Source organism: Pseudomonas sp. FP597 (assembly GCF_030687435.1).
Taxonomy (GTDB): Bacteria; Pseudomonadota; Gammaproteobacteria; order Pseudomonadales; family Pseudomonadaceae; genus Aquipseudomonas; species Aquipseudomonas lactucae.
The window spans coordinates 1,102,918-1,156,808 of the sequence record NZ_CP117432.1 but is presented as its reverse complement, the minus strand read 5'-3'; the positions used below and the strand labels follow the sequence as shown (position 1 = coordinate 1,156,808).

Here is a 53,891-nt window from a genome sequence, read left to right as displayed (position 1 = left end):
GGAATGCTCGTCGAAGTCCTGAAAGTCGTATTGGGGGCTGGCAGCGGCCAGCAGGGTTTCGTACTCGCCCACAAGGTTGGGCAACTCAGCGGTTGTTGACTCGCCGTCGGTGAGCAGCAGGGTCTTGTCGACGGTGGTGAGCTGCCCGGCAATCGCCTGGTAAAGCCCGACGAACTCGCTGTTGACCAGCACGAAGCGGTCCTCGGCGTGGTTCATGGTGTACAGAATCTGTTCCGGCGACAGGCGCACGTTGATGGTGTGGATCACTGCGCCGATCATCGGGATGGCGAACATGCATTCCAGGTAACGATGGCTGTCCCAGTCCATCACCGCCACGGTATCACCGGCCTTGACCCCGGCCTCGCTCAACACATTGGCCAGGCGCGCGACCCGTTCGATCAGGGTCGGGTAGGTGTAGCGCAGTTTGTCGCGGTAGACGATTTCCCGGGTTTTTTCGTAGCGGGCGCCGGACATCAGCAGGCGCTTGATCAACAGCGGGTACTGGTATGCACCTTCGGCGGGGGGAATAACACGGGTCTGCAACATACGAATCCCTTTTATGACTGCACGGTCTTGGCTTGAAGACCTGCACTGTAGAGAGGTTATGTTGCAGCTAAATCAGCCGAAGGAATGATTTGCAGACCCCCATGAGTACTAGCTTTTAGCCATTACTTTGAACTCCTGAAGATCCAATGTGGGAGGGGACGTGCTCCCTCCCACATTTGGAATGTGCCCACTCAAGCCTATTTCATGCTGGTGAATGCCAACTTCACGCCGATGGCAATCAACACCGCGCCCATGGTCCGATCAAACCAGTGCCCCATCCGCGCAAACCCCGCTCGCACACGCTGCTGGCTGAACAGCATCGCCACCATGCAAAACCACAACGCGGTCGCCACCGCCAGGTACACGCCATAACCGGCCTGCACCGCCAGCGGCGTGTGCGGGTTGATCACCACCGTGAACAACGACAGGAAGAACAACGTCGCCTTGGGGTTCAAACCATTGGTCACAAAGCCCGCGGTAAACGCGCCGCGCGGGGTGCGCTCGCCGGCTTCACGGTGCAGCTCGCCGTCGGCGGCAGGCTTGGCCGGCTGCGCACGCAAGGCTTTGAAGCCGATGTACAACAGGTACGCCGCCGCCGCCCATTTCAGCGCGTTGAACAACACGATGGACTGGGACACGATCAGGCCGATCCCGAGCAACGAGTAACCGACGTGCAGGAAGATCGCCGAGCCCACGCCCAATGCGGTCCAGGTACCGGCGCGACGACCGTGGGTCACGCTTTCACGCACCACCACGGCGAAATCCGGGCCGGGGCTGGCTACCGCCAACAGGTGAATCAAGGCTACGGTCAAAAACTCGGCGAGGTACATGCTCACTCCAATTACGTAACGGATTATTTCATCTGATAGGCTCGGCAGATTACGCCTTCGAACCCTGTCGCAAAAGGTACAGTTGATGACGAACAATCGCCGCGCCGTCTTCCTTGATCACCCCTCCCTGGACCTTGGGGACCTGGACCTCAGCGCGTTGCGCAGCAGCTTCAGCGACCTGCAGCTATTCGAACAGACCACGCCGCAGAACGTGATCGACCGCTTGCAAGGCGCTCAAGTCGCGATCAGCAACAAGATCGTTCTCAACGCTGAAACCCTTGCGGCCTGCCCGGAACTCAAGTTGATCCTGGTGTCGGCCACCGGCACCAATAACGTCGATCTGGACGCTGCCCGCGCCCATGGCATCACCGTGAGCAACTGCCAGGGTTACGGCACGCCGTCGGTGGCGCAGCATACGATCATGCTGTTGCTGAACCTGGCGACGCGCTTGAAGGACTACCAACAGGACGTGGCCGCCGGCAAGTGGCAGGAAGCCAAGCAGTTCTGCCTGCTGGACCATCCTATCGTCGAACTGGAAGGCAAGACCCTTGGTCTGCTGGGCCACGGTGAGCTGGGCAGTGCCGTGGCGCGCCTGGCCGAAGCCTTTGGCATGCGCGTGCTGCTCGGCGCCATCCCAGGGCGCCCTGCGCGCGCAGATCGCGTGCCACTGGATGAGTTGCTGGCCCAGGCCGATGCGATCACCCTGCACTGCCCGCTCAACGAACACACCCGCGATTTTATCGGCGCCCGTGAACTGGCACTGCTCAAGCCGGGCGCGTTTGTGGTCAACACGGCGCGTGGAGGATTGATCAATGAACAGGCCTTGGCTGATGCCTTGCGCAGCGGTCACCTGGGCGGCGCGGCCACTGATGTACTGAGCGTGGAGCCGCCGGTCAACGGCAACCCGCTGCTGGCCGGCGATATCCCGCGACTGATCGTTACGCCGCACAATGCCTGGGGTAGCCGTGAAGCACGGCAGCGCATCGTCGGCCAACTGGCGGAAAACGCTAGGGGCTTTTTCAACGGCGCCCCGCTGCGCGTCGTCAGTTGATAAACTGCGCCCCTTTTCAAGGAGCAGACCATGGATCCGCGCAGTGAAGTACTGCTTCGTCAGGCCGAACTTTTTCAAGGTAACTTGCTGTTGGTGGGTTTGCCCGCCGACGACCTGCTGGGACGACTGCCCAATGCCCACGGCTGGTGCTGGCACGCCGGCGACCAGGCGGCGCTCGATGCGCGTTTCCCGGAGCGCAGCCAGTTTGGCGTGAATGTGCCGGAGCGCACGTTTGATAGCGCGGTGATTTTCCTGCCCAAATCCAAAGACCTCACCGACTACCTGCTCAACGCCGTGGCCGCGCGCCTGCCCGGCGCCGAGCTGTTCCTGGTGGGGGAGAAAAAAGGCGGCATCGAAAGCGCCGCCAAACAGATGATCCCCTTCGGCAAACCGCGCAAGCTCGACAACGCGCGGCATTGCCAGCTGTGGCAAATCACCGTGGCCAACACGCCGCAAGCGGTGGCGCTGGAAAGCCTGGCGCAGGTCTTCGAGGTGCCCTTGGCCGAAGGGCCGCTCAAGGTCGTGAGTCTGCCGGGCGTGTTCAGCCATGGCCGCCTGGACCGAGGCACCGAGTTGCTGCTGGCGCATCTGGACAAACTGCCCAGCGGCCATTTGCTGGACTTCGGTTGCGGCGCCGGCGTGCTGGGGGCTGCGGTGAAACGCCGCTATCCGCACAACAGCGTGACCCTGCTGGATGTGGACGCGTTTGCCGCCGCCAGCAGCCGCTTGACCCTGGCCGCCAATGGCCTGGAAGCCGACGTGCTGACCGGTGATGGAATCGACGCTGCGCCGATGGGTTTGAATGCGATTTTGAGCAACCCACCGTTCCATGTCGGGGTACACACGGATTATTTCGCCACCGAAAACCTGCTGCGAAAAGCGGCCAAACATCTGGCAAAAGGTGGTGAACTTCGCCTCGTTGCGAATAGTTTCCTGAAGTACCAGCCGCTGATCGAAGAGCACCTGGGCGTGTGTGCGGTGAAGGCCGAGGGCAATGGTTTTCGCATCTACCGCGCCAAGCGCCCCTGACGGGCGTTTGAAAAAGAGGGCTTGCCGAATGGGTTTTGCCTAGGCAGAATCCGCTCCGTCCTAGGGGAGTAGTCTCCCACGAGCGAAATGCTCGTCCGGCATACGTCAACATACTTGGTCAGCAGACCATGGCGTATGCGACCCAGGAGTCCGCACAGACGGACCGGGGTTTGACAAGACCTATGACACGCACACCTTACCCGGGGCGGGAAGGCTGTACGTGTCATAGCCGTGTCGACCCGCCCCTGGAAACCTACCTGATGCTGGATTCATTACTCGTTCCTACCGCAATCGTTGCCTTGGCCGAAATCGGCGACAAGACGCAACTGCTCGCGCTCATTCTCGCGGCTCGCTTTCGCAAACCCTGGCCGATCATCGCCGGTATCGTTGCCGCGACATTGGCCAACCATGCGGCCGCCGGTGCCGTGGGTGCCTGGTTCGGTAGTTTCTTCTCGGATGCGGTGTTGCATTGGATCCTAGCGGCGAGCTTCTGTGCCACGGCCTTGTGGACGCTGGTGCCGGACAAACTCGATGACGACGAAGCCAGCACCACACGCAAGTTCGGGCCATTCCTGACCACGCTGATTGCGTTCTTCCTCGCGGAAATCGGTGACAAGACCCAGATCGCCACGGTGATGCTGGCCGCGCAATACCCGGAGCTATGGCTGGTGATTATCGGCACCACCCTGGGCATGTTGATTGCCAATGTGCCGGTGGTTCTGGCGGGGAATTTCGCGGCGGAGAAACTGCCGCTGACGTTGATTCGTCGATTAGCCGCAACGGCGTTCTTTGTGCTGGCGATCGTGGCTGTCTACAAAGCCATGCAGAGCAGTGGCTGGATCTAAGGATCCAAGCCTGCAAAACCAACCCAATGTGGGAAGGGCAAGTCGAATCGTTGCACCGCCCCTCCCACATCTGGATCTTCATCAAGCCTTAGGATTTCTTGGCCTGTTGATACAGCGGCATCACCTTCGGAATCGCCGCCTGCAACGAGGCGATACGGCTGTCGGACGCCGGGTGAGTGCTCATGAACTCTGGCGGAGCGCCTTCGGAAGCCTTGGCCATTTTGTTCCACAACGTGATGGCCGCGTTCGGGTTGTAGCCGGCGCGGGCCGACAACTCCAGGCCGATCAGGTCGGCTTCGTTTTCATTGCTGCGGCTGTTGGGCAAGGTCATGCCGTAGTTGGCCACGGTGTCGGCCAGCGCCAGGCTGTCCTGCCCCAGGCCGAACAACGCACCGGCGCCCTGCTTGGCCATTTCGATACCGTAGGCCTTGGACATCGCTTCACGACCGTGCTCGCGCAAGGCGTGGGCGATTTCATGCCCCATCACCGCAGCCAGTTCATCATCGGTAAGCTTGAGATTGTCGATCAACGCGCTGTACACGAGGATCTTGCCGCCAGGCCCGCAGTTGGCGTTCATCTCATCGCTCTTGATCAGGTTCACCTCCCAATTCCATTGGGCGGCATCCGCACGGAAGGTCGGCGCCTGCGCGATCAGGCGCTTGGCGATGGCCTGCACACGCTTGGCGTTGGCGCTGGTCTTGTCCAGGACGCCTTTGCCACTGGCTTCACCCAGGGTCTGCTGGTAGGACTGAGCATACATCTGGTCGACTTCCTGACTCGACAGCATGCTGAACATGTATTGCTTGCGCTCAACCCCAACGGCACCGCCGCTGGTGGTGTTGACCGACTGACACCCTGCCAGCAGCATCGCCGCCGCCAATACGCTTACCGCCAATGTTTTTTTCATCAACACTCTCTCCCTGGAAAACGGCCTCAAAACATGGCGCGTATCGTAGGCGCTCATTTGTATCGGCGCCAGATACACCAGACGTGCAGTCGCTAATTTTCGGATACATCCCACAGTCGCCGGGCTAAGCCGGCGTCAGGCACTCCGGGCCATTGAGCTTGGGATCGTTGACCATGTTGGCCAGGACCCGCTCACGCAATGCGACGGGCTCACTGGCCAACAGCCACTGCAACACATGCAACGGCGTCTCGGGATCGAGCCAGGCGGCCTGCCCCGCCGCATCCAGAATCAGCGGCCGGCGCTGACTCTGTGCGGCCTGGGTCACCACCGCGGTGCTCAGCCACACCTGCTCCTGCACCGGGTAGGCCTCCCAGATCGCGGCAAAAAACAAGGTGGAGCCCTCCCCCGGCGTCAGCCAGTACGGACGCTTGCGCTGGGTGCCGCGCCACTCGTAGAACCCATTGGCGGGCAGCAGGCAACGGCGCTGGCGGAACGCCTCGCGAAACATCGGTTGTTCGGCCAGGGTTTCGGCGCGGGCATGGGCCGGAGTGCGGGACAGGTCGGTGAGCCAGGGCGGCGTGAGGCCCCAGCGGGCGCGGGCCAGGGTGCGCTGGCCGTCGGCGGCGCGCTGGATCAGCACCGAATCATTCGGGGAGATGTTCCACTGGGCCTGCTGGTCGGCAGGAAAACCCGGCAAGGCAGCAAAGGCGGGGTTCCAGCGAAACAGGGCATAACGTCCACACATGGGGCAACACGACTCTTGGGTAAACCGACCGACAGCCTAACAGACCAGCACGTCGGGAAAGCTGTCGGGTTCATCGCCAGGCAAGGGTTGTGCGCCGATATAGGCAGTAATCAACTCGCGGGCATCAACAGCTCGGTCGTTATCCACTTCCAACCCCAACAAGCCGAAGATCGGCAGCTCGCCGGTGCCGCCGAGCAAATGGCGCCCCACCAGGTGCGCCTCGATGCCCTCGCTGGCGAGCATCTGTTGCAGCAACTCGCCTTCCATGAGGTTTTCCGGTTCGTAGATTCGCTGCATGGGCGTACCTGTCATTCACTTTCGGTATGGACTTCCAACATCCATTCATGACCATCCGTTTGCAGGGTGAACTTAATCGGTCGGCAACACACGGAACAGTCTTCGATATATGACTGATCTCCGCCGGAAAGGTCCAGCACCGCCTCGGCCGGCTCACCACAATAAGGACAATCGTACTGCTCGGTTTCCAGCATCGCAGTCTCCCAAGTGACTTGTGCGTATAATCGCCGGTCTATTTACAGGGTTATTTTCGGCCAGGCCCATTACCTGGTCCGCACCCTGGTATTTCCTTTACTTACCCTAGCCGTTTCTAACAAGAGAGCATGATGGGCGAATTCGATACCATCCGACCTTACAACGACAGCGAAGTCCCGGCAGTGCTGGACCGGCTGTTCAGTGACAAGGCCTTTCTGGACATCCTGACCCACTTCCGCTTCCCACGCTTCGCCGGCCCCCTGGGCTGGCTGCTCAAGCCGATGATCGCCCGCAAGCTGCGCCGTGAATTCGCTGGTGTCACCACCGTGGCGACGCTGCAGGATAAAGTCGAGTACTACGTCGACCACACCATCGACCGGGCGACCGACGGTGTGACCTACACCGGCGTCGAACAGCTCAAATCGGGCACCGCCTACCTGTTTCTGGCCAACCACCGCGACATCGTGATGGACCCGGCCTTCGTCAACTACGCCGTGTACCACGCCGGCCTGCCGACGCCGCGTATCGCCATCGGCGACAACCTGCTGCAAAAGCCGTTTGTCAGCGACCTGATGCGCCTGAACAAGAGCTTTATCGTGCACCGTTCGATCACCGGGCGAAAGGAGAAGATGGCGGCATTCAACCTGCTGTCCGCCTACATCAACCATTCGATCCGCCACGATTGCCAGTCGATCTGGATCGCCCAGGCCGAAGGCCGTGCCAAGGATGGGGATGACCGCACCGAATCGGCGATCCTGAAGATGTTCCACGTCAGCCGCAAGGACGAGCCGTTCGCCGAAGTGATCCAGTCGCTGAACCTGACGCCGGTGTCCATCAGCTACGAGTACGACCCGTGCGACTCGGCCAAGGCACGCGAGCTGTATATACGCGCCACCACCGGCACCTACGTCAAGGCGCCGGGCGAGGATGACGTGAGCATTGCCTTGGGTATTACCGGCTACAAAGGCCGCGTGCATATCAACTTCGCGCCGCCGATTACCGAGCGTTTCGAAGACACCAAGGTACTGGCCGTGGAAATGGACCGGCAGATTCTGAGCGGTTATCGGTTGTTCCCGGTGCACTACCTGGCATACGCCCAGTGGAGCGACGCCGACCCGCAACTGCAGGTGCCCAAAGCGGCCGAGCTGTTCCCCGCGGAGGAACTGGCCAAGGCGAAAGCGGAGTGGGAGCGGCGCTTGAACGAATGCCCGGCAGAACACCGGCCCTACCTGGTGGTGCAGTATGCGACGCCGGTGCGTAACCAGTACCGTGTTAAAGCAGGCATTGCCCTGTAAACACAGAGCAAACAATGTGGGAGGGGCGGTGCGACGATTCGACTTGCTCCCTCCCACATTTGCTTGCGGCGTCCTTAGAGATGGGTGCTGAGCCAGGAGATGGTCAGTGCCAGTCCCAGGCAGACGAAGCCGATTCGGTACGCCACACGGTTCGCGCGCTCGGTGCGTACGTCCAGAAACAGCATGGGTTGGTCGATCGCGCGGTCTTCACTTTGCGTGGCCAGGTCGGTCATTGCGCGTTGCTCGCGCAGGCGGGTCATGCACAGCAGTGCGGCACCCGGCAGGGCCACGGCTAACGCTACAACGTTGATCAAAAGTGCGGGCAGTGCCATCGCAAACCTCAGTGACGCAGTATCCGGGTATCGGCTCAGCTACAAACCTGAACGATAGTGGCGTCCAGCACCAAAAATGCTCCATCCCCCATGAACGGCTAATGTATCCAGTAATTTACAGCGTCACCTGAACGTCACCTTAACAAGCCACTCTGTTGCCCTTCGAACATACCGGGAGCTTGTCATGTTGCACGCGCACAACCAGGATCGGCTGTATCTGATTGCCCAAAGCGATGAGCAGGAAGCGCTGATCGGCGGTCTGGCGTTCAACGTTCAGGATCGCCACTGGCTGGTGTATTGCGCCCTTGGCGGGCACCAGCATGCGGACTGGCCGGAGGCCGACCTGTTGACGGGCGTGAGCCTGCTGGACTTCTGTATCGACACCGCGGCTTGAACGATCAGGCACAAAAAAACCGGACTCATCACTGAGCCCGGTTTTTTTGTTGGAGGGTTATTGCGAACTGAGCAGCGAACCGATGCTGGGGTCCTTGAACAGACGCGTCAACGCGTCACTCAGGACATCGCTGACCAGCTTGGTGTTGGTCTCCTGGTTCGGCGACATGCCAAAGCGCTGGTTCAGCGACGCACCGTAACGGCCGCTGTAGCGACGAGTGCCGGCGGTGACGTCGGACTTGAAGGTTGCGCCGATGGCGGCTTCAGTCACATACAGGCCTTCCTTGGGCGACTGATACTTCAGTTCGGCCAGGGTAATGGTCAACTGGGGAGCGCCGGGCGCGTTAGGGCTCGGCGTGAAGCCAAGCAGGCGTACGGCGGCTTCAGCCTGGGCCTGCAGCTTGGGCAGCACGTCCTGGCCGGTCACGGAAATGAGCGCGGTCTCGGGGTACAAGCCACCACGGGAACCCAAGGTCGGCGACGGACGACCATCCACCACCCGCACCGACACCGGCTGGCCGTGACCCACCGGGGCCAACTGCGTGGTGAGCTTCGGTTGCGGGCTGAGTTGTTGCGGGCTGTTGGCGCAGCCAACCAGGGTCAAGCTGGTCACAGTGATCAAACCGAACAACAGGCGTTGCAACATGCGCTTCTCTCCAGAAAATCAGGTACCGACAGGCCGGCAGTATAACGGGGCGCCGCCGCAGGGAACCAGCATCAGTTACAACCTATGACCCACTGATCCGACAGCGGTTCGCTGTCACCGATATGTCATCGCCGTTACATCGGCCCGTCATCCCGGCAAGGCACGCTTGGCCTCAATCTCAGGAGGTCCATGGCCATGCAATTTCTCTTCTCGCTGTTTAGCCGCAAGCCCGCCCCTCGCCGGTTTGCCCGGCTCGATGCGCAAGGCCGCTGCCAGGCGTTCAAGGAATGCAGCCAGCCGCCCGTAGGCGAAGGCTGGGTGGAAATCGATGAAATTCGCCTGAGCTGGATGCACCATCCATTACCCGCCCGCGCCCGTGTCAGCGCACGCCCCGTGCAGTCGTCGCAGCACCAGCCGTTGGCCGCCTGACCGAATACCTAATAAAAGTCATAAAACACGCCCATTTCCCTGACGTTCTTCGCTACAATCTCCCCCCGATTATAAGGACGTCTCCTGATCGGGCCTCGCAGTACGTTAATGCCTCGGTATTAACCCCCCAAGAATCGCCCACAGAGAGCCGCCCACACAGATCGAGTGAAGCTGGCGCGCTTGCTGTTTCCTTTGCAAACCACCCGCCTCTACCGAATCTGCCAGAGCTGCCATTGCGCTCGGCCACCGTGCCAGGCCGGGGCAGCCCTTTTTTGAGGTTCACGTCTTCAAAAGAGCGTGAAAAAACGGGTTTTCACAACTTCACAAGAGTGTGGCGAGCAAATGAATAGTTTGGCGTTTGTACAAGCACCATCAGCGTCTGGAACAGCCCAATCACACAGGACCGAGTATTCCTCAATCACCGGAGCTTGAGCCTGTCCGCTACGGATTGATTGCACGAATTGCACGCTTTGACCATAAGTCGAATTGCCACAGACGCCCATGAATGCGTTCATAGGCGAATGAGGCAGGCAGGAAGCGTGCGCTGACGTTGCAAAGAATTGCGAAACGGACATGGCGATCCTGGCCATGGGTAACCTGGGGCAACACGTGAACCGCCCCGTCACTCCTGGCAGCCATGCCGTCAATTTGGTGCTGCAGATTTTGGAGACGCGTTAAATGGCGCATAACGAAGCAGTCGACGTAGTTCTGGTAGGGGCCGGCATCATGAGTGCCACCCTGGCCGTACTGCTCAAAGAGCTCGACCCCGGCCTCACGCTGGAAGTCGTTGAGCTGATGGATTCGGGTGCCGCGGAGAGTTCCAACCCGTGGAACAACGCCGGTACCGGCCACGCCGGGCTGTGTGAGCTGAACTACACGCCCCAGGCCGCCGATGGCTCCATCGACATCAAGAAAGCCATCCACATCAACACCCAGTTCGAGGTGTCGAAGCAGTTCTGGGCGTACCTGACCAAAAAGGGCACCTTTGGCTCGTCCAAATCCTTTATCAGCCCAGTGCCGCACCTGAGCTTCGTGCAGGGTGAAAAAGGCGTTTCGTTCCTCAAGAAACGTTTTGAAACCCTCAGCCGGCACCACGCGTTTTCGGATATGCACTACACCGAAGACCGCGGCGAAATGGCTGAGTGGATGCCGCTGATGATGCCGGGCCGCCCGCTCGACGAAAAAATCGCCGCCACTCGCGTCATGAACGGCACCGACGTCAACTTCGGCGCCCTGACCAACCAATTGCTCGGCCACCTGACCAGCTCGCCGGACGCCCAGGTCAAATACTGCAAGCGCGTCACCGGCCTCAAGCGCAACGGCGCCGGCTGGACTGTAAGCATCAAGGACGTCAACAGCGGCAACAGCCGTGAGGTCGACGCCAAATTCGTGTTCCTTGGCGCCGGCGGCGCGGCCCTGCCGCTGCTGCAAGCCTCGGGTATCGAAGAGAGCAAAGGCTTTGGCGGTTTCCCGGTCAGTGGCCAGTGGCTGCGTTGCGACAACCCGGAGGTGGTCAAGCACCACCAGGCCAAAGTCTACAGCCAGGCCGCCGTGGGCTCGCCGCCGATGTCCGTACCGCACCTGGATACCCGCGTGGTGGATGGCAAGAAGTCCCTGCTGTTTGGACCCTACGCCGGTTTCACCACCAAGTTCCTCAAACACGGCTCGTTCCTTGACCTGCCGATGTCGATTCGCGCCGGTAACATCGGCCCGATGCTGGCCGTGGCCCGCGACAACATGGACCTGACCAAGTACCTGGTCAGCGAAGTGCGCCAATCCATGGAGCAGCGCCTGGAGTCCCTGCGTCGCTTCTACCCTGAGGCGAAAGCCGAAGACTGGCGCCTGGAAGTGGCCGGCCAACGGGTGCAGATCATCAAGAAGGACCCGAAAAAAGGCGGCGTGCTGCAATTCGGCACCGAGCTGGTCGCGGCGAAGGACGGTTCGCTGGCGGCGCTGCTGGGCGCCTCTCCAGGCGCGTCGGTGACGGTTTCGATCATGCTGGAACTGATCGAACGCTGCTTCCCGCAGAAAGCTGCCGGTGAGTGGGCGACCAAGCTGCACGAGATCTTCCCGGCTCGGGAGAAGGTGCTGGAGACGGACGCCGAGCTGTATCGCAAGATCAACACGCAGAACAACATCAGCCTTGAACTGGTTGAGCAAAGCAACGAGGCCGAAAGCTACGCTTGAGGCATTGCTGCAATAAAAAACGCCCCTCGGGGCGTTTTTTTACGGCTCGAATAATCAACCGCGAGCTTTTTCGATCAGCTCAACGTACTCAGCGGCGTGGCGCTGGTCCTTGATCAGATCAACAAACGTCTGGCCATGCTCATCCTTGCCATCCAGGTCCAGGCCGGCGTCCTTGAAAAACCCCAGGAACCGCTCGAAATCGTCGATGCGCAGGCCACGGTAGGCCTTGATCAGCTTGTGCAGGGACGGTGAAGTCGCGTCGACCGGCTCGAAGTCCAGGAACAACTTGATCTGATCGTCGCCGATCTCGTCACCAATCACCTGTTTCTTATCTTTACGCATTACCGACTCCAGCCTGCAGACATTTACACGGGCCTTGAAGTCTACCTGCGAGACGCAAGCTGCGAAAGCGCTGAAGAAACCCTGTGGGTGGGGCGGTGCGACGATTCGACTTGCTCCCGACGGCAGAGTATCAGGCACAGATTTATTGGCTGACCCACCGTCATCAGGAGCAAGCCCCTCCCACATTTGGATTTTCAGTGTTTTTACTATTGGGTACGGACTGCACCGGTATGCAGGTCCGCCCAGATATGCCCATTGGCATAACTGAGAAACTGCACATACAGCGTGTCATTGCGCAGCAGGTCGACGATCACACGGTATTGGGCAACGGGATAAGACAGCGTCAGGGTCTTGGCCTTGTCGTCAAACACCGGCTTTTTCAGGCTTTTGCTTTCGGCGTCGAAGTTGAGCACGACTTGGCTGATGGTCGCGCCCTTGTTCAGGGACTTGCCCTTGAGGCGGATCATCAGCGGCGAGGTCACCGGAATCGGCTGTTGGTTGGATTGACGCTGGTTGCCCACCACCACCGCATACTCAGTGACTTGTAACAGTTGCTGCTGGTCAGGGCTTTCGGCGCGCAGGGTCAGATCGTCCGGCGGCAGGAACTGCGCATGCATCGGCGCGGGCGCCGCGGCCAAGGGCAGACTGAGGGTCAGCGCCAGGGCGGCGCAAGTGCGTATCAACAGGCTCATGGGCCGCTCCGTGCGAGATGGCCCAGCACTGTAGCTCAATCGAACTGGGCAAGCATCCAGCGTAGATACTCGACCACATCGGCATCGCCTTCACGCGGCGCCCAATCGGCCAGCTCACCCTCGCCCACCGGACGATAAGGCCCGGCCTTGCACTCGAACATCACCGTATCAGGCGCAAGCACGACAAGACCGTGGAACACGCCAGGCGGCAAATCAACGCCCGCGCACTCGCCGCCCGCCTGCATCACGCGCTTGGCGATGACGTCACCGGCGTCATTGAACACCAGCAAACCCAGGCTACCCTTGAGCACCAGCAAGGTTTCCGCCTTGTCCGCGCTCAAGTGCCGATGCGGCGGTACATAGGTGCCTGGTTGCAGGCCCACGGCCAGGCGATGACACGGCTCTTCCATCTGGTGGAAGTTATGGTGGTAACGCCCGCGAGGGCTGGCGTCCGCTTTCTCGGCCAGTTCGGCAAACAGTGTCTGATCAAGAAAGCGAGTCATGACTTACATTCCTTTGACGGCGTAGATCCCATTGGCGTTGCGCCAGTAACCTTTGTAATCCATGCCGTAACCAAAGATGTAGCGGTCAATGCACGGCAGACCGACGTAATCGGCTTTCAGGTCCGGACGGGCCTTGCGGTCGTGGTCTTTGTCGATCAGCACGGCGGTGTGCACTTTGCGCGCGCCGGCGTGTTTGCAGAAGTCGATGATCGCGCCCAGGGTGTGACCTTCGTCGAGAATGTCGTCGATGATCAGCACGTCGCGGTCAATGAACGAGACTTCCGGCTTGGCCTTCCAGAACAGGTCGCCGCCGGTGGTTTCGTTGCGATAACGCGTGGCGTGCAGGTAGGACGCTTCCAGCGGGAATTGCAGATGGGTGAGCAATTTGCCGGCGAAAATCAGGCCGCCGTTCATCACGCAGAACACCACAGGGTTGGTGTCGGCCAGTTCGCGGCTGATGTGCGCGCCGACCTTGGCGATCGCCGCTTCGACTTGCGCTTCGGTGTACAGGCAGTCAGCCTCGCGCATGATTTGACGGATATGCTCGAGATCAGCGGACATGGCGCTCTCCAAGGGGGTGCTGTGGCAAGAAAAGCGGGCGAAGGTACGCTTCTCGTGCGCTCCGAGCAAGCCTTAATGGACTAACGTACTAGATGTCTATAGGACAACACTCTCGGATAGATTAATCTAGGCCGGTTTTTTTGCCCGCTGCCGGAGCCTTTCCCATGCCCACTCGCGAGATCCGCCACCCGCTGATCCGACACAAGCTCGGCCTTATGCGCCGCGCCGACATCAGCACGAAGAATTTCCGTGAGCTTGCTCAGGAAGTCGGAGCGTTGCTCACTTACGAAGCCACCAAGGATCTGCCCTTGGAAACCTACGATATTCAAGGCTGGGCGGGCACCGTCCAGGTCGAGAAAATCGCCGGCAAGAAGATCACTGTAGTGCCGATCCTGCGCGCCGGCATCGGCATGCTCGAAGGTGTACTCAGCCTGATCCCGGGCGCCAAGGTCAGCGCCGTGGGCGTGGCCCGCAATGAACAAACGTTGCAAGCCCACACCTACCTGGAAAAACTCGTCCCGGAAATCGACGAGCGCCTGGCGATGATCATCGACCCGATGCTCGCCACCGGCAGCTCCATGGTCGCTACCATCGACCTGCTGAAAAAAGCCGGCTGCAAGGACATCCGCGCCATGGTGCTGGTCGCCGCGCCCGAAGGCATTGCCGCCGTCGAGAAAGCGCACCCCGACGTGCAGATCTATACCGCCTCCATCGACGAGCGCCTGAATGAACACGGCTACATCATCCCGGGCCTGGGCGATGCCGGTGACAAGATCTTCGGCACCAAGCAGAAGGACGCGTAAGCATGCAGGATGAATTCAACGACCCGCTTTGGCGCCAGATCCTGTCTGGCGCACAAATGCTTTTCGTAGCATTTGGCGCGTTGGTGTTGATGCCACTGATCACAGGTCTTGATCCAAACGTCGCCCTGTTCACCGCCGGCCTGGGCACGCTGTTGTTCCAGGTGGTGACAGGTCGGCAGGTGCCGGTATTCCTGGCATCGAGCTTTGCCTTTATCACCCCGATCATCCTTGCCAAGGGCCAGTTCGGCCTCGCGGCAACCATGGGCGGCGTGATGGCGGCCGGTTTCGTCTATACGTTCCTGGGCCTGGCGGTGAAGATCAAGGGCACCGGCTTTATCGACCGGCTGCTGCCACCGGTCGTGATCGGGCCGGTGATCATTTCCATCGGCCTGGCCATGGCGCCGATTGCCGCGAACATGGCGATGGGCAAGTCCGGCGACGGTGCCGAGCTGATTCATTACCAGACGGCGATGATGATCTCGATGCCTGCGCTGCTCACCACGCTGATCGTGGCGGTCTTCGGCAAAGGCATTTTCCGCCTGGTGCCGATCATCTCCGGCGTACTGGTGGGTTTTGCCATGGCGTTCTACTTTGGCGTGGTCGACACGGCGAAGATCGCCGCCGCGCCATGGTTCGCCCTGCCCCACTTCACCGCGCCGGAATTCAACTGGCAGGCCATCCTGTTTATCGTCCCGGTGGCCCTTGCCCCGGCGATCGAACACATCGGCGGTGTGATTGCGGTGGGCAGCGTGACCGGTCGCGACTACCTGAAGAAGCCTGGCCTGCATCGCACCCTGCTGGGTGACGGCATTGCCACCACGGCAGCCGGCCTGTTCGGCGGCCCACCGAACACCACCTACGCCGAAGTGACCGGCGCGGTCATGCTGACCAAGAACTACAACCCGAAGATCATGACCTGGGCCGCGGTGTTTGCCATCAGCCTGGCGTTTATCGGCAAGTTCGGCGCACTGCTGCAGAGCATTCCGGTACCGGTGATGGGCGGGATTCTGTGCTTGTTGTTCGGTTCGATTGCGGCAGTGGGCATGAACACGCTGATCCGCCACAAGATCGACCTGGGCGAGGCGCGTAATTTGGTGATTGTGTCGGTAACCCTGGTATTCGGCATTGGCGGTGTGTTGGTCGGCACCGGCACCGGCCCGGATGATTTCGGCCTCAAGGGCATCGCCCTGTGTGCGGTGGTAGCGATTGGTTTGAACCTGTTGCTGCCGGGCAATGATGGTTGGAAGAACAAGAAGCCGGATGAGCCACTGCTGTAATTAGCAACACAAAACCAATGTGGAAGGGGGCTTGCTCCCTCCCACATTTGATTTCAGCGCCTGTTAGAGCTCACCGAGACCATCAATCAGCGCCTGGTTCTGCTCCGGCGTACCGATGCTGATCCGCAGGAATTGAGCAATTCGTTCCTGCTTGAAGTGACGCACGATCACACCCTGCTCACGCAGCTTGGCGGCCAACCCGGCAGCATCATGTTGTGGGTGGCGGGCAAAGATGAAGTTGGCCGCCGAAGGCAGCACCTCAAAACCTTTGGCCTCCAACTGCGCGACCAGCGTGTTGCGACTGTCGATCACCTTCTGGCAGGTCTTCTCGAAATACTCACGATCGTCGAACGCCGCCGACGCGCCGGCAATCGCCAGGCGATCCAGGGGGTAGGAGTTGAAGCTGTTCTTGACCCGCTCCAGCGCTTCGATCAGGTCCGGATGACCCACGGCCAGGCCCACACGCAAACCGGCCAGTGAGCGCGATTTGGACAGGGTCTGGGTTACCAGCAGGTTCGGGTAACGGTCCACCAGGCTGATGGCGGTTTCACCGCCGAAGTCGATGTAGGCCTCATCCACCACCACCACGGAGTCCGGGCTGGCCTTGACGATCTGCTCCACCGCGTCCAGCGCCAGCACGCAGCCGGTCGGCGCGTTCGGGTTGGGGAAGATGACCCCGCCATTGGGCCTGGCGTAGTCCGCGACACGGATCTGAAACTGTTCGTCCAGCGGCACCGGCTCGGACTCAATGCCGTAGAGGCCGCAGTACACCGGATAGAAGCTGTAGCTGATGTCCGGGAACAGCAGCGGCCGGTCGTGCTGGAACAGACCGTGGAAGATATGCGCCAGTACCTCGTCGGAACCGTTGCCAAGGAACACCTTGGCGGCGTCGATGCCGTAATACCTGGCCACGGCCTGCTTGAGCAGGTCGCTGTTGGGGTCCGGGTACAGGCGCAGGTTGTCGTTCAACTCGGCCTGCATCGCGGCCAGCGCCTTCGGTGAAGGGCCGTAGGGGTTTTCATTGGTGTTGAGCTTGACCAGCCTGGTCAGCTTCGGCTGTTCGCCGGGCACGTAAGGGACCAGGTCCTTGACGAAGGGGCTCCAGAATTTGCTCATCTCAATTACCTTTCTTGTCGTCAAGGATGCGATATTCCGCGCTGCGGGCGTGGGCGCTCAGGGATTCGCCACGGGCCAGTACCGAAGCGGTCTTGCCCAACTCGGAGGCGCCTTGTGGCGAGCAGAAGATGATCGATGAACGCTTCTGGAAGTCATACACCCCCAGCGGCGACGAGAAGCGCGCAGTGCCGGAGGTGGGCAACACATGGTTGGGACCTGCGCAGTAGTCGCCCAGGGCTTCGCTGGTGTGGCGCCCCATGAAGATCGCACCGGCGTGACGAATCGACGGCAGCCAGGCTTGTGGGTCGGCCACGGACAATTCCAGGTGCTCCGGCGCGATGCGGTTGGCCACTTCGATGGCCTGCTCCATGTCGCTCACCAGGATCAACGCACCACGGCCATTGATCGATTTCTCGATGATCTCGGCGCGGTCCATGGTCGGCAGCAGCTTCTCGATGCTGGCGGCGACCTTGTCGAGAAACTCGGCGTCCGGGCTGACCAGGATCGCCTGGGCGTCTTCGTCATGCTCGGCCTGGGAGAACAGGTCCATGGCGATCCAGTCCGGGTCGGTCTGGCCGTCGCAGACCACGAGGATTTCCGAGGGGCCGGCGATCATGTCGATGCCGACCTGGCCGAACACGTGGCGCTTGGCAGTGGCCACATAGATGTTGCCCGGACCGACAACCTTGTCGACCTTCGGCACGCTCTCGGTGCCATAGGCCAGCGCCGCCACGGCTTGAGCACCGCCGATGGTGAACACGCGATCGACACCGGCGATGCAGGCCGCCGCCAGCACCAGCTCGTTGATTTCACCACGCGGGGTCGGCACCACCATGACCACTTCGGTCACGCCCGCCACTTTGGCCGGGATCGCGTTCATCAGCACGGACGACGGATACGACGCCTTGCCACCCGGTACGTAAAGGCCGGCGCGGTCCAGCGGCGTAACCTTCTGGCCCAGCACGGTGCCGTCGGCCTCGGTGTAGCTCCAGGAATCCTGTTTCTGTTTTTCGTGGTAGCTGCGCACGCGCGCCGCCGCGACTTCCAGGGCTTCGCGCTGCGGCGCGGTAATGCGCGTCAGGGCCAGCTCCAGGCGTTCGCGAGGCAGGATCAGGTCGGCCATGGACTTGACGTCCAGACCATCGAACTGACGGGTGAAATCCACCAGCGCCGCGTCACCGCGTTCGCGCACGGCCTTGATGATGTCGAGTACTCGCTGATTGACCGAGCCGTCGGACACGCTTTCCCAGCTCAGCAGATGATCCAGATGATGGGCGAAATCCGGATCGGCAGCGTTGAGTCGGGCAATTGCAGTGGACGTGGTCATAGCGAGGGCCTCAATAGAATTGGCAAAAACTCAGGCGCCCTAAACTAGCAGTCGTTTCCGCTTGGGCACCTGAGAATTCTGGCTATGAGGCGGATAGACGGGCGCAGCTGTTGGGCTACGCGGGTGAGTCAACCGCGGTGTCGAGACTCCACTGCGGTGCGCAGGGTGTCGATCAACGCCTGGATACGGGCGTGCTGCATCTTCATCGACGCCTTGTTGACGATCAGGCGGGAGCTGATGTCTGCGATGAAGTCCTGGGGTTCGAGGCCATTGGCACGCAAGGTGTTGCCGGTGTCGACCACATCGATGATCTTGTCGGCCAGACCGATCAGCGGCGCCAGCTCCATCGAGCCATACAGCTTGATGATGTCGACCTGACGACCTTGTTCGGCGTAGTAGCGCTTGGCAACATTGACGAACTTGGTGGCCACGCGCAGGCGACCCTTGGGCTCGACATCACCGACACGGCCGGCAGTCATCAGTTTGCACAACGCGATACGCAGATCCAGAGGCTCGTACAGGCCCTGGCCACCATATTCCATCAGCACGTCTTTACCGGCGACGCCCAGGTCGGCCGCGCCATGTTCAACGTAGGTCGGCACGTCGGTAGCCCGCACGATCAGCAGACGAACGTCGTCCTGGGTCGTGGGGATGATCAGCTTGCGGCTCTTGTCCGGATTCTCGGTCGGCACGATGCCCGCTTCAGCCAGAAGCGGCAACGTGTCGTCAAGGATGCGGCCCTTGGACAGTGCGATGGTCAACATGGGAAACGTCAGTCCTTCATCAGGCTATTGCGGTCCGGACACAAACAGCGCCAGACACAGATCGAGGCCATGACAGCCTCGATTTGAAACGAATCACTTAACAGCAAACTGTGGCAAGGGAGCTTGCTCCCTTGCCACAATCCGAAGACTAACCCGGTACGCGGCGGATTTTGGCGCCGAGCATCTGCAGTTTTTCTTCAATGCACTCATAACCACGGTCGATGTGGTAGATGCGGTCGATCAGTGTATCGCCTTCGGCGATCAACGCCGAAATGACCAGGCTGGCCGAAGCACGCAGGTCGGTCGCCATGACGGGCGCGCCTTTGAGCTTCTCGGTGCCGGTGACGATGGCCGTGTTGCCTTCGACCTGGATCTTCGCGCCCATGCGGTGCAGTTCGTACACGTGCATGAAGCGGTTTTCGAAGATCGTCTCGATGACCGCACCGGTGCCTTCGGCAATGGCGTTCAGGGAAATGAACTGAGCTTGCATGTCGGTCGGGAATGCCGGGTACGGAGCGGTACGCACGTTGACGGCTTTTGGCCGCTTGCCGTGCATGTTCAGCTCGATCCAGTCTTCACCCGTGGTGATTTCCGCACCGGCTTCACGCAGTTTTTCTAAGACCGCTTCCAGGATGGTCGGATCGGTGTCCTTGACCTTGACGCGACCACCGGTAACGGCGGCGGCGACCAGGTAGGTACCGGTCTCGATGCGGTCAGGCATGACTTTGTAGGTGGCGGTGTGCAGACGCTCTACGCCATCGATGGTGATGGTGTCGGTGCCGGCACCGGAAACCTTCGCGCCCATGGCGTTCAGGAAGTTGGCCAGGTCGACCACTTCCGGCTCACGAGCGGCGTTCTGCAGCACGCTGCGGCCTTTGGCCAGGGCGGCGGCCATCATGATGTTCTCGGTACCGGTCACGCTGACGGTATCAAAGAAGAAGTTCGCGCCACGCAGGCCGCCTTCCGGCGCCTTGGCCTTGATGTAGCCGCCTTCGACGTCAATGACCGCGCCCATGGCTTCGAGGCCACGGATGTGCAGGTCCACCGGACGCGAGCCAATGGCGCAACCGCCAGGCAATGCGACTTCGGCTTCGCCGAAACGGGCAACCATCGGGCCCAGTACCAGGATCGACGCACGCATGGTTTTCACCAGCTCGTACGGCGCGATCAGGGTCTTGATGGTGCGCGGGTCGATTTCGACCGAGAGTTTCTCGTCGATCACCGGCTCAATGCCCATGCGACCGAACAGCTCGATCATGGTGGTGATGTCGTGCAGGTGCGGCAGGTTGGCCACGGTCACCGGGCCATCGCACAGCAGGGTCGCCGCCAGAATCGGCAAGGCAGAGTTTTTCGCACCGGAAATGCGGATCTCGCCATCAAGGCGGGCACCACCGGTAATAATCAATTTATCCATAAGAATCTCGACGCCTTGGGGGCTCAGGTGCGCTCGGCCCAGGCCGCGCGGCTGAAAAATTTCATAGTGACCGCATGGATGCTGCCATCGGTGATCCACGGGTTCAAATGGGCATAGATCTGCTGCTGACGCTTGACCGGGCTGAGTGCCGCCAGTTCATCGCTAATCACATTCAGCTGGAAATTGCAGCCTTCGCCTTCAACTTCAACAGTCGTTTCCGGCAGCTTTCCTTCGAGAAAGCTTTTAACTTCGTTGGCCTGCATGCTCAACCTCTATCGGCGCCCAGTGCGCGCGGGTCGCACATCATACAAAAAAGCCCCGCGCCTGCGAACCCCGTATAACAGGACTCTGACGGGGGGCTAGCTTGAAAGTATGTATTAAGGATGCGCCAACAGCTCGGTCAGACCGGAAACCTCGGCGATTTCGCGCATGTCGTCGGGCAACGCACGGATGCTGACCGGTTTTTTGGCCGCATCGGCATCGCGCATGAAGCACAACAGCAACGACAAGCCGACACTGCTGGACTTGGTCACCGCCGAGCAATCGACCACCAGCGCGGGAGCGCTGCTGGCCTTGATCAGCGCCTGGCCCTGCTTGCGCAGGTCCGGCCCGGTGCGGTAATCCAGCACGCCGCTGAGGAACAGCTCACCGGCTTCGCCAAGACGAACAGCCGACTCGGTCATTGCACGGTCTTCCCAGCTTCTTTATCGGAAGTTTCCTTGGCCTTGGCGACTTCACCGGCCCAACCATTGATAGTCTTGTCCAGGTCATTGCCATTGCGCTGCATGGCGTCGGCGAACTGGTCACGGAACAGCTTGCCGATGTTGATGCCGTTGATGATCACGTTACGCAGCTTCCACTCGCCGTTGACCTTTTCCAGCGTGTACTGCACAGGGTAGACGGCGCCGTTATTGCCTTTGACGCTCATGTTCACACTGGTGCGATCGCCTGACTCATCCCCGGCTGGAGCGACGGTGATGCCCTGGTTGTTGTACTCAAGCAGCGCGTTGCCATAGAACTGGAACAGGCCTTTCTTGAAGTTTTCCTGGAAGGTCTGCATCTGGGCAGGTGTTGCCTTGCGCGAATACTTGACCGTCATGATGCTGCGGGAAATGCCTTCGGCATCGACGACAGGGCCGACAATGGTGTTGAGCGCATTGTAGAACTTGCTTGGGTCTTGTTTGTACTGCTCTTTATTGGCAGTCAGGTCAGCCAGCATCTTGTTGGTCGTGTCCTGCACCAGCTCGTGCGCTGAGCCGGCCGCGTTCGCCATCAGCGGCAACGCTGCAAGCAGTACCAGAAGGCCACGTCGCAAGGTAGAGATCATGTGCAGATTCCTCATTTGGCGTCTTTATTGACCGTATTGAGCAGGAATTTACCGATCAGGTCTTCAAGCACCAGCGACGACTGCGTGTCGTGGATGGTCGAACCATCCTTGAGCAGGGCTGTTTCCCCGCCCACGCTGACACCGATGTACTTCTCGCCCAGCAAACCCGCAGTGAGGATAGATGCAGTGGAGTCAGTCGGCAGATTATCGACCTTCTTGTCCAGTTGCATCGTCACGCGCCCGGTAAAGCTGTCGCGGTCCAGATCGATTGCCGTGACCTTGCCGATGGTCACACCGGCCATGGTCACTTTAGCTCTGACAGTCAAACCGGCGATATTGTCGAAGTACGCGTAAAGTTTATAAGTATCGGCGGTGGGGCTGGCCGAAAGGCCGCTGACCCGCAGGGCCAGCAACAGTAAAGCCAGGATGCCAGCCAGCAAGAAAAGGCCGACACCGATTTCCACAGTGCGGTTTTGCATCAGAAATCTCCAAACATCAAGGCGGTCAAAATGAAGTCAAGGCCCAGTACCGCCAGCGAGGCGTACACAACGGTCTTGGTGGTGGCGCGACTGATCCCTTCTGAGGTGGGCTCACAGTCGTAGCCTTGGAATACGGCGATCCAGGTCACTACAAAGGCAAAGACGATGCTCTTTATGATGCCGTTGAGCACGTCACCGTTGAAGGTCACGCTGTTCTGCATGTTGCCCCAGTAAGAGCCGTCATAGACGCCCAGCCAGTCAACCGCCACCCACGAACCGCCCCAGATCCCCACCACGCTGAAGATCATCGCCAGCAGTGGCAGGGAAATGAAGCCGGCCCACAGGCGCGGGGCAACAATGTACTTGAGCGGGTCCACGCCAATCATTTCGAGGCTGGACAATTGCTCGGTGGACTTCATGTTGCCGATTTCGGCGGTCAACGCCGAACCGGCGCGGCCCGCAAACAACAATGCGGTGACCACCGGCCCCAGCTCACGCAACAGCGTCAGGGCGACCATCTGCCCAACGGCCTGCTCAGAACCGTAGCCGGAAAGGATATTGAAACCCTGCAACGCCAGCACCATGCCGATGAAAATCCCGGAAACCACGATGATCACCAGGGACATTACACCAACCGAATGCAGCTGCTTGATCAACAGGCCAAACCCGCCCCCAATGCCACCTCGACCGAGCAGGGCGTGAAACAGGAAAATCGTCGAACGGCCCAGCACTTCGACCATGTCGATGCCGGAGCGACCGAAAAGGCGAACCTTTTCGATGAGAGATGTCTTGCGCATCAGCGCTTCCCCAGAAGATCTGAGCGGTAATCCGCTGCCGGAAAGTGAAAAGGCACAGGGCCATCAGGATCGCCGGTCATGAATTGGCGAATACGCGGGTTGTCGGCGTTCATCAGTTCTTCAGGCGTGCCCTGCCCCAGCACCTGGCCATCGCCCACTACATAGAGGTAGTCGGCAATGCTCGCGGTTTCCGCCAGGTCATGGGACACGACGATGCTGGTGATGCCCAGCGCATCGTTGAGCAGGCGGATCAGGCGTACCAGCACGCCCATGGCGATCGGGTCCTGACCAACAAAAGGCTCGTCGTACATGAGGATCTGCGGGTCAAGGGCGATGGCTCGCGCCAGGGCCACACGGCGCTTCATGCCGCCGGACAGTTCGTCAGGCATCAGGTCGATGGCGCCGCGAAGGCCTACGGCCTGCAGTTTCAGCAACACAATGTCACGAATCATTTCATCAGACAGCTGGGTGTGCACGCGCAGCGGAAACGCCACGTTCTCGAATACATCGAGGTCGGTGAACAGCGCACCGCTCTGGAACAGGACGCCCATATGCTTGCGCGCATCGAACAGATCGCTGCGCGACAGCGTCGGCAGGTTCTGGCCATTGACCCACACTTCGCCGGCACTGGGGCGCAGTTGCATGCCCATCAGGCGCAACAGCGTAGTCTTGCCGCAGCCGGACGGCCCCATGATGCCCGTCACCTTGCCGCGGGGAATGCGAATATCGACGTTATTGAAGATGCTGCGCGTCCCGCGCTTGAAGGTCAGACCCTTCAGCTCGACCGCGTAGGCGTTATCGGCACTCATCTAAACTCCTTGGGATGCAGCCTCTCACTCAGACACCACGCTTGCGACAAACGTTTGCAACGGTGACGCAATAGATAGCCACATGGGCTGGGCGGACCGAACTGGCGGCGAACTATATCACTGCTGGTACAACGCGCCCAAGGCCGGAACTGCGCTTGTTCAGATCCAGGACAGGGAAAAAACGTTGCCGGCTATGTTACCAAGGCTGGAATCTCAGGCACCCGCTGAATAAAGCATGACGAACTTGCGTGAGGGAATCGATCATTACCGCTATAATCGCCGACTTTTCGTCAGGCTATACGATTTCAGACATGAGCCAATCCAGCGACCTTATTCAATCCGCACAACGCACCATCCGCCTCGAGCTTGAAGCCGTAGAAGGCTTGCTGGCACATATCGACGCAGATTTCGTACGCGCCTGCGAGATGATTCTGGCCAGCAAGGGCCGCGTTGTCGTGGTCGGCATGGGCAAGTCGGGCCACGTCGGCAACAAGATCGCCGCCACCCTGGCCAGCACCGGAACCACCGCGTTTTTCGTGCATCCCGCCGAGGCCAGCCACGGCGACATGGGCATGATCACCAAGGATGACATCATCCTGGCGCTGTCCAACTCCGGCACCACCAACGAAATCGTGACCCTGCTGCCGCTGATCAAACGCCTGGGGATCCAGATGATCAGCATCACCGGCAACCCGGACTCGACGCTGGCCAAGGCCGCCGAAGTGAACCTGAATGTTCACGTGGCCCACGAAGCCTGCCCGCTGAACCTGGCGCCGACCTCCTCCACCACCGCCGCGCTGGTCATGGGCGATGCCCTCTCCGTAGCGTTGCTGGAGGCCCGCGGGTTCACCGCCGAAGATTTCGCGTTTTCACATCCTGGCGGCGCCCTGGGCCGGCGCCTGCTGTTGAAAGTAGAGAATGTCATGCATTCGGGCGATGAATTGCCTCACGTGCAGCGCGGCACCCTGCTGAAGGACGCGCTGATGGAAATGACCCGCAAAGGCCTGGGCATGACCGTGATCCTGGAAGCCGACGGGCGCCTGGCCGGCGTGTTCACCGACGGTGACTTGCGGCGCACCCTGGACCGCACCATCGATATCCACACCGCAACCATCGACGCGGTCATGACTCCACACGGCAAGACCGCACGCCCCGAGATGCTCGCGGCCGAAGCATTGAAGATCATGGAAGACCACAAGATCGGCGCGCTGGTGGTGGTCGATAATCACGACCACCCGGTAGGCGCCCTGAACATGCACGACTTGTTGCGTGCGGGAGTGATGTAAATGACCAGCGATTTATTGCAACGCGGCAAGCACATCAAGTTGGCGATTTTCGACGTTGATGGCGTGCTGACCGATGGCCGCCTGTACTTTCTCGAAGACGGCAGCGAATTCAAGACATTCAACACACTGGACGGCCAGGGCATCAAGATGCTGATGGCGGCAGGTGTGCAGACGGCGATTATCAGCGGCCGAAAAACCCCCGTTGTGGAACGCCGCGCACAAAACCTGGGAATTGCTCACCTGTATCAGGGCCGTGAGGATAAACTGGTGGTGCTGGACGAGCTTCTTGGCCAACTCAACCTAAGCTATGAGCAGGTCGCCTACCTGGGCGATGACCTGCCGGACTTGCCGGTCATTCGCCGGGTGGGCCTGGGCATGGCCGTCGCCAACGCGGCGGCGTTCGTTCGCGAGCACGCCCATGGCATCACCACCGCCCGTGGTGGCGAAGGTGCGGCCCGTGAGTTCTGCGAACTGATTCTGCGAGCCCAGGGCAGCCTTGAAGCGGCCCACGCCGCCTACTTATAGAGCGTTATATGCTGAGCAAAAAGATTCGCAACTTCCTGCTATTCGGAGTCATCGCCGCGCTGTTCCTGGCGGTGGGCTACTGGAATATCAGCCCGGAGCGCTTCCTCGACCAGCCTGCCGCGCAGGTCGACAAAGGCGCTATCGACTATTACGCCACCAACGCCTACAGCGTGCAGTTCCTGCCCGACGGCAAGGTGCAGTATGAAATGACCTCGGACAAGGTCGAGCATTTGAAGGCCAGCGAAGTTACCTTGCTGACCAACCCGGACTTGAACCTTTATCGCGGCACTGAGTTTCCCTGGCACGTCACCAGCAAGCGTGGCGAAGTGAACCCGGACGGCACCCAGGTGGAGCTGATTGACTCGGTGCGCGTCGCGCGCACCGATGCCAAGAACCGTGACACCGTGATTACCAGCAGTCGCATGACCGTATTCCCACAGAAGCAATATGCGCAGACCGAGCAAGACGTTAGAATCGACGGCGCTGGCGGTGTATCGACTGGCAAGGGAATGAAAGCGTATTTGAAAGAAAGCAGGATACACCTGCTATCGAACGTAAGAGGACAGTATGAGGCTCGTTAAAACTCTCCCTATTTTGCTCGGCCTGGGCGCTGTACTGGGAAGCGTGAGCGCCTGGGCTCTGCCGAACGATAGCCAGCAGCCGATCCACATTTCGGCTGATGATGCGCAACTGGATGACAAGCAAGGTGTAGCGACCTACACCGGCGGCGTGATCATCACCCAAGGTTCGATGAAGATCACCGGTAATACCGTAACGCTGACGCGCACCCAAAGCGGTGACATCGACGTCGTGACTTCGGTAGGCAACCTGGCTTACTTCGAACAGAAGCAGTCGGCTACCGACACAGGTCCGATGAAAGGCTACGGCAAGACTATCCAGTATCACGCCCAGCAGAATCGCATCGTCCTGATTGACCAGGCCAAGGTGCTGAGCCCGGACGGCAACTCCACGGAAGGTGAAAAAATCACCTATGACACCGTGAAGCAGATCGCTAACGCCGGTCGCGCCAATGGCAGCAAAGTCACCGCGCCGCGCCCACGCATCGACATGGTTATCCAGCCGAAGAAGAAGGCCGAGTAATGGCAACCCTGAAAGCCCAGCATCTGGCCAAGGCCTATAAAAGCCGTCAGGTCGTGCGCGACGTCAGCCTGTCGATCGACAGCGGCCAGATCGTCGGCTTGCTCGGCCCCAACGGCGCCGGCAAGACCACCTGCTTCTATATGATCGTCGGCCTGGTCCAGGCGGACCAGGGTCGCGTTCTGATCGACGACCTGGATGTCAGCCACCAGCCGATGCACGGCCGTGCGCGGGCCGGTATCGGCTATCTTCCCCAGGAAGCGTCGATCTTCCGCAAACTGTCGGTTGCGGACAACATCATGGCGATCCTTGAGACCCGCAAGGAACTCGACCGCGATGGGCGCCGCAAGGAGCTGGAAAGCCTGCTGCAGGAATTCCACATCAACCACATTCGCGACAACCTGGGCATGAGCCTGTCCGGTGGTGAACGCCGCCGCGTGGAAATCGCCCGTGCCCTGGCGACCGCCCCCAAGTTCATCTTGCTGGACGAACCGTTTGCCGGCGTCGACCCGATCTCGGTCGGTGACATCAAGCAGATCATCCACCACCTCAAGGCCAAGGGTATCGGTGTGCTGATCACCGACCACAACGTGCGTGAAACCCTCGATATCTGCGAAACCGCGTATATCGTTAACGATGGCCAATTGATCGCCGAGGGTGACTCCGCGACTATCCTCGCCAACGAACTGGTCAAGGAAGTGTACCTGGGTCACGAGTTCCGCCTGTAAACCTGTCCGTACCGACAAGGCGGCGGCAAGTCGGTCGCCTGGAGCGCGGGAGTCAATAAAAACCTCGAGTTTTTTATTGTTACCGCGCTCTAGGCAAAGCCCCCGATATCAGGCATATAATTTGCTTATGTTTGGCGCTCACGCGCCCTGTCGTGGATGGCGCACTGCGCCGGCGAATAAGGTGTTAAGCCCCTGCCATGAAACCATCGCTAGTCCTGAGAATGGGCCAGCAGCTGACGATGACACCGCAGCTGCAACAGGCCATCCGCCTGCTCCAATTGTCGACCCTGGACCTGCAACAGGAAATCCAGGAGGCCTTGGAGTCCAATCCGATGCTCGAACGCCAGGAAGAGGGCGACGACTTCGATAATGCAGACCCGCTGGCCGACAACATCGAGCAAAAACCCAATTCCGACGTGCAGGAACCGTCCTATCAGGAAACCGCCCCGACGGTGGATAACCTTGAGGAAGGCGACTGGAACGAACGCATTCCCAACGAACTCCCGGTGGACACCGCCTGGGAAGACGTCTACCAGACCAGTGCCAGCAGCCTGCCCAGCAACGACGATGACGAGTGGGACTTCACCACCCGCACCTCCGCCGGCGAAAGCCTGCAGAGCCATCTGCTGTGGCAACTGAACCTGGCGCCGATGTCGGACACCGATCGCCTGATCGCCGTGACCCTGATCGACTGCATCAACAACCAGGGCTATCTGGACGAGACGCTCGAAGAAATTCTCGATGCCTTCGACCCGGAACTGGACATCGAACTGGACGAAATCGAAGCCGTCCTGCACCGCATCCAGCAGTTCGAACCCGCCGGTATCGGCGCGCGCACCCTCAGCGAATGCCTGCTGCTGCAACTGCGCCAGTTGCCCGCCAAGACTGCGTGGCTCGCGGAAGCCCAACGCCTGGTCACCGATTACATCGACCTGCTGGGCAGCCGCGACTACAGCCAGTTGATGCGCCGCATGAAGCTCAAGGAAGATGACCTGCGCCAGGTCATCGAGCTGGTGCAAAGCCTCAACCCGCGCCCAGGCTCGCAGATCGAATCCAGCGAAGCCGAATACGTGATTCCCGATGTGATCGTGCGCAAGGACAACGAACGCTGGCTGGTTGAGCTTAACCAGGAGTCGGTGCCGCGCCTGCGCGTCAACCCGCAATACGCCGGTTTTGTAAAACGCGCCGACACCAGTGCCGACAATACCTTCATGCGCAACCAGTTGCAGGAAGCGCGCTGGTTCATCAAGAGCCTGCAAAGCCGCAACGAAACCCTGATGAAAGTGGCCACCCAGATCGTCGAGCACCAGCGCGGCTTCCTGGAGTACGGCGACGAGGCGATGAAGCCGCTGGTCCTGCATGACATCGCCGAAGCGGTGGGCATGCACGAGTCGACGATTTCACGGGTGACCACGCAGAAATTCATGCATACCCCACGGGGTATCTATGAGCTGAAATACTTTTTCTCCAGCCACGTCAGCACCTCCGAGGGCGGCGAATGCTCGTCCACGGCGATCCGCGCGATCATCAAAAAACTGGTTGCCGCGGAAAATCAGAAAAAGCCGTTGAGTGACAGCAAGATCGCTGGTTTACTGGAGGCACAAGGCATTCAGGTCGCCCGTCGAACCGTCGCCAAGTACCGCGAGTCCCTTGGGATCGCGCCTTCCAGCGAGCGTAAGCGTTTGATGTGACGGGCGGGCCACAGCGTTCCAGTGGCGGGTATTCCTACCCGCCGCTTTATGCACTGGCAACGAAGGAGAAGCTGTATGCAAGTCAACATCAGTGGACACCAGCTGGAAGTCACCAAGCCCCTGCGTGAGTACACCGAGAGCAAGCTGAACAAGCTTGCGGGGCATTTTGACAAGATCACCAACGTGCAGGTCATCATGGAGGTCGATAAGCTCAAGCAGAAAATCGAGGCCACCCTGCACGTACCGAATGCCAAGCTCGTCGCCAATGCTGAGCATGAGGACATGTACGCGGCGATTGACTCGCTCTACGACAAGCTGGACCGCCAACTCATAAAGCATAAGGAAAAGAATCTGCACCTGATGCAAGGTACAGGTCGTTAACCCTCCCCCCATGATCCGACTTGAATCCATCCTGACCCCCGGCCGTTCCCTCGTGAACGTGCCGGGCGGCAGCAAGAAAAAAGCCCTCGAACAAATTGCCAACCTGATCCACCGCGAGGTGCCGGATCTGGAGATGCAAGATGTCTTCGAAGCGCTGGTTGCCCGTGAAAAACTCGGCTCCACAGGTTTTGGCAACGGTATCGCCATTCCTCACTGCCGCCTCAAAGGTTGCAATAGTCCCGTGAGCGCCCTGCTGCACCTGGAAGCGCCCATCGATTTCGACGCCATCGACGGTGCCCCGGTCGACCTGCTGTTTGTGCTGCTGGTCCCGGAAGCCGCCACCGATGCGCACCTGGAACTGCTCCGGCAGATCGCCAGCATGCTCGACCGCAAGGACGTCCGCGACAAACTGCGCAGTGCCAGCAGCAATGAGGCGCTGTATCAAGTTGTCCTGGATGAACAAAACGGGCACTAATCATGCGTTTGATCATCGTCAGCGGCCGCTCAGGCTCGGGTAAAAGCACCGCGCTCAATGTGCTTGAGGACAGCGGCTTCTATTGCATCGACAACCTGCCCGCCGGCCTGCTGCCGGAACTGGCGGAACGTGCACTTATTCACACCGAATTGGCGCAACCGCTGGTAGCCGTTTCGATTGACGCGCGCAACTTGCCCAGCCACCTGTCGCGCTTCCCGGAACTGCTTGAAGAAGTGCGCGCCAAGCATATCCACTGTGATGTGCTGTACCTGGACGCCGACGAGGAGACACTGCTCAAGCGTTTCTCCGAAACCCGTCGACGCCACCCGCTCAGTAGCCCGCACCGCTCCCTGGCCGAAGCCATCGAGGACGAAACCAAGCTGCTGGGCCCGATCATTGATCTGGCCGACCTCAAGATCAACACCACCAGTCTCAACCTGTATCAACTGCGCGACGCTATCAAGCTGCGCCTGTTGAGCCAGCCCGAGCCCGGCACGGCGTTTCTCGTCGAGTCATTCGGCTTCAAGCGTGGGATGCCGGTGGATGCCGACCTGGTGTTCGATGTGCGCTGCCTGCCCAACCCCTACTGGAAGCCTGAACTGCGCGAGCAGTCCGGGTTGGACCAGCCTGTGGCTGAGTACCTGGCCGCGCAGCCTGATGTAGAGGAGATGTTCCAGGACATTTCCAGCTACTTGCTCAAATGGTTGCCGCGTTTCGCCGCGAGCAATCGCGCGTATGTCACCATTGCCATCGGCTGCACCGGCGGCCACCACCGCTCCGTCTACCTGACCGAACGCCTGGGCCAGGTGCTGCAACAAACCCTCAAGAACGTCCAGGTCCGCCACCGCGACCTCAGCTGAAAGGAACACCCCCGCGATGCCCGCTCGTGAAATTGAAATCATCAACAAGCTGGGTTTGCACGCCCGGGCCTCGGCCAAGTTCGTCGGCGTCGCCGGGCAGTTTCCCTGCCAGATCCGCGCCGGGCGCAGCCCGGACTCCATGGTCGATGGCAAGAGCATCATGGCCATGATGATGCTGGCGGCCGGCAAGGGCACAACGATTCATTTGAAGACCGAAGGCGAGCAAGAACAGGAAGCGATGGATGCCCTGGTGGCGCTGATCAACAACTACTTTGACGAGGGCGAATAAACCCGCTTTTGACTCAGGCACGAGGCCGCAATGGCCTCAGCCCAACGCAGTATCCATCACCATCATCAAGCAGAACCCGATGCACAAGCCAAGGCTGGCCAGTTTTTCGTGGCCATTGCGGCGCGATTCGGGGATGACTTCGTGAGTCACCACCAGCAACATCGCCCCAGCCGCCAGCGCCAGCCCCAGAGGTAACAGCACCTGCGCCAGGCTCACCAACCAGGCGCAGAGCACGGCGAATACCGGTTCTACCAAACCTGAAGCGGCACCGATCAGGAACGCCTTGACCCGCGACATCCCCGCCCCGGCCAATACCAAGGCAATTACCAGGCCTTCTGGTACATCCTGCAAGGCAATGCCCATGGCCAGGCTGTCCGCATCCGGCATGCCGCCACCGGCGGAGACACCCACCGCCATGCCTTCCGGAATGTTGTGAGCGATGATGGCAAATACAAACAGCCAGATGCGCGGCGGGATTACCGGTTTTTCCGGAGTGCCCACCAGCATTTCCGGGCTGGCACCGGAGACTCTGCGATCCACCAGGTACAACCCGAACGCCCCCAGCATAATGCCGAAGCTGATCAAGCCGCCCGCGCCCCAGGGCGAGAGCCCCAGGCTTTGGGCCGCCGTTATGCCCGGCACAACCAATGAAAACGCAGTCGCCGCCAACATCACACCGGCACCAAAGCCCAACAAGGTATCGCCCAAGGCCACCGGCATCCGCCGAATCACCAGCACCGGCACCGCGCCCAACGCCGTGCCGAGCGCGCAGATCGCCCCGCCCTGCAACGCGCGCAGGATGCGCGGTGCCAGGTCCAGCCAGGCCAGCCCGTGGGCCACCAGCAATGTCGTCCCTGCCAATAACAGCAGCGAGCCAAACGCATAACGGAACATTCGCACGCTGCTGATCGCCAATGTTTCAGTGCCCATAGTCGGCCTTAGATCTTGTTATGAGGGTGAATGTCAGGCCAGGGCGGCTTGATAGCGTGCGGCGACTTCCGGCCAGTTGATAACACTGTAGAAGGCATTGATGTATTCCGGGCGACGGTTCTGGTACAGCAAGTAGTAGGCATGTTCCCAGACATCCAGGCCAAGGATCGGCGTATTGCCGTTCATCAACGGGCTATCCTGGTTACCGCTGCTTTCCACCACCAGGGTCTTTTGCGGGGTAACGCTCAGCCAGGCCCAGCCACTGCCGAAACGGGTCAACGCCGCCTTGGTAAACGCGTCCTTGAAACTGTCGAAACCACCCAGTTGCTCATCGATTGCCTTGCCAAGGGCCCCTTCAGGCTTGCCCCCGCCTTGGGGCGACATCACGGCCCAGAACAGCGAGTGATTGGCGTGGCCGCCGCCCTGGTTGATCACCGCCGCGCGTAGTTTCTCCGGCAATTGCTGAACACTGGACACCAGTTTCTCTATCGGCCAACCGGCGAATTCGGTGCCCTCGACCGCCGCGTTCAAGTTGTTGATGTAGGTCTGGTGATGCTTGGTGTAGTGAATCTCCATGGTTTGCGCATCGATATGCGGTTCCAGGGCGTCATAGGCGTAAGGCAAGGCAGGCAAGGTGTAAGTCATATCAATGTGCTCCGTATTGAGGAGGGGTCGGATGCGCCGCAGTACCGCCCAGCAGGCGATGGGTACGCGGGTACTCACCGTGATCGCTGATAAAATTCAATAATTCGACGTAGGTCTTACTGCTCTGGTGCAACGCCGCTTCGCGCAGTTGTGGGCTCAAGCGTGCGTCCTGCATGGTCTGAAGCAGGCGTTGGTGAATGGCGCACAGGTATTCGGCGCTTTCCTCTGGCTGGTTCAGGCGCAGGTGCAGGTCCGCCAGGTTGTGATGGGAAATCACGCAAGCCGCCACAGCTTCGTCAGCATCCGACCAGCGTTCAAACAATACCTGGGCCAGGGCCAGGGCCTGCAGATAGGCCTCGCGAGCATCGACCAGATCACCCTGCATAAAGCAGCGATTGGCGCGTTCGATCGTGCGTTTCCAGTGCTCCATGGTGAGCCTCCAAAGCGGGGTCGGTGATTACACGCCGCCGGCCGTGAGCTTTTCCGGATCCAGCAGAATTTCCAGTTGGCTGCGAGGCAAGTCAGTGTGTTCAAGAGCGACATCGATCACTGGACGACCCTGTTGATAGGCCTTCTTGGCGATTTCAGCGGCCTTTTGGTAACCAATGATCGGATTGAGCGCGGTGACCAGGATCGGATTGCGTGACAACGCCTCCTTGAGCTTGGCCTCGTTGACCTTGAAGCTGGCAATGGCTTTGTCCGCCAGCAAACGGCTGGCATTGGCCAGCAGCTCCAGGCTGCTGAGCAGGTTCTGGGCAATGATCGGCAGCATCACGTTCAGTTCGAAGTTGCCGGATTGGCCGGCAACCGTGATCACCGTGTCATTGCCGATGACTTGCGCAGCCACCATGGCGGTCGCCTCCGGGATCACCGGATTGACTTTGCCCGGCATGATCGACGAGCCAGGCTGCAAGCCTTCCAGCTCGATTTCACCCAGGCCTGCGAGTGGGCCGGAGTTCATCCAGCGCAGGTCATTGGCGATTTTCATCAGCGACACGGCGGTGGCTTTCAATTGGCCAGAGACGGCGACAGCGGTGTCCTGGGAGCCAATCAGCGCGAACAGGTTCTTGCCCGGCGTGAACTTCACACCGGTCAGGCTGCTCAGTTGCTGACTGAACCGTGCGGCAAACTCCGGGTGCGCATTAATTCCGGTACCCACCGCCGTGCCGCCCTGCGCCAGGGCTTGCAGGCTCGGCAGCAAGCCTTGCAGGTGGCCGATATTGGCCCTGAGTTGCTGCGCCCAACCATTGAGCACCTGGCTCATGCGTACCGGCATAGCGTCCATCAGGTGTGTGCGGCCGGTCTTGACGAAGGGATGAACCTCCTCTGCCTTCTGCTCGATCACCTGCACCAGGTGCAGCAAGGCCGGCAATGTTTGCTCATGCAACACCAGCGCGGCGCTGACATGGATGGTGGTCGGAATGATGTCGTTGCTGCTTTGCCCGCAGTTCACATGGTCATTGGGGTTGACCGCCTCGCCCAGCAAACGGCTGGCCAGGGTGGCGATCACTTCGTTGGCGTTCATGTTGGAACTGGTGCCGGAGCCGGTCTGGAAGATATCCACCGGGAAATGCGGCATGAAATCGCCTTCCAGCAAGCCCTGGGCGGCGTCGACAATGGCCTTGCCCTGCCCTTCGCTGATCTGCTTGAGATCGACGTTGACCTTGGCCGCTGCGGCCTTGGCCAGGATCAGTGCACGAATGAATTGTGCCGGCATGGGTTGGTGACTGATCGGAAAGTTATTCACCGCACGCTGGGTTTGGGCACCGTACAGGGCCTCGGCAGGTACTTGCAGCTCGCCCATGCTGTCGCGTTCGATACGGGTGTTACTCATCGGAAGATCCTTGCACCAAGTCGGAGTGAGAAATCGAAGGCAGCAATTGGCACGTCGCCAATTGCCAGGCAAAGGTCTGCCAGCGCTTGAGGCGGCAGGCACAGTGGGAAAGTTTTTCCAGGTCTCGCAGCGGGCGCCAGGCCTGGTCCAGGCACATGGAACGCCAATGCCACGGCAGCGCGATATCGCTGGCGGTGTCGATCAACAGGCAGAACGCTGTTTCAGCAATGGTCCACGGATGGGTCGCGGTGCAACACGCCAGGTATCGCCCCTCGCTGAGGTAATGTTCGATCAGGCGAGGCTCATTGGGATCGAGGCCACAGCGAATCTGACGACTCATCCAGCGCCAGCTTTCCAGGTACGGATCCTCATGCAGGACAGAACTCATGCTCCACACTCGCTCGGTAATGATATTTATTATTAAATGATATTGAGAATCAAAACAATAGCGGCCGACTAATCGTTCTGCGGCGCGCGCATAAAAAAAGCACGCCATCGTGGGATGGCATGCCTTTTATGAAGCGAGGGAGGTGTTAGCTACCGGCGACGGTCATTCGCTCGATCAACACCGAACCGGTGCGGATATTGCTGCGCAGTTCCAGGTCATTACCCACGGCAACGATCTGCTTGAACATATCGCGCATGTTGCCGGCGATGGTCACTTCCTGGACGGCGAATTGAATCTCGCCGTTTTCCACCCAAAAACCCGCCGCGCCTCGGGAATAGTCACCGGTGACCATGTTCAGGCCATGGCCCATCAATTCGGTCACCAGCAGACCGCGCCCCATGCGCCGCAATAATGCTGCCTGGTCCTCGTCCCCGTGGGTCACAAACAGGTTATGCACACCGCCCGAGTTGGCCGTGCTGGGCAGGCCGAGTTTACGGCCAGCGTAGGTGCCCAGTACGTAGGAGACCAGCTCGCCGTTCTCGACGAACGGTTTGGCATAGGTTGCCAAGCCATCACCGTCGAACGCCGAGCTGCCCATGGCACGCATCAAGTGTGGGCGCTCATCGATGGTCAGCCATTCAGGGAACAACTTCTGGCCGATAGCCCCCTCAAGGAACGACGACTTGCGATACAGGTTGCCGCCGGAAATCGCGCCCAGGAAACTGCCGAACAACCCTCCGGCCAGTTCAGCCGAAAACAGCACAGGCACTTCACAGGTCGGCACCGGGCGCGCACCCAGACGGCTCGCGGCGCGTTGTGCGGCGCGTTGGCCAATGCTCACCGGGTCTGCCAGCAACTCACCCTGACGATTCACGTCGTACCAGTAATCGCGCTGCATCTGGCCATTGGCCTCAGCGATCATCACGCAGCTCAAACTATGGCGAGTGGACGCATAACCGCCAATAAAACCATGGCTGTTTCCGTACACGCGACAACCCTGATGCGTACTCAATGTGGTGCCATCGGCATTCTTGATCCGACTATCGGCATCGAATGCCGCCGCCTCACAGGTCAGGGCCTGTTCAATAGCTTGCTCCGGCGTGATATCCCAGGCATGAAACAGATCAAAATCCTTCAAGTCCCTGGCCATCAATGCCTTGTCAGCCAGGCCCGAGCTTTCATCCTCGGAGGTGTGCTTGGCGATTGCCAATGCCGCGGCCACAGTTTCACGAATCGCTTCCGGACCGCTGGCCGAGGTACTGGCCGAGCCTTTGCGCTGGCCCACGTACAAGGTGATGCCAAATCCCTGGTCACGGTTGAACTCAACGGTTTCCACTTCGCGCTGGCGCACCGATGTCGACAGGCCCTGTTCCAGCGACACCGCGACTTCACAGGCACTGGCCCCCTGGCGCTTGGCCTCGGCCAGGATCTGCTCGACTTGTTCCTGCAGGGCCGGTAACGCTTGCGGACCGACGCTTTGGGCTGCACTCATGGTTTTCTCCACTCAAATTCTGCTTTCGGTTAAGGCCATCGAGCGACCGGGCCGGACAAGCGGCCCCCGACTGGTTATCATGGCGACGTTTCTTTGCGGACTGCCACCATGGTTGATTCTTACGACGACTCCCTCGATGGGGAGAAAAGCAAAACCCAGGTCAAACGCGAGCTGCATGCTCTGGTTGACCTCGGCGAGCGTCTTACAACGCTCAAGAAAGACTTGATTGCAAAATTGCCACTGACCGACGAAATGCGCCGGGCGCTTGCGGATGCACCGAAGCACACCGCGAATATCGCGCGCAAACGGCACATCATGTTTATCGGCAAGCTGATGCGCGATCAGGACATTGACGCCATTCTGACCTTGCTCGACCAAACCGATGCCTCCACTCGCCAGTACAACGAACGCTTCCACAACCTGGAGCGTTGGCGTGATCGCCTGATCGAGGGCGATGACGCGGTGCTGGAGAAATTCGTCTTGGACTACCCGGACGCGGACCGCCAGCAATTGCGCTCCCTGATCCGTCAAGCCCAGCATGAGCAGGCGCATAACAAGGCGCCGGCCACCAGCCGTAAAATCTTCAAGTACATCCGTGAGCTGGACGAGACTCAACGCGGCCTGCGTTGATGCCCTTCCCCGGGTGGCGATCCTTGCCACCCGAAGCTCCACCCCTTACGACCCCGTGCCACCCACGGTGATTGCATCAATCTTCAGCGTTGGCTGGCCGACACCCACCGGCACCGACTGCCCATCCTTCCCGCAAGTGCCCACGCCACTGTCCAGCGACAGGTCATTACCGACCATCGACACCTTGCTCATGGCTTCCGGGCCGTTGCCAATCAACGTCGCCCCCTTGACCGGCGCGGTAATCTTGCCGTCTTCGATCAGGTACGCTTCGCTGGTGGAGAACACGAACTTGCCACTGGTGATATCCACCTGGCCACCGCCGAGGTTGGCGCAGTAGATCCCGCGCTTCACCGAGGCAATGATTTCCGCCGGATCGCTTTGCCCTCCGAGCATGTAGGTATTGGTCATGCGCGGCATCGGCAAGTGCGCGTAGGACTCGCGACGGCCATTGCCGGTGCGCGCCACGCCCATCAGGCGAGCGTTGAGCTTGTCTTGCATGTAGCCTTTGAGCACACCGTTTTCGATCAACGTGGTGCACTCGGTCGGCGTGCCTTCGTCATCGACGCTCAGCGAGCCGCGACGCCCGGCCAGCGTGCCATCATCGACGATGGTGCACAGCTTGGAAGCAACCATCTCACCCATACGCCCGCTGTAAGCGGAGCTGCCCTTGCGGTTGAAGTCCCCTTCCAGGCCGTGGCCCACCGCTTCGTGCAGCAACACACCGGACCAGCCTGACCCCAACACCACCGGCAAGGTACCCGCCGGCGCCGGAATGGCCTCCAGGTTCACCAGCGCCTGGCGCAGCGCCTCACGGGCATAGCCCATGGCACGGTCCTCGGCGAGGAAATAACGGTAGTCGGTACGCCCGCCGCCGCCATGGCCGCCACGCTCGCGGCGGCCGTTCTGCTCGACGATCACACTGACATTGAAGCGCACCAACGGCCGTACATCCGCAGCCAACCCGCCATCAGTGGACGCCACCAGGATGCGCTCCCACACCCCCGCCATGCTCACAGTGACCTGCTGGATACGCGGGTCGAGGGCGCGGGTGGCCGCATCGATGCGCTTGAGCAGCTCGACCTTTTCCGCACGGCTGATCACTTCCAAGGGGTTATCCGGTGCGTACAACTGGGCCACGTCCTGGGTACTGAATGCCTGCACCGTGCCATTTTGGCCGGCACGGGAGATCGAACGCGCCGCGCGGGCAGCCAATCCCAAGGCCTCCAGAGTGATGGCGTTACTGTAGGCAAAGCCGGTTTTTTCCCCGGATTGCGCACGCACGCCTACACCCTGGTCAAGGTTGAAACTGCCTTCCTTGACGATGCCATCTTCCAGCGCCCAGGATTCGGATATCTGCCCTTGGAAATACAGGTCGGCGGCGTCGATGCCTGGCCCGGCGAGATCGCCCAGCACGGTTTGCAAGCTTTCGATGGTCACGCCACCGGGTGCCAGGAGATGTTCACTGACTGAGGACAACAACTCGCTCATAGGTTTGGCCTTAAATTCATCGTTCCGAAGCAGGCCGCTGTGCGCCCTGCGAGAAAAAGCGCCGATGGTTGACCACCGGCATGCGCGCCCGTATCGACGCCTGTTCAGTACTATCGCGTTCGGCCAGCAACACCGCCTCGCCTTGATCCCGTTGGGCCAGCACACGCCCCCACGGGTCGACAATTGCCGCGTGCCCATGGGTTTCCCGTGGCCCCGGATGCACACCGCCCTGGGCAGCCGCCAGCAGGTAGCACTGGGTTTCGATGGCCCGCGCGCGAATCAGTACATCCCAATGCGCGGCCCCGGTCACGGCGGTAAACGCTGAAGGCGCGCTAATCAATTCAGCGCCTGCGGCACGCAACTCGCTGTACAACTCGGGGAAGCGCAGGTCGTAACACACCGTCAGGCCCAAACGGCCGACCGGCGTATCGGCCACCACCACATTGCTTCCGAAAGCATAGTCATCAGACTCGCGATAGCGACCCCGAGCGTCCGCCACATCCACATCGAACAAATGCAGTTTGTCGTAACGGGCGACGATTTCACCGTGATAATCAATCAGCAGCGAGCAGGCATTGGCCTTGGCGTTCGGTTGATCCCTGGGCGGCAACGGCAAAGTGCCAGCCACTATCCATAAGGTGAGGTCGCGGGCGGTCTGTTTCAACCACGGCAGGATCGGACCTTCGCCCAGCGCTTCGGCACGGCCGATATCCGCGACGTCGCGGCGACCCATGGCGGCGAAGTTTTCCGGCAGCACCGCAAGCTTCGCACCGCCGGCCGCCGCTTGTTCCAGCAAGCGCCGGGCCTGGGCCAGATTGGTCAGCACATCGCTCTGGCTGACCATTTGAATTACCGCAAAGGACATGGGCCGACACTCCGTAATGGGCATGCGGTCATGCTACTCCACAGGCTCTCAGTTTGGTTTTTCAAATGGCTTGTCGAAGGTGATTTTCGGGTCCTTCCACGGCCCCTCCACTTTGTATTGCACGCTGGCAAAGCGCGACACCCGATCACCGATCAGCTTGTCGATCAGGAACAACGCGCCGCCAATGGCCGGCGCGCCGACGATCAACGCCGCGATCGGCAGGTTATTGGTCACCGGCAACGTCACCAGCAGCTTGGCATCGACGCGGTCAGCCACCAGATCCAGGGTGCCGTTGAGTTCCAGATTGCTTGACGGACCGGTCAGCGTGATCGGCTCACGAGTCACGAACACGCCATTGCTCGCGGCCAACAAGCCTTTGACCCGGTCATAGCTCAAGCCTTTGCCAAGCAGGTCCGAAAAGTCCAGGCGCAGTCTGCGCCCGATGGAGTTGAAGTTGAGCAGGCCAAATACCCGCAACGCCTGGGCGCCGCCCTCCACTTCAACGAACTGGCCCTTGCGAAAGGTTGCATCCAGGCTGCCGGAGAAGCGCTTAGGCCCAACCCAGGCCGGCGAACCCGGCCAACGCCCATCCACATCCAGGTGGAAGTCCTCACTGGTCACCGTGGGCGCAAAGCCCCAGCCCTTGAGTACATCGCCAATATTCTTGCCGTCCAGACGCCCCTTGTACCAACTGCCGCTGTCGCCCGGCGAACCTTCCCATCCCCCGGCCCCTTTGAGCAGCATACCCTTGAGACCCAGGTCCAGATCATTGAAGGCCAGTCCCTTCGCGGTTGGACGAATTTTCAATGACCACGCGCCCACCAGGTCCGGCCCCTGGAACAGTTGATCGATGGCGATATCCAGCGCCGGAATATCCTTGGGATCTATGCTGGCCAGCGGGTCCGGTGCATTTTCATCAGCCTGTATCGTCGGGTCCACGGCCGGCAGTTTCACGTACTGCAGGTTGACCGCAATCGGCGCGCCCTTGGCGTCCGGCAGGCTGACGCTGCCCTTGGCCTGCCGGCTGTCGAGCTGCAAGCCCCAAGCGGCGGATTTGCGGTTCAACTGCAGGTTGACCTGATCGAACTGAGTACCCAGGCCAGTGAGTTTGCCGATCTTGAAGTCGGCACCGCTGAGCAATTGCTTGGCGCTGCCGCCGGGGTCATTGCCGGCGTATTGGTTGACCAGCTTGCGCCACGGATCGATATCCAACTCCGAAAGCACGCCTCGGATACGCAAGCCCTTTGCGCCCGGTAGCACCGCGTCGCCATCACCGAGGAACAACTCGCCACGGCCTTCATTGAATGAACTCGCAGGTGCAGCAAAGGTGAAGTTCGCCAGCTCGCCGTAATCGAACCAATACCGGCGCTCGGCGCCTTGCAAGGTCATACGGAACGCACTGTCACGCCCCTGGCTGGCCGGCATGCCGAACGGTGCCGGCAAGTCCACCGCGACGCCCTTGAGGTTGGAGCTGACCATCAGTTGGCTGTCGGCACCGTCCAGGTCGAGCTGTAACTGATAGGGAATATCGCCGGACACCGGCAGGGGTTGAGTGATTTTCAGCCAGTCGGTGAGCCGCTTGACCGTCACCTGGCCCTTCACCGCAACCCGCGTGCTGAGATCACCCGGCTTGCCATTGGCGAAGATCTGCGCAGTGATCGGCCGGTCGAACGCTTGGGCCGTGATTTTCTCGCCACTCAAGCCCTTGGTGCTGTCGAAGCGAAAATCGCCCTTGAGCTGCGTCACGTCCAGGGTCGGCTCGGCCAGTTGCAGGCGCGCCTTGTCGGTCTGGAAGTCCACCACGATCTTGGGCTCGGTGCCTTTGACCAGGGGAATATCCAGGTCCAGCTTGCCTTGCAGATCGCCTTCGCCCTTCCAGCCGGCGAAGGTCGAAGCGGTGCCGATCGGCGCCTCCTGCAGGATTTTCAGGCCATCGCCCAGGCCACCGGCAAAAGCGCCGGTCAGCAGCAAATGACTGTCCTTGCCGGGCAGCGCATGGGGAATATTGACGTAGATGTCGTTGACCTGGGTGTCGAGCAATTGGCCTTTGCTCGCCAGGATGCGCACACCGCTCTCCTCGACAAACACTTCGCCATCGACCTTGCTCACATGAGGCCAGCCCGGCTGGAACGCCAGCTCGGCGTCATGCACCTTGAAGAATAGGCTGATATTGCGCGAGGCTGGCAACGCACCGTGGCTCAGCGAGCCTTGGTACTGGAAGAAACCCTGGTCCACCGCGCCCTTGAGAATCGCCGTGCGCAGCCACTCATCCAGCGCCGGGCTCAGCACGGCGGGCAGGTATTTGGGAGTAAAGCGCCCATCGCCATCGACCATGCCGACCCGCAGGTCCATGTAGTCTTCCTGGTTGTGGTCGAAATTCAGGCGAATGAGGAAGTCGGCGGCGATCTTGCCTTCCTCCCCCAGCACCTTGATATACGGCGCGATCAGGGTGAAGCCTTGTGCGTCGAGCTTCCAGGTCAGCCGTGCGTTGGCCTGGAGGTATTGCCAGGGCTTGGCGAAGATCGGGTCGAGGTGCAGGGAGAAGTCTTTGCTGTCCATGCGCAATTCGCCATGGCCCAGGTCACCGCTGATGCTCCCGGACACGTTGCGCGCGGCAGGCGCGCCAAAGTAGGCATCAAAGCCCACCCGCTCCAGGTTGGCGGCAAAACTGACTTTTTGATCGGTAGTGTCCTGGGGCCGGAAGTCCACCAGCACATTACGCAGCACGCCCGTGGCCTTGAGGTGTTCAACGGTTTTGGCGACGCCTTCCGGCAACGGCGCCAAGGCGTTGAGCAGCGGCGTGATCGGCGTCAGGTCGAGGCGGTCGGCCTGCAGGTTCCAGACCTCCTGGTCCTTGTCGGTCGCCAGGCTTTGCTGCAATTGCAGGCGCGATTCCCAGCGGGTGTCACCCAGGTTCATCGCCAACGAATCAAACAGCACCTTCAGGCCACTATCACTGCGTTGCAGGTAGGCGGTAAGGGCGAGGTTTTCGATGTGCACCGGCTTACGCTCGGCGTAACTGCCCTTGACCTGCGGCGAGTTGAGGCGCACCACCGCACCTTGCACGGTGCCTTTGCCCCAGTTCAGCCAGAACTCCCCACCGGCCTTGAACTGCGTGAGTTTCCACTGCTGAGTCAGTTTGGCCGGAATCCACTTGGCCCAGTCACTCTGCGGCAGGCTGAGGTAGGCCTGGACTTGTGCGTCTTTCCATTGGCTGGCACGTATGCGGCTGCGCAGGCTCACTGCCAGGGGCTGGCCGTCGGGCAGGGTCAGGCGCGCGTCGAGGCGTTGACGGGTGACGCCGGTATGCAGGCTGAGGCCTACATAGGTAAGGGTCAGCGGTGCCTGGTCAAGCGGTTGCAGGGTGACCTGGCTGTCGAGCAGCGACACACGCTTGACCATCTGCATGCGCGTGAGCAACTGCTCTGGGTCCAGCGGCTGGTCGTCCTGCATCGGCAGGCCTTGCAGTGCCCAATGGCCGTCCTTGTCTTCCTTGGCGCTCAGTTGCAGCCCACTGAGTTGCAGGTGAGCCAGGCGCACTTCGCGCGCCATCAGGCTGGCCCAGATATCCGGCACCACTTCCACCTGATCCAGGCGCAAGGCATTGCTGCCCTCGCCCACCATCACATCACGGGCCAGAAGCACCGGCGCGAAACCGCTCCAGCGCCCCTCAAGACTGCCAATGTGCGTCGGCATGCCGACCGCGCCCTCGGCCCTGGCTTCGACTTGCGCACGGTATTCGGCAACCAGCGGTGTCAACTCACGACCCAGGCTCACGTACACCGCCGCCAATACCAGCAGCAACGCGCACAAGCCCAGGCCCCAACGGGTCAAAGCGGCAAAAAAGCGTGTCAGACGCTCCATGTCAGGCGACCCTCAAGGCAGTAGGCAGACGACAGAACAAGGTCTGCCGGCATCAAAAAAGGCAAGCGAATGCGGATCAGAGCAGCACCACGTCGTATTGTTCCTGGGAATACATGGTTTCTACCTGAAAGCGAATGGTGCGCCCGATAAATCCCTCCAGCTCGGCAACATTACCGGACTCTTCATCCAGCAGGCGGTCGACCACTTTCTGGTTGGCAAGCACTCTATAACCTTCGGCCTGGTAGGCACGTGCCTCTCGTAGGATTTCCCGGAAAATCTCGTAGCAAACCGTTTCCGGCGTCTTCAACTTACCGCGCCCCTGGCAACTGCTGCACGGCTCGCACAACACCTGTTCAAGGCTCTCGCGTGTGCGTTTGCGGGTCATCTGCACCAGTCCCAGTTCGGTAATGCCGATGATGTTGGTCTTGGCGTGATCGCGCTCCAGTTGCTTCTCGAGCGTGCGCAATACTTGGCGCTGGTGCTCTTCATCTTCCATGTCGATGAAGTCGATGATGATGATCCCGCCCAGGTTACGCAGGCGCAGTTGGCGCGCAATCGCGGTGGCCGCTTCGAGGTTGGTCTTGAAGATGGTTTCTTCGAGGTTGCGATGGCCTACAAACGCGCCGGTGTTGACGTCAATGGTGGTCATGGCTTCCGCCGGGTCCACCACCAGATAGCCACCGGACTTGAGCGGCACCTTGCGCTCCAGAGCCTTCTGGATTTCGTCTTCGACGCCGTACAGGTCGAAGATCGGCCGCTCGCCAGGATAGTGTTCCAGGCGGTCGGCAATTTCCGGCATCAGCTCGGCAACAAATTGCGTGGTGCGCTGGAAGGTTTCCCGCGAGTCGATGCGAATTTTCTCGATCTTGGGACTGACCAGATCACGCAATGTGCGCAGGGCCAGGCCCAGGTCTTCATAGATGACACTTGGCGCGCCGATGGTCTTGATCTGAGCGCCGATCTGGTCCCACAGACGCCGCAGATAGCGGATGTCCATCAGGATCTCATCGGCACCGGCGCCTTCAGCGGCGGTGCGCAGGATAAAACCGCCCGCCTCCTTGATACCTTCGGCGGCCACGCAATCGCTGACCACCTTTTTCAGGCGCTCACGCTCGCCTTCATCTTCGATTTTCAGGGAAATGCCGACATGCGCCGTACGCGGCATGTACACCAGGTAGCGCGAAGGGATCGACAGTTGCGTGGTCAGGCGTGCGCCCTTGGAACCGATGGGGTCCTTGGTGACTTGCACCACCAGGCTCTGCCCCTCGTGCACCAGGGCACTGATGCTTTCTACCGCAGGGCCCTCACGCAGGGAAATTTCCGAAGCATGGATGAAGGCGGCGCGGTCCAGGCCGATGTCGACGAAGGCCGCCTGCATCCCCGGCAACACGCGCACCACCTTGCCTTTGTAGATATTGCCAACGATCCCGCGCTTCTGGGTGCGCTCAACATGCACTTCTTGCAGAACACCGTTCTCTACCACCGCCACGCGCGATTCCATCGGCGTGATATTGATCAGAATCTCTTCACTCATGGCTGGGTCTCGTTCAGGCGTTTTCACAATAGTGACCGGTCGCTTAAGGCTGGGCGCTGGAGTAACGCGTTCAGCGCGCGGTAAGGTGTTGCCAACAGGGTATGCCGAATCGGTCGAGCAGTTGTGCGGTTTCGCACACCGGCAGGCCTACCACGGCGGAATAACTGCCATTGAGCCCGGCGACAAACACCGACCCAAGCCCTTGGATAGCATAGCCGCCCGCCTTGTCCCGGGGTTCGCCACTGTGCCAGTAGGTGGTTGCCTCTCCGACAGAAATCCCACGAAAAAGTACACGACTGCTTACACATACGGTTTCGCAACGTTGACCGTCAGTGACGGCGATAGCGGTGAGGACTTCATGCTCGCGCCCCGCCAAGGTCATCAACATCGCCAGCGCATCGGCCTGGTCGACCGGTTTGCCGAGGATCTGGCCGTCGACGATCACGGCGGTGTCCGCCCCCAGCACGCAGGCGCCAGGCGTGTGCCCAAGTGCAGCAAAACCGGCCGTCGCCTTGCCGCGTGCAAGACGCTCGACATAGGCCACAGCCGGTTCATCAGTAAGAGGTGTTTCATCGATAGCGGCGCTCACCACGGTGAAGGGCACACCGATCTGGGTCAGCAGCTCACGCCGCCTCGGAGAACCCGAGGCCAGATAAAGCGAATTCATTGCAGACTCTCCCTGTAGAGTTCGATAACCAGGCAGAGCCTCGCAATCCATTCAATTGATTTTATAGCGACGACGCAGCCCACGCAGGCCAAAACTGATCCACGGCCACAGCAGCGCGCTGACCAGTGCCGGCAACACCAGCGCCAGGGTTGGCTGGCGGTTGCCGGTCAAGGCGCTGAGCCATAATTGAACAAGCTGCGCCAGGCCGAAGATCACCAGGATCACCAGGCATTGCTGCCACATCGGGAACATACGCAAACGCTGCTGCAACGACAGCACAAGAAACGTGATCAGCGTGAGGATCAATGCGTTCTGGCCAAGCAAAGTGCCGTACAGCACATCTTCCGCCAAACCCAGGAACATGGCCGTGACCATGCCCACTTTGTGCGGCAGGTTCAGCGACCAGAAAGCCAGCAGCAATGCCAACCAGAGCGGGCGCAGGATTTCCATGAACTGCGGCAGCGGCGAAACGCTGAGCAGCAAGCCGATGGCGAATGTCAGCCAGACGATCCAACCATTGCGTGAATGTGTACCGGCCATTATTCCTCCCTCTGCCGTGTGGTCGTCGGGGCGGCGGTCGCTGGCTTGACGGCTGGCGTCGTGGTGGTCGGCGGTTTGGCCGCTGCCGGTTTCACCGCGGGCGTACTGTGGGCAGCAGGCTTGACGGGCTTGACGGGCGTGGCCACCGGCGCCGTGGCCGGCGCAGTTGTCGCAGGCACTGCAGGCGTCGCCGAGGCAGGCTTGGGCACCGTTGCCGGAATGATCGGCGCGGTGCCGTTCTTCCGGTCTTCCGCTTCCTGGGCCTGGGCGGCATCGTTGGCGCGCTCTTCCGGGGTGCGGTTGTCGCTGAATACCAGCAGCAGGTAACGGCTGCGGTTCAGCGCTGCGGTCGGCACGGCGCGCACAATGGCAAATGGCTGGCCGGAATCGTGGATCACTTCCTTGACCGTCGCCACCGGGTATCCCGCCGGAAAGCGCTGGCCCAGGCCGGAACTGACCAACAGGTCGCCTTCCTTGATGTCGGCGGTGTCGGCCACGTGCCGCAACTCCAGGCGCTCCGGGTTGCCGGTACCGCTGGCGATTGCGCGCAAACCGTTACGATTGACCTGCACCGGAATGCTGTGGGTCGTGTCCGTCAGCAGCAGGACCCGCGAGGTGTAGGGCATCAACTCCACCACCTGGCCCATCAAGCCACGAGCATCGAGCACTGGCTGGCCGAGAACCACGCCGTCGCGCTCACCCTTGTTGATGATGATGCGATGCGTGAAGGGATTGGGGTCCATGCCGATCAACTCGGCCACTTCGACCTTCTCGTTGACCAGCGCGGAAGAATTGAGCAACTCGCGCAGCCGAACGTTCTGCTCGGTCAGGGCCGCGAGCTTTTGCATGCGCCCCTGCAGCAGCAGGTTTTCGGTCTTGAGTTTTTCGTTTTCGGCGACGAGCTCGGTGCGGCTGCCGAATTGGCTGGCCACGCCCTGGTAGAGACGTTGCGGCAGGTCGGTGATCCAGTAGGTCTGCATCAACACCAGCGACATCTGGCTGCGCACGGGCTTGAGCAGTGCGAAGCGGGCATCGACCACCATCAGCGCGACCGAAAGCACGACCAGCACCAATAAGCGCACGCCCAATGAGGGGCCTTTGGCGAAAAGCGGTTTAATAAGCCGCTCCTCCCAGGCAAATATTTTCTTTATTCATACGGCATCTAACCGGCCTGGATGCAGATTGAAGACGATAAACGCCAACAGGCAGCACTGCAAAGTGCTGCCTGCGGGCGAAACATGGCGCCACCAACGATCTTATTCGCTGGAGAGCAGGTCCATGGTGTGTTTATCCATCATTTCCAGTGCACGACCACCGCCACGGGCAACGCAGGTCAGCGGGTCTTCGGCGACGATCACCGGCAGACCGGTTTCCTGGGCCAGCAACTTGTCGAGGTCGCGCAGCAAGGCTCCACCACCGGTCAGCACCAGGCCGCGCTCGGCGATATCGGAAGCCAGTTCCGGCGGCGATTGCTCCAGGGCGCTCTTCACAGCCTGAACGATGGTGGCCAGGGACTCTTGCAGAGCTTCCAGCACTTCATTGGAGTTCAGGGTGAAGGCACGCGGAACGCCTTCGGCCAGGTTGCGGCCGCGAACATCGACTTCGCGAACTTCGCCGCCCGGGTAAGCGGTGCCGATTTCCTGCTTGATGCGCTCGGCGGTGGACTCGCCGATCAGGCTGCCGTAGTTACGACGCACATACGTGATGATCGCTTCGTCGAAGCGGTCGCCGCCAACGCGTACGGATTCGGCATACACCACACCATTCAGGGAAATCAGGGCGATTTCAGTGGTACCACCACCGATATCCACCACCATCGAACCGCGCGCTTCTTCAACCGGCAGGCCGGCACCGATCGCAGCGGCCATTGGCTCTTCGATCAGGAACACTTCGCGGGCACCGGCACCGAGGGCCGATTCACGGATGGCACGTCGCTCCACCTGGGTGGACTTGCACGGAACGCAGATCAGCACACGAGGGCTGGGCTGCAGGAAACTGTTTTCGTGAACCTTGTTGATGAAGTACTGCAGCATCTTTTCGCAGACACTGAAGTCGGCGATCACGCCATCCTTCATCGGACGAATGGCGGCGATATTGCCGGGTGTTCGGCCGAGCATGCGCTTGGCCTCGGTGCCGACGGCAACGACACTTTTCTGATTACCATGGGTCCGAATGGCCACAACCGATGGCTCATTCAGAACGATACCGCGCTCGCGCACGTAAATAAGGGTGTTGGCAGTGCCCAGGTCAATGGAAAGATCGCTGGAAAACATGCCACGCAGTTTCTTGAACATGGGAAAGGGACCCTAGGCAACGCGTGGGTAAAAAAGTGCGGCAAACTCTAACAACGACAGGGATTTTGGGCAAGGCGCCAATGTGCTAAATTGGCCGACTTTCTGTGCACCTAACCCCACAATCGCGGCCGTAAGACCGTAGAAATGCGGTAGTGTTCCGACAATCTAACACACGGACAGCTTCCGTTCTGTTTTCCACTGGAGATTCCCATGGCGCTTGAACGCTCCGACGTGGAAAAAATCGCTCATCTGGCCTCGCTTGGCCTGAATGAAGCCGATCTTCCACAGACCACCGCAGCCCTGAACAGCATTCTCGGGCTGGTTGACCAAATGCAGGCGGTGAATACCGACGGTATCGAGCCCCTGGCTCATCCGCTGGAAGCCAGCCAGCGCCTGCGCGCGGACGTCGTGACCGAACGCAATAATCGCGAGGCCTACCAATCCATCGCGCCAGCGGTCGAAAACGGCCTGTACCTGGTTCCGAAAGTCATCGACTAAAGGGAAAGAGCCTTTCATGCATCACATGACTCTGGCCGAGATCGCCCGCGGTCTCGCCGACAAAAAGTTTTCTTCCGAAGAGCTGACCACGACCCTGCTGGCGCGTATCGCCGAGCTGGGCCCCAAGGTCAACTGCTTCATCAGCCTCACCGAAGAGCTGGCCCTGAGCCAGGCCAAGGCCGCCGACGCACGTCGCGCCAACGGTGAAAACGGCGCACTGCTGGGCGCCCCGATCGCCCACAAAGACCTGTTCTGCACCCAGGGCATTCGCACCAGTTGCGGCTCGAAGATGCTCGACAACTTCAAGGCACCCTACGACGCCACCGTGGTCGCCAAGCTGGCCGCCGCCGGCGCAGTGACCCTGGGCAAGACCAACATGGACGAATTCGCCATGGGGTCGGCCAACGAATCGAGCTACTACGGCGCGGTAAAAAACCCGTGGAACCTGGAGCACGTGCCTGGCGGTTCGTCCGGCGGTTCGGCCGCCGCCGTTGCCGCGCGCTTCCTGCCGGCCGCCACGGCCACCGACACCGGCGGCTCCATCCGCCAACCCGCTGCGTTCACCAACCTCACCGGTTTGAAGCCGACGTACGGTCGCGTCTCCCGTTGGGGCATGATCGCCTACGCCTCCAGCCTCGATCAGGGCGGCCCGCTGGCCCGTACCGCTGAAGACTGCGCGATCTTGTTACAAGGCATGGCAGGCTTCGACACGCAGGACTCCACCAGCATCGATGAACCGGTGCCGGACTACAGCGCCAGCCTCAATACCTCGATCAAGGGCCTGCGCATCGGCGTGCCGAAGGAATACTTCAGCGCCGGCCTCGACCCGCGTATCGCCCAGTTGGTGCACAACAGCATCAAAGAGCTGGAAAAGCTCGGCGCCGTGATCAAGGAAGTCAGCTTGCCGAACAACCAGCACGCGATTCCTGCGTACTACGTGATCGCGCCGGCGGAAGCCTCTTCCAACCTGTCGCGTTTCGACGGCGTGCGCTTCGGCTACCGCTGCGAAAACCCGAAGGACCTCACTGACCTGTACAAACGCTCCCGTGGCGAAGGCTTCGGCGCCGAAGTACAGCGCCGCATCATGGTCGGGGCCTACGCCCTGTCGGCCGGCTACTACGATGCGTACTACCTCAAGGCGCAAAAAATCCGTCGCCTTATCAAGAACGACTTCATGGCCGCCTTTGAAGAAGTCGACGTGATCCTCGGCCCGACCACGCCGAACCCGGCCTGGAAGATCGGTGCCAAGACCGGCGACCCGATCGCCGAGTACCTGGAAGACCTCTACACCATCACCGCCAACCTCGCGGGCCTGCCGGGCTTGTCCATGCCCGCCGGTTTCGTCGATGGCCTGCCGGTGGGCGTGCAATTGCTCGCCCCGTATTTCCAGGAAGGCCGCCTGCTCAATGTGGCGCACCAGTACCAGTTGAACACCGACTGGCACACTCGCACCCCTACCGGCTTCTGAGGAGAACACTATGCAATGGGAAGTTGTGATCGGGCTGGAGATTCATACCCAGCTCGCCACCCAATCGAAGATTTTCTCCGGTAGCGCCACCACGTTCGGCTCCGAGCCCAACACCCAGGCCAGCCTGGTCGACCTGGGCATGCCCGGCGTCTTGCCGGTGCTGAACCAGGAAGCGGTGCGCATGGCGGTGATGTTCGGCCTGGCGATTGACGCCGAGATCGGCCAGCACAACGTGTTTGCGCGCAAGAACTACTTCTACCCGGACCTGCCCAAGGGCTACCAGATCAGCCAGATGGAGCTGCCGATCGTCGGCAAGGGCCACCTGGATATTCCGCTGGAAGACGGCACCATCAAGCGTGTCGGCGTGACCCGCGCGCACCTGGAAGAAGACGCCGGCAAAAGCCTGCACGAAGAATTCCCCGGGGCCACCGGTATCGACCTGAACCGTGCCGGCACGCCGCTGCTGGAGATCGTGTCCGAACCGGATATGCGCAGCGCCAAGGAAGCCGTGGCCTACGTCAAGACCATCCATGCGCTGGTGCGCTACCTGGGTATCTGCGACGGCAACATGGCCGAGGGCTCGCTGCGTTGTGACTGCAACGTGTCGGTGCGCCCCAAAGGCCAGGCCGAGTACGGCACGCGTTGCGAGATCAAGAACGTCAACTCGTTCCGTTTCATCGAGAAGGCGATCAACACCGAAGTGCGTCGCCAGATCGAACTGATCGAGGACGGCGGCAAGGTGATCCAGCAAACGCGCCTGTACGACCCGAACAAAGACGAAACCCGCGCCATGCGCAGCAAAGAGGAAGCCAACGACTACCGTTACTTCCCCGACCCGGACCTGTTGCCGGTGGTGCTCGAGGACTCGTTCCTCAATGACGTGCGCGCCACCCTGCCGGAGCTGCCGCAGCAGAAACGCGAACGCTTCCAGGCGCAGTTCGGCCTGTCGGTCTACGATGCCAGCGTTTTGGCCTCCAGCCGCGAACAAGCCAACTACTTCGAAAAAGTCGTGAGCATTGCCGGTGACGCCAAACTGGCAGCCAACTGGGTAATGGTCGAACTGGGCAGCCTGTTGAACAAACAGGGCCTGGAAATCGACGACGCCCCGGTGACCGCCGAGCAATTGGGCGGCATGCTGCTGCGCATCAAGGACAACACGATCTCCGGCAAAATCGCCAAGACCGTGTTTGAAGCGATGGCTGCTGGCGAAGGCACTGCCGACGAAATCATCGAGAAGCGCGGCCTCAAGCAAGTCACCGACAGCGGCGCCATCTCGGCCGTACTCGATGAAATGCTGGCGGCCAACGCCGAACAGGTCGAGCAATACCGCGCGGCAGACGAAGCCAAGCGCGGCAAAATGTTCGGTTTCTTTGTCGGCCAGGCCATGAAAGCCTCCAAGGGCAAGGCCAACCCGCAACAGGTGAACGAACTGCTCAAAAGCAAGCTCGAAGGCTGATTGCGATGAAGGGGCCGGGTGTGATCTCATGCTCGGCTCGGACCTCCCACATTTGATATGGGATTCCTTGAATGAAGCGTCTACTGGGCCTCCTGGCCCTGTTTTCTCTGCTGACCGGTTGCGCCAGCGGCCTCATCGACCCCAACGGCTACGACGAAACCGGTACCGCCTCCTATTACGGCGCCCGGCACCATGGCAAAAAAACCGCCAGCGGTGAACCTTTCAACCAAAACTCCCTGACCGCTGCCCACCGGCGGCTGCCCTTCGGCACCCAGGTCAAGGTCACCAATCTGGACAACGACAAATCCGTCGTGGTCCGCATCAATGATCGCGGCCCGCATACCCGTGGGCGCTTGATTGATCTTTCACGGCGCGCCGCCGAACAACTGGGCATGCTGCGCAGCGGCACCGCCAGGGTTCGCGTGCAAGCCATGAGCAACTGAACGAGGGAGCCTGGCCATTTTCGGATTAACCGCCCTTTCGCCCTGGAGCCTGCTCGAGCTGGTCAGCGGCCTGCTGCTGCTGATCGTTGGTGCCGAGATCCTGGTGCGCGCCGCCGTGCGCCTGGCGGCAAGCCTCAAGGTGCGGCCATTGATCATCGGCCTGACCATCGTGGCCTTCGGCAGCAGCGCACCACAGATGACGGTCAGCCTGCAGGCGACCCTGGCCGGCAACACCGATATCGCCGTGGGCAGTGTGATCGGCAGCAGTATCTTCAATGTCCTGGTGACCCTGGGCCTGTCGGCGCTGATCATTCCCCTGCGCGTCTCGCGGCAACTGGTGCGCCTGGATATCCCGGTGATGATCCTTGCCGGCCTGCTGGTGTTTATCCTCGCGGCCAACGAAGAGCTGACCCCGATCGACGGGCTTTTCCTGCTGATCGCCTTGCTGGCCTACCTCGCGGTGCTGCACTACCAGACCCGCCACTCGCGCCGCCCGCGCACATTGGACACCGTAGCCCAGGCGCCCTGGCTGAGCAGCGTGCTGCTGATGCTCGGCGGCTTTCTGATCCTGGCGCTGGCCGGGCATCTGCTGCTGGGCGCGGCGGTGGATGTGGCGAGCGACCTGGGCTTGTCGGAACGCATTGTCGGCCTGACGCTGATCGGCGTCGGCACTTCGCTGCCCTGCCTGGCCACCTCGCTGATTGCCGCGTTGCGCGGCCAGCGGGAAATTGCCGTGGGCAATGTGATCGGCAGCAATTTGTTCAATCTGCTCGGCGTGCTGGGGCTCACCGCGCTGTTGGCGCCGTCGCCGTTGTCGGTATCACCCAACGCTCTGGACTTCGACTTGCCGGTGATGCTCGGCGTGGTGGTGTTGTGCCTGCCGGTGTTCTACACCGGCTACCGCGTGACCCGCGCCGAAGGCCTGGTGCTGCTGGGGCTGTACCTGGCGTATGGGCTGCATGTGATGTCATTCACCACCGGCATGCCCCTGGCCAACAAGCTGGAACAATTGATGCTGCATTACGTCCTGCCGGCGCTGGTGGTGTTCCTGGTGTTCACCTCACTGCGCGCCTGGCGCCGCCAACACAAGAGGGAATCGCAATGACCGATCAGAAAAAGTCCGGAGTTGAAATGCGCCGCCAGGTCATGGGTGACGTATTCGTCGACCGCGCCCTGGGCAACGCCACTGAATTCACCCAGCCGCTGCAGGATTTCGTCAACGAACATGCCTGGGGCAGCGTGTGGAGTCGCGAAGGTTTGCCGCTCAAGACCCGCAGCCTGATCACCCTCGCCGCCCTCACCGCACTCAAATGCCCGCAGGAGCTTAAAGGCCACGTGCGCGGCGCACTGAACAATGGCTGCACCGTGGAAGAGATTCGCGAAGCGCTGCTGCATTGCGCGGTGTATGCGGGCGTGCCGGCGGCGATTGATGCGTTTCGCGCGGCGCAGGAAGTGATCGAGGCGTATCAGGCCGATCAGCAGTAACTGTCAGGCAGCATTCAGATCCACCCACCCGCCTGCAACACAAAAATACCGATATTCGTGGTCACCGCCGCCATCAGCGTGGTGATCACGATAATCGCC

Annotated in this window: 63 protein-coding genes and 1 riboswitch (2 of these 64 only partly in view); of the genes, 26 read left to right on the top strand and 37 right to left on the bottom strand. The window is 60.6% G+C overall.

The features are described 5' to 3' along the window. Window positions 1-546, bottom strand: partial view of a fatty acid--CoA ligase gene (locus PSH66_RS05340; RefSeq protein ID WP_003171851.1) — the beginning only. 1,137 nt of this gene lie to the left of the window's left edge; 546 of the gene's 1,683 nt are visible here — the first part of the coding sequence; the start codon lies at window positions 544-546; the stop codon falls past the left edge of the window. A 197-nt stretch (window positions 547-743) separates the two neighbouring features. Continuing rightward, window positions 744-1,376 carry a LysE family translocator gene (locus tag PSH66_RS05335; RefSeq protein ID WP_003171850.1) on the bottom strand — a complete coding sequence of 211 codons (633 nt, stop codon included), beginning with the start codon at window positions 1,374-1,376 and terminating at the stop codon, window positions 744-746. A gap of 85 nt (window positions 1,377-1,461) precedes the next feature. Here PSH66_RS05335 and PSH66_RS05330 point away from each other — a divergent pair, with 85 nt between their 5' ends. The 3 genes from PSH66_RS05330 to PSH66_RS05320 all read left to right on the top strand — a co-directional run bounded on the left by PSH66_RS05330 (window position 1,462) and on the right by PSH66_RS05320 (window position 4,301). After that, a complete protein-coding gene (locus PSH66_RS05330; RefSeq protein ID WP_305428518.1) occupies window positions 1,462-2,427 on the top strand; it encodes a 2-hydroxyacid dehydrogenase in 966 nt (321 codons plus the stop codon). Between the two features lie 30 nt (window positions 2,428-2,457). Then, a complete protein-coding gene (locus PSH66_RS05325) occupies window positions 2,458-3,456 on the top strand; it encodes a class I SAM-dependent methyltransferase (RefSeq protein ID WP_141064032.1) in 999 nt (332 codons plus the stop codon). Window positions 3,457-3,507: 51 nt separating this feature from the next. Further along, a riboswitch (yybP-ykoY riboswitch) is annotated at window positions 3,508-3,627 on the top strand. An 89-nt stretch (window positions 3,628-3,716) separates the two neighbouring features. Beyond that, complete coding sequence (locus PSH66_RS05320) at window positions 3,717-4,301, top strand: TMEM165/GDT1 family protein (RefSeq protein ID WP_005784895.1); 585 nt, start codon at window positions 3,717-3,719, stop codon at window positions 4,299-4,301. Between the two features lie 88 nt (window positions 4,302-4,389). On the opposite strand, the gene PSH66_RS05315 is transcribed toward PSH66_RS05320, so the two are convergent. The 4 genes from PSH66_RS05315 to PSH66_RS05300 form a co-directional block, all read right to left on the bottom strand. Beyond that, window positions 4,390-5,208, bottom strand: a complete 819-nt coding sequence (locus PSH66_RS05315; RefSeq protein ID WP_003171846.1) for a M48 family metallopeptidase — start codon at window positions 5,206-5,208, stop codon at window positions 4,390-4,392. A 124-nt stretch (window positions 5,209-5,332) separates the two neighbouring features. Further along, the gene (locus tag PSH66_RS05310; RefSeq protein WP_003171844.1) at window positions 5,333-5,953 is read right to left on the bottom strand and encodes an SOS response-associated peptidase; all 621 of its coding nucleotides are present in this window, start codon (window positions 5,951-5,953) and stop codon (window positions 5,333-5,335) included. A gap of 36 nt (window positions 5,954-5,989) precedes the next feature. Then, complete coding sequence (locus PSH66_RS05305) at window positions 5,990-6,250, bottom strand: putative signal transducing protein (RefSeq protein ID WP_003171843.1); 261 nt, start codon at window positions 6,248-6,250, stop codon at window positions 5,990-5,992. 11 nt (window positions 6,251-6,261) lie between these two features. Next, complete coding sequence (locus PSH66_RS05300) at window positions 6,262-6,444, bottom strand: CPXCG motif-containing cysteine-rich protein (protein WP_305428517.1); 183 nt, start codon at window positions 6,442-6,444, stop codon at window positions 6,262-6,264. A 132-nt stretch (window positions 6,445-6,576) separates the two neighbouring features. On the opposite strand from PSH66_RS05300, the gene PSH66_RS05295 reads away from it, so the two are divergent. Continuing rightward, entirely contained in the window at window positions 6,577-7,740 is a 1,164-nt protein-coding gene (locus PSH66_RS05295; protein ID WP_003171842.1) for a 1-acyl-sn-glycerol-3-phosphate acyltransferase, read from the top strand. 74 nt (window positions 7,741-7,814) lie between these two features. Here PSH66_RS05295 and PSH66_RS05290 read toward each other — a convergent pair whose 3' ends face one another. Further along, window positions 7,815-8,072, bottom strand: a complete 258-nt coding sequence (locus PSH66_RS05290) for a hypothetical protein (protein ID WP_305428516.1) — start codon at window positions 8,070-8,072, stop codon at window positions 7,815-7,817. 184 nt (window positions 8,073-8,256) lie between these two features. On the opposite strand from PSH66_RS05290, the gene PSH66_RS05285 reads away from it, so the two are divergent. Beyond that, the gene (locus PSH66_RS05285) at window positions 8,257-8,466 is read left to right on the top strand and encodes a hypothetical protein (RefSeq protein ID WP_003171840.1); all 210 of its coding nucleotides are present in this window, start codon (window positions 8,257-8,259) and stop codon (window positions 8,464-8,466) included. Window positions 8,467-8,523: 57 nt separating this feature from the next. Here PSH66_RS05285 and PSH66_RS05280 read toward each other — a convergent pair whose 3' ends face one another. Then, on the bottom strand, window positions 8,524-9,111 hold the full coding sequence (locus tag PSH66_RS05280) for a YajG family lipoprotein (protein ID WP_053131509.1): 588 nt from the start codon (window positions 9,109-9,111) through the stop codon (window positions 8,524-8,526). Between the two features lie 195 nt (window positions 9,112-9,306). Between PSH66_RS05280 and PSH66_RS05275 the strand changes: the two genes are divergently transcribed. Further along, window positions 9,307-9,540 carry a hypothetical protein gene (locus PSH66_RS05275; RefSeq protein ID WP_003171836.1) on the top strand — a complete coding sequence of 78 codons (234 nt, stop codon included), beginning with the start codon at window positions 9,307-9,309 and terminating at the stop codon, window positions 9,538-9,540. 678 nt (window positions 9,541-10,218) lie between these two features. Further along, window positions 10,219-11,727, top strand: coding sequence for a malate dehydrogenase (quinone) (gene mqo, locus PSH66_RS05270; RefSeq protein WP_003171834.1), 1,509 nt, complete (start codon window positions 10,219-10,221; stop codon window positions 11,725-11,727). A 54-nt stretch (window positions 11,728-11,781) separates the two neighbouring features. Here the strand turns inward: mqo and PSH66_RS05265 are convergent, their stop codons facing one another. The 4 genes from PSH66_RS05265 to PSH66_RS05250 all read right to left on the bottom strand — a co-directional run bounded on the left by PSH66_RS05265 (window position 11,782) and on the right by PSH66_RS05250 (window position 13,825). After that, window positions 11,782-12,069 (bottom strand): PA4642 family protein, encoded by a 288-nt coding sequence (locus tag PSH66_RS05265; RefSeq protein WP_003171833.1) that lies wholly within the window; start codon window positions 12,067-12,069, stop codon window positions 11,782-11,784. Between the two features lie 206 nt (window positions 12,070-12,275). After that, window positions 12,276-12,761 carry a hypothetical protein gene (locus PSH66_RS05260; RefSeq protein ID WP_305428515.1) on the bottom strand — a complete coding sequence of 162 codons (486 nt, stop codon included), beginning with the start codon at window positions 12,759-12,761 and terminating at the stop codon, window positions 12,276-12,278. 35 nt (window positions 12,762-12,796) lie between these two features. Further along, entirely contained in the window at window positions 12,797-13,264 is a 468-nt protein-coding gene (locus PSH66_RS05255; RefSeq protein ID WP_003171831.1) for a WbuC family cupin fold metalloprotein, read from the bottom strand. Window positions 13,265-13,267: 3 nt separating this feature from the next. Further along, the gene (locus tag PSH66_RS05250) at window positions 13,268-13,825 is read right to left on the bottom strand and encodes a hypoxanthine-guanine phosphoribosyltransferase (protein WP_305428514.1); all 558 of its coding nucleotides are present in this window, start codon (window positions 13,823-13,825) and stop codon (window positions 13,268-13,270) included. Window positions 13,826-13,989: 164 nt separating this feature from the next. On the opposite strand from PSH66_RS05250, the gene upp reads away from it, so the two are divergent. Together upp and PSH66_RS05240 are read left to right on the top strand one after the other, a co-directional pair. Further along, a complete protein-coding gene (gene upp, locus PSH66_RS05245) occupies window positions 13,990-14,628 on the top strand; it encodes a uracil phosphoribosyltransferase (protein ID WP_003171828.1) in 639 nt (212 codons plus the stop codon). A gap of 2 nt (window positions 14,629-14,630) precedes the next feature. Next, window positions 14,631-15,905 carry a uracil-xanthine permease family protein gene (locus tag PSH66_RS05240; RefSeq protein ID WP_003171827.1) on the top strand — a complete coding sequence of 425 codons (1,275 nt, stop codon included), beginning with the start codon at window positions 14,631-14,633 and terminating at the stop codon, window positions 15,903-15,905. A 63-nt stretch (window positions 15,906-15,968) separates the two neighbouring features. Here PSH66_RS05240 and hisC read toward each other — a convergent pair whose 3' ends face one another. The 10 genes from hisC to PSH66_RS05190 form a co-directional block, all read right to left on the bottom strand. Next, on the bottom strand, window positions 15,969-17,021 hold the full coding sequence (hisC, locus tag PSH66_RS05235; RefSeq protein ID WP_003171826.1) for a histidinol-phosphate transaminase: 1,053 nt from the start codon (window positions 17,019-17,021) through the stop codon (window positions 15,969-15,971). 1 nt (window position 17,022) lies between these two features. After that, window positions 17,023-18,348 (bottom strand): histidinol dehydrogenase, encoded by a 1,326-nt coding sequence (hisD, locus tag PSH66_RS05230; protein WP_003171825.1) that lies wholly within the window; start codon window positions 18,346-18,348, stop codon window positions 17,023-17,025. Between the two features lie 128 nt (window positions 18,349-18,476). Then, window positions 18,477-19,112, bottom strand: a complete 636-nt coding sequence (gene hisG, locus PSH66_RS05225) for an ATP phosphoribosyltransferase (RefSeq protein ID WP_003171824.1) — start codon at window positions 19,110-19,112, stop codon at window positions 18,477-18,479. 148 nt (window positions 19,113-19,260) lie between these two features. Next, entirely contained in the window at window positions 19,261-20,526 is a 1,266-nt protein-coding gene (gene murA, locus PSH66_RS05220) for a UDP-N-acetylglucosamine 1-carboxyvinyltransferase (protein WP_071494136.1), read from the bottom strand. 23 nt (window positions 20,527-20,549) lie between these two features. Then, window positions 20,550-20,789 carry a BolA family protein gene (locus PSH66_RS05215; protein ID WP_003171818.1) on the bottom strand — a complete coding sequence of 80 codons (240 nt, stop codon included), beginning with the start codon at window positions 20,787-20,789 and terminating at the stop codon, window positions 20,550-20,552. A 114-nt stretch (window positions 20,790-20,903) separates the two neighbouring features. Further along, on the bottom strand, window positions 20,904-21,209 hold the full coding sequence (locus PSH66_RS05210; RefSeq protein ID WP_305428513.1) for a lipid asymmetry maintenance protein MlaB: 306 nt from the start codon (window positions 21,207-21,209) through the stop codon (window positions 20,904-20,906). Then, window positions 21,206-21,853, bottom strand: coding sequence for a phospholipid-binding protein MlaC (locus PSH66_RS05205; protein WP_141064026.1), 648 nt, complete (start codon window positions 21,851-21,853; stop codon window positions 21,206-21,208). The genes PSH66_RS05210 and PSH66_RS05205 overlap by 4 nt, the downstream gene beginning before the upstream one ends. 11 nt (window positions 21,854-21,864) lie before the next feature. Continuing rightward, complete coding sequence (gene mlaD / locus PSH66_RS05200) at window positions 21,865-22,332, bottom strand: outer membrane lipid asymmetry maintenance protein MlaD (RefSeq protein WP_003171814.1); 468 nt, start codon at window positions 22,330-22,332, stop codon at window positions 21,865-21,867. Then, window positions 22,332-23,129: a lipid asymmetry maintenance ABC transporter permease subunit MlaE gene (gene mlaE / locus PSH66_RS05195; RefSeq protein WP_003171812.1), complete on the bottom strand. Its 798-nt coding sequence runs from the start codon at window positions 23,127-23,129 to the stop codon at window positions 22,332-22,334. The genes mlaD and mlaE overlap by 1 nt, the downstream gene beginning before the upstream one ends. Continuing rightward, window positions 23,129-23,938 carry an ATP-binding cassette domain-containing protein gene (locus PSH66_RS05190; protein ID WP_003171811.1) on the bottom strand — a complete coding sequence of 270 codons (810 nt, stop codon included), beginning with the start codon at window positions 23,936-23,938 and terminating at the stop codon, window positions 23,129-23,131. Before PSH66_RS05190 ends, mlaE begins: the two co-directional genes overlap by 1 nt. 311 nt (window positions 23,939-24,249) lie before the next feature. Between PSH66_RS05190 and PSH66_RS05185 the strand changes: the two genes are divergently transcribed. The 10 genes from PSH66_RS05185 (at window position 24,250) to PSH66_RS05140 (ending at window position 31,271) form a co-directional block, all read left to right on the top strand. Further along, window positions 24,250-25,224 (top strand): KpsF/GutQ family sugar-phosphate isomerase, encoded by a 975-nt coding sequence (locus PSH66_RS05185; RefSeq protein WP_003171810.1) that lies wholly within the window; start codon window positions 24,250-24,252, stop codon window positions 25,222-25,224. Then, entirely contained in the window at window positions 25,225-25,749 is a 525-nt protein-coding gene (locus tag PSH66_RS05180; RefSeq protein ID WP_003171809.1) for an HAD family hydrolase, read from the top strand. 8 nt (window positions 25,750-25,757) lie between these two features. Next, the gene (lptC, locus tag PSH66_RS05175; RefSeq protein ID WP_003171808.1) at window positions 25,758-26,330 is read left to right on the top strand and encodes an LPS export ABC transporter periplasmic protein LptC; all 573 of its coding nucleotides are present in this window, start codon (window positions 25,758-25,760) and stop codon (window positions 26,328-26,330) included. Beyond that, window positions 26,317-26,850, top strand: coding sequence for a lipopolysaccharide transport periplasmic protein LptA (gene lptA, locus PSH66_RS05170; protein ID WP_003171807.1), 534 nt, complete (start codon window positions 26,317-26,319; stop codon window positions 26,848-26,850). The genes lptC and lptA overlap by 14 nt, the downstream gene beginning before the upstream one ends. Then, on the top strand, window positions 26,850-27,575 hold the full coding sequence (lptB, locus tag PSH66_RS05165) for an LPS export ABC transporter ATP-binding protein (protein ID WP_003171806.1): 726 nt from the start codon (window positions 26,850-26,852) through the stop codon (window positions 27,573-27,575). The genes lptA and lptB overlap by 1 nt, the downstream gene beginning before the upstream one ends. A 197-nt stretch (window positions 27,576-27,772) precedes the next feature. Further along, window positions 27,773-29,266 (top strand): RNA polymerase factor sigma-54, encoded by a 1,494-nt coding sequence (locus tag PSH66_RS05160; protein WP_078731583.1) that lies wholly within the window; start codon window positions 27,773-27,775, stop codon window positions 29,264-29,266. A gap of 75 nt (window positions 29,267-29,341) precedes the next feature. After that, window positions 29,342-29,647, top strand: a complete 306-nt coding sequence (gene hpf / locus PSH66_RS05155; protein WP_003171804.1) for a ribosome hibernation-promoting factor, HPF/YfiA family — start codon at window positions 29,342-29,344, stop codon at window positions 29,645-29,647. 10 nt (window positions 29,648-29,657) lie between these two features. After that, window positions 29,658-30,122 (top strand): PTS IIA-like nitrogen regulatory protein PtsN, encoded by a 465-nt coding sequence (gene ptsN, locus PSH66_RS05150; protein ID WP_003171803.1) that lies wholly within the window; start codon window positions 29,658-29,660, stop codon window positions 30,120-30,122. Between the two features lie 2 nt (window positions 30,123-30,124). Then, on the top strand, window positions 30,125-30,982 hold the full coding sequence (gene rapZ, locus PSH66_RS05145) for an RNase adapter RapZ (protein WP_078731581.1): 858 nt from the start codon (window positions 30,125-30,127) through the stop codon (window positions 30,980-30,982). A 16-nt stretch (window positions 30,983-30,998) separates the two neighbouring features. Continuing rightward, complete coding sequence (locus PSH66_RS05140; RefSeq protein ID WP_305428512.1) at window positions 30,999-31,271, top strand: HPr family phosphocarrier protein; 273 nt, start codon at window positions 30,999-31,001, stop codon at window positions 31,269-31,271. Window positions 31,272-31,307: 36 nt separating this feature from the next. Here the strand turns inward: PSH66_RS05140 and PSH66_RS05135 are convergent, their stop codons facing one another. From PSH66_RS05135 to pmbA, 6 genes are all read right to left on the bottom strand, one after another. Further along, window positions 31,308-32,201, bottom strand: a complete 894-nt coding sequence (locus PSH66_RS05135; protein ID WP_305428511.1) for a ZIP family metal transporter — start codon at window positions 32,199-32,201, stop codon at window positions 31,308-31,310. Between the two features lie 33 nt (window positions 32,202-32,234). Further along, window positions 32,235-32,846, bottom strand: a complete 612-nt coding sequence (locus tag PSH66_RS05130) for a superoxide dismutase (RefSeq protein ID WP_305428510.1) — start codon at window positions 32,844-32,846, stop codon at window positions 32,235-32,237. 1 nt (window position 32,847) lies between these two features. Then, window positions 32,848-33,276, bottom strand: coding sequence for a hypothetical protein (locus PSH66_RS05125; RefSeq protein WP_003171798.1), 429 nt, complete (start codon window positions 33,274-33,276; stop codon window positions 32,848-32,850). A 27-nt stretch (window positions 33,277-33,303) separates the two neighbouring features. After that, entirely contained in the window at window positions 33,304-34,680 is a 1,377-nt protein-coding gene (locus PSH66_RS05120; protein WP_003171797.1) for a lyase family protein, read from the bottom strand. Continuing rightward, the gene (locus tag PSH66_RS05115) at window positions 34,673-35,068 is read right to left on the bottom strand and encodes a FagA protein (protein WP_305428509.1); all 396 of its coding nucleotides are present in this window, start codon (window positions 35,066-35,068) and stop codon (window positions 34,673-34,675) included. Before PSH66_RS05115 ends, PSH66_RS05120 begins: the two co-directional genes overlap by 8 nt. A gap of 145 nt (window positions 35,069-35,213) precedes the next feature. After that, complete coding sequence (gene pmbA, locus PSH66_RS05110; RefSeq protein WP_003171795.1) at window positions 35,214-36,560, bottom strand: metalloprotease PmbA; 1,347 nt, start codon at window positions 36,558-36,560, stop codon at window positions 35,214-35,216. A 108-nt stretch (window positions 36,561-36,668) separates the two neighbouring features. Here pmbA and yjgA point away from each other — a divergent pair, with 108 nt between their 5' ends. Further along, the gene (yjgA, locus tag PSH66_RS05105) at window positions 36,669-37,190 is read left to right on the top strand and encodes a ribosome biogenesis factor YjgA (RefSeq protein WP_042944182.1); all 522 of its coding nucleotides are present in this window, start codon (window positions 36,669-36,671) and stop codon (window positions 37,188-37,190) included. Between the two features lie 45 nt (window positions 37,191-37,235). Here yjgA and tldD read toward each other — a convergent pair whose 3' ends face one another. The 8 genes from tldD to mreB form a co-directional block, all read right to left on the bottom strand. Next, on the bottom strand, window positions 37,236-38,678 hold the full coding sequence (gene tldD / locus PSH66_RS05100; protein ID WP_003171793.1) for a metalloprotease TldD: 1,443 nt from the start codon (window positions 38,676-38,678) through the stop codon (window positions 37,236-37,238). A 16-nt stretch (window positions 38,679-38,694) separates the two neighbouring features. Then, entirely contained in the window at window positions 38,695-39,543 is an 849-nt protein-coding gene (locus PSH66_RS05095; RefSeq protein WP_305428508.1) for a carbon-nitrogen hydrolase family protein, read from the bottom strand. A gap of 48 nt (window positions 39,544-39,591) precedes the next feature. Beyond that, window positions 39,592-43,407 (bottom strand): YhdP family protein, encoded by a 3,816-nt coding sequence (locus PSH66_RS05090; RefSeq protein ID WP_305428507.1) that lies wholly within the window; start codon window positions 43,405-43,407, stop codon window positions 39,592-39,594. Between the two features lie 76 nt (window positions 43,408-43,483). Further along, entirely contained in the window at window positions 43,484-44,941 is a 1,458-nt protein-coding gene (rng, locus tag PSH66_RS05085; RefSeq protein WP_003171790.1) for a ribonuclease G, read from the bottom strand. Between the two features lie 70 nt (window positions 44,942-45,011). Then, window positions 45,012-45,608: a nucleoside triphosphate pyrophosphatase gene (locus tag PSH66_RS05080; RefSeq protein ID WP_305428506.1), complete on the bottom strand. Its 597-nt coding sequence runs from the start codon at window positions 45,606-45,608 to the stop codon at window positions 45,012-45,014. A gap of 51 nt (window positions 45,609-45,659) precedes the next feature. After that, a complete protein-coding gene (gene mreD, locus PSH66_RS05075; RefSeq protein WP_003171788.1) occupies window positions 45,660-46,148 on the bottom strand; it encodes a rod shape-determining protein MreD in 489 nt (162 codons plus the stop codon). Next, the gene (gene mreC / locus PSH66_RS05070) at window positions 46,148-47,236 is read right to left on the bottom strand and encodes a rod shape-determining protein MreC (protein WP_042944180.1); all 1,089 of its coding nucleotides are present in this window, start codon (window positions 47,234-47,236) and stop codon (window positions 46,148-46,150) included. The genes mreD and mreC overlap by 1 nt, the downstream gene beginning before the upstream one ends. A gap of 168 nt (window positions 47,237-47,404) precedes the next feature. Continuing rightward, on the bottom strand, window positions 47,405-48,442 hold the full coding sequence (mreB, locus tag PSH66_RS05065) for a rod shape-determining protein MreB (RefSeq protein WP_002555108.1): 1,038 nt from the start codon (window positions 48,440-48,442) through the stop codon (window positions 47,405-47,407). A 210-nt stretch (window positions 48,443-48,652) separates the two neighbouring features. Here mreB and gatC point away from each other — a divergent pair, with 210 nt between their 5' ends. From gatC to PSH66_RS05035, 6 genes are all read left to right on the top strand, one after another. After that, window positions 48,653-48,940 carry an Asp-tRNA(Asn)/Glu-tRNA(Gln) amidotransferase subunit GatC gene (gene gatC / locus PSH66_RS05060; protein WP_003171764.1) on the top strand — a complete coding sequence of 96 codons (288 nt, stop codon included), beginning with the start codon at window positions 48,653-48,655 and terminating at the stop codon, window positions 48,938-48,940. A gap of 16 nt (window positions 48,941-48,956) precedes the next feature. Beyond that, a complete protein-coding gene (gene gatA, locus PSH66_RS05055) occupies window positions 48,957-50,408 on the top strand; it encodes an Asp-tRNA(Asn)/Glu-tRNA(Gln) amidotransferase subunit GatA (protein ID WP_305428505.1) in 1,452 nt (483 codons plus the stop codon). 10 nt (window positions 50,409-50,418) lie between these two features. Next, a complete protein-coding gene (gatB, locus tag PSH66_RS05050; RefSeq protein ID WP_003171761.1) occupies window positions 50,419-51,864 on the top strand; it encodes an Asp-tRNA(Asn)/Glu-tRNA(Gln) amidotransferase subunit GatB in 1,446 nt (481 codons plus the stop codon). Between the two features lie 71 nt (window positions 51,865-51,935). Further along, on the top strand, window positions 51,936-52,307 hold the full coding sequence (locus PSH66_RS05045) for a septal ring lytic transglycosylase RlpA family protein (protein ID WP_003171760.1): 372 nt from the start codon (window positions 51,936-51,938) through the stop codon (window positions 52,305-52,307). A gap of 58 nt (window positions 52,308-52,365) precedes the next feature. Beyond that, entirely contained in the window at window positions 52,366-53,412 is a 1,047-nt protein-coding gene (locus PSH66_RS05040) for a calcium/sodium antiporter (RefSeq protein WP_042944178.1), read from the top strand. Next, entirely contained in the window at window positions 53,409-53,792 is a 384-nt protein-coding gene (locus tag PSH66_RS05035) for a carboxymuconolactone decarboxylase family protein (RefSeq protein WP_003171758.1), read from the top strand. The genes PSH66_RS05040 and PSH66_RS05035 overlap by 4 nt, the downstream gene beginning before the upstream one ends. 14 nt (window positions 53,793-53,806) lie before the next feature. On the opposite strand, the gene PSH66_RS05030 is transcribed toward PSH66_RS05035, so the two are convergent. Then, a protein-coding gene (locus PSH66_RS05030; RefSeq protein WP_003171757.1) for an AEC family transporter crosses the window boundary here: on the bottom strand, window positions 53,807-53,891 show its end. 857 nt of this gene lie beyond the right edge of the window; only the last 85 of its 942 coding nucleotides appear in the window; its start codon lies beyond the right edge, outside the window; the stop codon is at window positions 53,807-53,809.

Excerpts from the sequence above, each read along its gene's own strand:
- PSH66_RS05335 (WP_003171850.1), bottom strand. The coding sequence starts at position 1,376 with ATGTACCTCGCCGAGTTTTTGACCGTAGCCTTGATTCACCTGTTGGCG.
- PSH66_RS05330 (WP_305428518.1), top strand. The coding sequence starts at position 1,462 with ATGACGAACAATCGCCGCGCCGTCTTCCTTGATCACCCCTCCCTGGAC.
- PSH66_RS05325 (WP_141064032.1), top strand. The coding sequence starts at position 2,458 with ATGGATCCGCGCAGTGAAGTACTGCTTCGTCAGGCCGAACTTTTTCAA.
- PSH66_RS05320 (WP_005784895.1), top strand. The coding sequence starts at position 3,717 with ATGCTGGATTCATTACTCGTTCCTACCGCAATCGTTGCCTTGGCCGAA.
- PSH66_RS05315 (WP_003171846.1), bottom strand. The coding sequence starts at position 5,208 with ATGAAAAAAACATTGGCGGTAAGCGTATTGGCGGCGGCGATGCTGCTG.
- PSH66_RS05310 (WP_003171844.1), bottom strand. The coding sequence starts at position 5,953 with ATGTGTGGACGTTATGCCCTGTTTCGCTGGAACCCCGCCTTTGCTGCC.
- PSH66_RS05305 (WP_003171843.1), bottom strand. The coding sequence starts at position 6,250 with ATGCAGCGAATCTACGAACCGGAAAACCTCATGGAAGGCGAGTTGCTG.
- PSH66_RS05300 (WP_305428517.1), bottom strand. The coding sequence starts at position 6,444 with ATGCTGGAAACCGAGCAGTACGATTGTCCTTATTGTGGTGAGCCGGCC.
- PSH66_RS05295 (WP_003171842.1), top strand. The coding sequence starts at position 6,577 with ATGGGCGAATTCGATACCATCCGACCTTACAACGACAGCGAAGTCCCG.
- PSH66_RS05290 (WP_305428516.1), bottom strand. The coding sequence starts at position 8,072 with ATGGCACTGCCCGCACTTTTGATCAACGTTGTAGCGTTAGCCGTGGCC.
- PSH66_RS05285 (WP_003171840.1), top strand. The coding sequence starts at position 8,257 with ATGTTGCACGCGCACAACCAGGATCGGCTGTATCTGATTGCCCAAAGC.
- PSH66_RS05280 (WP_053131509.1), bottom strand. The coding sequence starts at position 9,111 with ATGTTGCAACGCCTGTTGTTCGGTTTGATCACTGTGACCAGCTTGACC.
- PSH66_RS05275 (WP_003171836.1), top strand. The coding sequence starts at position 9,307 with ATGCAATTTCTCTTCTCGCTGTTTAGCCGCAAGCCCGCCCCTCGCCGG.
- mqo (WP_003171834.1), top strand. The coding sequence starts at position 10,219 with ATGGCGCATAACGAAGCAGTCGACGTAGTTCTGGTAGGGGCCGGCATC.
- PSH66_RS05265 (WP_003171833.1), bottom strand. The coding sequence starts at position 12,069 with ATGCGTAAAGATAAGAAACAGGTGATTGGTGACGAGATCGGCGACGAT.
- PSH66_RS05260 (WP_305428515.1), bottom strand. The coding sequence starts at position 12,761 with ATGAGCCTGTTGATACGCACTTGCGCCGCCCTGGCGCTGACCCTCAGT.
- PSH66_RS05255 (WP_003171831.1), bottom strand. The coding sequence starts at position 13,264 with ATGACTCGCTTTCTTGATCAGACACTGTTTGCCGAACTGGCCGAGAAA.
- PSH66_RS05250 (WP_305428514.1), bottom strand. The coding sequence starts at position 13,825 with ATGTCCGCTGATCTCGAGCATATCCGTCAAATCATGCGCGAGGCTGAC.
- upp (WP_003171828.1), top strand. The coding sequence starts at position 13,990 with ATGCCCACTCGCGAGATCCGCCACCCGCTGATCCGACACAAGCTCGGC.
- PSH66_RS05240 (WP_003171827.1), top strand. The coding sequence starts at position 14,631 with ATGCAGGATGAATTCAACGACCCGCTTTGGCGCCAGATCCTGTCTGGC.
- hisC (WP_003171826.1), bottom strand. The coding sequence starts at position 17,021 with ATGAGCAAATTCTGGAGCCCCTTCGTCAAGGACCTGGTCCCTTACGTG.
- hisD (WP_003171825.1), bottom strand. The coding sequence starts at position 18,348 with ATGACCACGTCCACTGCAATTGCCCGACTCAACGCTGCCGATCCGGAT.
- hisG (WP_003171824.1), bottom strand. The coding sequence starts at position 19,112 with ATGTTGACCATCGCACTGTCCAAGGGCCGCATCCTTGACGACACGTTG.
- murA (WP_071494136.1), bottom strand. The coding sequence starts at position 20,526 with ATGGATAAATTGATTATTACCGGTGGTGCCCGCCTTGATGGCGAGATC.
- PSH66_RS05215 (WP_003171818.1), bottom strand. The coding sequence starts at position 20,789 with ATGCAGGCCAACGAAGTTAAAAGCTTTCTCGAAGGAAAGCTGCCGGAA.
- PSH66_RS05210 (WP_305428513.1), bottom strand. The coding sequence starts at position 21,209 with ATGACCGAGTCGGCTGTTCGTCTTGGCGAAGCCGGTGAGCTGTTCCTC.
- PSH66_RS05205 (WP_141064026.1), bottom strand. The coding sequence starts at position 21,853 with ATGATCTCTACCTTGCGACGTGGCCTTCTGGTACTGCTTGCAGCGTTG.
- mlaD (WP_003171814.1), bottom strand. The coding sequence starts at position 22,332 with ATGCAAAACCGCACTGTGGAAATCGGTGTCGGCCTTTTCTTGCTGGCT.
- mlaE (WP_003171812.1), bottom strand. The coding sequence starts at position 23,129 with ATGCGCAAGACATCTCTCATCGAAAAGGTTCGCCTTTTCGGTCGCTCC.
- PSH66_RS05190 (WP_003171811.1), bottom strand. The coding sequence starts at position 23,938 with ATGAGTGCCGATAACGCCTACGCGGTCGAGCTGAAGGGTCTGACCTTC.
- PSH66_RS05185 (WP_003171810.1), top strand. The coding sequence starts at position 24,250 with ATGAGCCAATCCAGCGACCTTATTCAATCCGCACAACGCACCATCCGC.
- PSH66_RS05180 (WP_003171809.1), top strand. The coding sequence starts at position 25,225 with ATGACCAGCGATTTATTGCAACGCGGCAAGCACATCAAGTTGGCGATT.
- lptC (WP_003171808.1), top strand. The coding sequence starts at position 25,758 with ATGCTGAGCAAAAAGATTCGCAACTTCCTGCTATTCGGAGTCATCGCC.
- lptA (WP_003171807.1), top strand. The coding sequence starts at position 26,317 with ATGAGGCTCGTTAAAACTCTCCCTATTTTGCTCGGCCTGGGCGCTGTA.
- lptB (WP_003171806.1), top strand. The coding sequence starts at position 26,850 with ATGGCAACCCTGAAAGCCCAGCATCTGGCCAAGGCCTATAAAAGCCGT.
- PSH66_RS05160 (WP_078731583.1), top strand. The coding sequence starts at position 27,773 with ATGAAACCATCGCTAGTCCTGAGAATGGGCCAGCAGCTGACGATGACA.
- hpf (WP_003171804.1), top strand. The coding sequence starts at position 29,342 with ATGCAAGTCAACATCAGTGGACACCAGCTGGAAGTCACCAAGCCCCTG.
- ptsN (WP_003171803.1), top strand. The coding sequence starts at position 29,658 with ATGATCCGACTTGAATCCATCCTGACCCCCGGCCGTTCCCTCGTGAAC.
- rapZ (WP_078731581.1), top strand. The coding sequence starts at position 30,125 with ATGCGTTTGATCATCGTCAGCGGCCGCTCAGGCTCGGGTAAAAGCACC.
- PSH66_RS05140 (WP_305428512.1), top strand. The coding sequence starts at position 30,999 with ATGCCCGCTCGTGAAATTGAAATCATCAACAAGCTGGGTTTGCACGCC.
- PSH66_RS05135 (WP_305428511.1), bottom strand. The coding sequence starts at position 32,201 with ATGGGCACTGAAACATTGGCGATCAGCAGCGTGCGAATGTTCCGTTAT.
- PSH66_RS05130 (WP_305428510.1), bottom strand. The coding sequence starts at position 32,846 with ATGACTTACACCTTGCCTGCCTTGCCTTACGCCTATGACGCCCTGGAA.
- PSH66_RS05125 (WP_003171798.1), bottom strand. The coding sequence starts at position 33,276 with ATGGAGCACTGGAAACGCACGATCGAACGCGCCAATCGCTGCTTTATG.
- PSH66_RS05120 (WP_003171797.1), bottom strand. The coding sequence starts at position 34,680 with ATGAGTAACACCCGTATCGAACGCGACAGCATGGGCGAGCTGCAAGTA.
- PSH66_RS05115 (WP_305428509.1), bottom strand. The coding sequence starts at position 35,068 with ATGAGTTCTGTCCTGCATGAGGATCCGTACCTGGAAAGCTGGCGCTGG.
- pmbA (WP_003171795.1), bottom strand. The coding sequence starts at position 36,560 with ATGAGTGCAGCCCAAAGCGTCGGTCCGCAAGCGTTACCGGCCCTGCAG.
- yjgA (WP_042944182.1), top strand. The coding sequence starts at position 36,669 with ATGGTTGATTCTTACGACGACTCCCTCGATGGGGAGAAAAGCAAAACC.
- tldD (WP_003171793.1), bottom strand. The coding sequence starts at position 38,678 with ATGAGCGAGTTGTTGTCCTCAGTCAGTGAACATCTCCTGGCACCCGGT.
- PSH66_RS05095 (WP_305428508.1), bottom strand. The coding sequence starts at position 39,543 with ATGTCCTTTGCGGTAATTCAAATGGTCAGCCAGAGCGATGTGCTGACC.
- PSH66_RS05090 (WP_305428507.1), bottom strand. The coding sequence starts at position 43,407 with ATGGAGCGTCTGACACGCTTTTTTGCCGCTTTGACCCGTTGGGGCCTG.
- rng (WP_003171790.1), bottom strand. The coding sequence starts at position 44,941 with ATGAGTGAAGAGATTCTGATCAATATCACGCCGATGGAATCGCGCGTG.
- PSH66_RS05080 (WP_305428506.1), bottom strand. The coding sequence starts at position 45,608 with ATGAATTCGCTTTATCTGGCCTCGGGTTCTCCGAGGCGGCGTGAGCTG.
- mreD (WP_003171788.1), bottom strand. The coding sequence starts at position 46,148 with ATGGCCGGTACACATTCACGCAATGGTTGGATCGTCTGGCTGACATTC.
- mreB (WP_002555108.1), bottom strand. The coding sequence starts at position 48,442 with ATGTTCAAGAAACTGCGTGGCATGTTTTCCAGCGATCTTTCCATTGAC.
- gatC (WP_003171764.1), top strand. The coding sequence starts at position 48,653 with ATGGCGCTTGAACGCTCCGACGTGGAAAAAATCGCTCATCTGGCCTCG.
- gatA (WP_305428505.1), top strand. The coding sequence starts at position 48,957 with ATGCATCACATGACTCTGGCCGAGATCGCCCGCGGTCTCGCCGACAAA.
- gatB (WP_003171761.1), top strand. The coding sequence starts at position 50,419 with ATGCAATGGGAAGTTGTGATCGGGCTGGAGATTCATACCCAGCTCGCC.
- PSH66_RS05045 (WP_003171760.1), top strand. The coding sequence starts at position 51,936 with ATGAAGCGTCTACTGGGCCTCCTGGCCCTGTTTTCTCTGCTGACCGGT.
- PSH66_RS05035 (WP_003171758.1), top strand. The coding sequence starts at position 53,409 with ATGACCGATCAGAAAAAGTCCGGAGTTGAAATGCGCCGCCAGGTCATG.